The organism is Burkholderia sp. B21-005 (genome assembly GCF_020843965.1).
Classification (GTDB): domain Bacteria; phylum Pseudomonadota; class Gammaproteobacteria; order Burkholderiales; family Burkholderiaceae; genus Burkholderia; species Burkholderia ambifaria.
On sequence record NZ_CP086301.1, the window covers coordinates 1025997 to 1080316 of the forward strand.

At 66.5% G+C, this 54320-nt stretch carries 58 protein-coding genes and 2 tRNA genes (2 of these 60 cut by a window edge); 35 read left to right on the top strand and 25 right to left on the bottom strand.

From position 1 onward, the window contains the following. The 12 genes from LMA02_RS04780 to cysM form a co-directional block, all read left to right on the top strand. Positions 1-576, top strand: partial view of a prephenate dehydrogenase gene (locus tag LMA02_RS04780; RefSeq protein ID WP_228907116.1) — the 3' portion only. It extends 351 nt beyond the left edge of the window; 576 of the gene's 927 nt are visible here — the last part of the coding sequence; the start codon falls outside the window, past its left edge; its stop codon occupies positions 574-576. A 13-nt stretch (positions 577-589) separates the two neighbouring features. Further along, complete coding sequence (gene aroA / locus LMA02_RS04785) at positions 590-1894, top strand: 3-phosphoshikimate 1-carboxyvinyltransferase (RefSeq protein WP_228907117.1); 1305 nt, start codon at positions 590-592, stop codon at positions 1892-1894. A 13-nt stretch (positions 1895-1907) separates the two neighbouring features. Beyond that, a complete protein-coding gene (gene cmk / locus LMA02_RS04790; RefSeq protein ID WP_228907118.1) occupies positions 1908-2594 on the top strand; it encodes a (d)CMP kinase in 687 nt (228 codons plus the stop codon). Positions 2595-2735: 141 nt separating this feature from the next. Then, complete coding sequence (gene rpsA / locus LMA02_RS04795) at positions 2736-4448, top strand: 30S ribosomal protein S1 (protein WP_166722803.1); 1713 nt, start codon at positions 2736-2738, stop codon at positions 4446-4448. Positions 4449-4470: 22 nt separating this feature from the next. After that, positions 4471-4794: an integration host factor subunit beta gene (locus LMA02_RS04800; protein ID WP_006750752.1), complete on the top strand. Its 324-nt coding sequence runs from the start codon at positions 4471-4473 to the stop codon at positions 4792-4794. A gap of 210 nt (positions 4795-5004) precedes the next feature. Next, positions 5005-5298 (top strand): lipopolysaccharide assembly protein LapA domain-containing protein, encoded by a 294-nt coding sequence (locus LMA02_RS04805; protein ID WP_006756794.1) that lies wholly within the window; start codon positions 5005-5007, stop codon positions 5296-5298. A 53-nt stretch (positions 5299-5351) separates the two neighbouring features. Next, entirely contained in the window at positions 5352-6524 is a 1173-nt protein-coding gene (lapB, locus tag LMA02_RS04810) for a lipopolysaccharide assembly protein LapB (protein ID WP_166722804.1), read from the top strand. 90 nt (positions 6525-6614) lie between these two features. Beyond that, complete coding sequence (locus LMA02_RS04815) at positions 6615-8015, top strand: UDP-glucose dehydrogenase family protein (protein WP_228907119.1); 1401 nt, start codon at positions 6615-6617, stop codon at positions 8013-8015. A 7-nt stretch (positions 8016-8022) separates the two neighbouring features. Continuing rightward, on the top strand, positions 8023-8973 hold the full coding sequence (gene rfaE1 / locus LMA02_RS04820; RefSeq protein ID WP_166722806.1) for a D-glycero-beta-D-manno-heptose-7-phosphate kinase: 951 nt from the start codon (positions 8023-8025) through the stop codon (positions 8971-8973). A 55-nt stretch (positions 8974-9028) separates the two neighbouring features. Then, positions 9029-10021, top strand: a complete 993-nt coding sequence (gene rfaD / locus LMA02_RS04825) for an ADP-glyceromanno-heptose 6-epimerase (protein ID WP_228907120.1) — start codon at positions 9029-9031, stop codon at positions 10019-10021. 73 nt (positions 10022-10094) lie between these two features. Continuing rightward, the gene (locus tag LMA02_RS04830) at positions 10095-10439 is read left to right on the top strand and encodes a ComEA family DNA-binding protein (protein WP_228907121.1); all 345 of its coding nucleotides are present in this window, start codon (positions 10095-10097) and stop codon (positions 10437-10439) included. Positions 10440-10625: 186 nt separating this feature from the next. Continuing rightward, a complete protein-coding gene (gene cysM / locus LMA02_RS04835; RefSeq protein ID WP_228907122.1) occupies positions 10626-11528 on the top strand; it encodes a cysteine synthase CysM in 903 nt (300 codons plus the stop codon). 77 nt (positions 11529-11605) lie between these two features. On the opposite strand, the gene mltB is transcribed toward cysM, so the two are convergent. Beyond that, on the bottom strand, positions 11606-12955 hold the full coding sequence (gene mltB, locus LMA02_RS04840; RefSeq protein ID WP_228907123.1) for a lytic murein transglycosylase B: 1350 nt from the start codon (positions 12953-12955) through the stop codon (positions 11606-11608). 43 nt (positions 12956-12998) lie between these two features. On the opposite strand from mltB, the gene LMA02_RS04845 reads away from it, so the two are divergent. Continuing rightward, a complete protein-coding gene (locus LMA02_RS04845; RefSeq protein ID WP_228907124.1) occupies positions 12999-13922 on the top strand; it encodes a histone deacetylase family protein in 924 nt (307 codons plus the stop codon). A 34-nt stretch (positions 13923-13956) separates the two neighbouring features. Here LMA02_RS04845 and LMA02_RS04850 read toward each other — a convergent pair whose 3' ends face one another. Then, positions 13957-14877 carry an alpha/beta hydrolase gene (locus LMA02_RS04850; protein ID WP_228907125.1) on the bottom strand — a complete coding sequence of 307 codons (921 nt, stop codon included), beginning with the start codon at positions 14875-14877 and terminating at the stop codon, positions 13957-13959. Positions 14878-15093: 216 nt separating this feature from the next. Between LMA02_RS04850 and LMA02_RS04855 the strand changes: the two genes are divergently transcribed. The 5 genes from LMA02_RS04855 to LMA02_RS04875 all read left to right on the top strand — a co-directional run bounded on the left by LMA02_RS04855 (position 15094) and on the right by LMA02_RS04875 (position 19525). After that, complete coding sequence (locus tag LMA02_RS04855; RefSeq protein WP_006750741.1) at positions 15094-16128, top strand: methionine ABC transporter ATP-binding protein; 1035 nt, start codon at positions 15094-15096, stop codon at positions 16126-16128. Beyond that, positions 16118-16771: a methionine ABC transporter permease gene (locus LMA02_RS04860; RefSeq protein WP_006750740.1), complete on the top strand. Its 654-nt coding sequence runs from the start codon at positions 16118-16120 to the stop codon at positions 16769-16771. The genes LMA02_RS04855 and LMA02_RS04860 overlap by 11 nt, the downstream gene beginning before the upstream one ends. Positions 16772-16799: 28 nt before the next feature. After that, positions 16800-17594 carry a MetQ/NlpA family ABC transporter substrate-binding protein gene (locus LMA02_RS04865; protein ID WP_228907126.1) on the top strand — a complete coding sequence of 265 codons (795 nt, stop codon included), beginning with the start codon at positions 16800-16802 and terminating at the stop codon, positions 17592-17594. 229 nt (positions 17595-17823) lie between these two features. Next, positions 17824-18573 (top strand): electron transfer flavoprotein subunit beta/FixA family protein, encoded by a 750-nt coding sequence (locus tag LMA02_RS04870; RefSeq protein WP_228907127.1) that lies wholly within the window; start codon positions 17824-17826, stop codon positions 18571-18573. 16 nt (positions 18574-18589) lie between these two features. After that, the gene (locus LMA02_RS04875; protein ID WP_166722814.1) at positions 18590-19525 is read left to right on the top strand and encodes an electron transfer flavoprotein subunit alpha/FixB family protein; all 936 of its coding nucleotides are present in this window, start codon (positions 18590-18592) and stop codon (positions 19523-19525) included. 304 nt (positions 19526-19829) lie between these two features. On the opposite strand, the gene LMA02_RS04880 is transcribed toward LMA02_RS04875, so the two are convergent. Beyond that, positions 19830-21116, bottom strand: a complete 1287-nt coding sequence (locus tag LMA02_RS04880; protein ID WP_228907128.1) for a D-amino acid dehydrogenase — start codon at positions 21114-21116, stop codon at positions 19830-19832. Between the two features lie 145 nt (positions 21117-21261). On the opposite strand from LMA02_RS04880, the gene LMA02_RS04885 reads away from it, so the two are divergent. Further along, entirely contained in the window at positions 21262-21750 is a 489-nt protein-coding gene (locus LMA02_RS04885) for an Lrp/AsnC ligand binding domain-containing protein (RefSeq protein ID WP_006753168.1), read from the top strand. A 103-nt stretch (positions 21751-21853) separates the two neighbouring features. Beyond that, positions 21854-23032 (top strand): PA0069 family radical SAM protein, encoded by a 1179-nt coding sequence (locus tag LMA02_RS04890; protein ID WP_228907129.1) that lies wholly within the window; start codon positions 21854-21856, stop codon positions 23030-23032. Positions 23033-23049: 17 nt separating this feature from the next. On the opposite strand, the gene LMA02_RS04895 is transcribed toward LMA02_RS04890, so the two are convergent. Further along, positions 23050-23517 carry an NINE protein gene (locus LMA02_RS04895; protein WP_228907130.1) on the bottom strand — a complete coding sequence of 156 codons (468 nt, stop codon included), beginning with the start codon at positions 23515-23517 and terminating at the stop codon, positions 23050-23052. A 109-nt stretch (positions 23518-23626) separates the two neighbouring features. Then, the gene (locus LMA02_RS04900; protein ID WP_228907131.1) at positions 23627-24766 is read right to left on the bottom strand and encodes a PQQ-dependent sugar dehydrogenase; all 1140 of its coding nucleotides are present in this window, start codon (positions 24764-24766) and stop codon (positions 23627-23629) included. 153 nt (positions 24767-24919) lie between these two features. On the opposite strand from LMA02_RS04900, the gene rpsP reads away from it, so the two are divergent. From rpsP to LMA02_RS04930, 6 genes are all read left to right on the top strand, one after another. Beyond that, complete coding sequence (gene rpsP, locus LMA02_RS04905) at positions 24920-25174, top strand: 30S ribosomal protein S16 (protein ID WP_006476550.1); 255 nt, start codon at positions 24920-24922, stop codon at positions 25172-25174. A gap of 42 nt (positions 25175-25216) precedes the next feature. Further along, positions 25217-25894, top strand: a complete 678-nt coding sequence (rimM, locus tag LMA02_RS04910) for a ribosome maturation factor RimM (RefSeq protein WP_228907132.1) — start codon at positions 25217-25219, stop codon at positions 25892-25894. Then, the gene (trmD, locus tag LMA02_RS04915) at positions 25894-26688 is read left to right on the top strand and encodes a tRNA (guanosine(37)-N1)-methyltransferase TrmD (protein WP_006761287.1); all 795 of its coding nucleotides are present in this window, start codon (positions 25894-25896) and stop codon (positions 26686-26688) included. The genes rimM and trmD overlap by 1 nt, the downstream gene beginning before the upstream one ends. A 133-nt stretch (positions 26689-26821) precedes the next feature. Beyond that, complete coding sequence (gene rplS / locus LMA02_RS04920) at positions 26822-27214, top strand: 50S ribosomal protein L19 (RefSeq protein ID WP_006761288.1); 393 nt, start codon at positions 26822-26824, stop codon at positions 27212-27214. A gap of 86 nt (positions 27215-27300) precedes the next feature. Continuing rightward, a complete protein-coding gene (locus tag LMA02_RS04925; protein WP_228907133.1) occupies positions 27301-27987 on the top strand; it encodes a CoA pyrophosphatase in 687 nt (228 codons plus the stop codon). 120 nt (positions 27988-28107) lie between these two features. Next, on the top strand, positions 28108-29046 hold the full coding sequence (locus LMA02_RS04930; RefSeq protein ID WP_228907134.1) for a CobD/CbiB family protein: 939 nt from the start codon (positions 28108-28110) through the stop codon (positions 29044-29046). A gap of 77 nt (positions 29047-29123) precedes the next feature. Here LMA02_RS04930 and LMA02_RS04935 read toward each other — a convergent pair whose 3' ends face one another. From LMA02_RS04935 to LMA02_RS04945, 3 genes are read right to left on the bottom strand one after another with little or no spacing between them, the layout of a single operon-like run. After that, a complete protein-coding gene (locus tag LMA02_RS04935) occupies positions 29124-29441 on the bottom strand; it encodes a DUF2007 domain-containing protein (RefSeq protein WP_228907135.1) in 318 nt (105 codons plus the stop codon). 52 nt (positions 29442-29493) lie between these two features. Then, complete coding sequence (rsgA, locus tag LMA02_RS04940) at positions 29494-30435, bottom strand: ribosome small subunit-dependent GTPase A (RefSeq protein ID WP_228907136.1); 942 nt, start codon at positions 30433-30435, stop codon at positions 29494-29496. Beyond that, a complete protein-coding gene (locus tag LMA02_RS04945; RefSeq protein WP_228907137.1) occupies positions 30432-31691 on the bottom strand; it encodes a M48 family metallopeptidase in 1260 nt (419 codons plus the stop codon). The genes rsgA and LMA02_RS04945 overlap by 4 nt, the downstream gene beginning before the upstream one ends. 99 nt (positions 31692-31790) lie before the next feature. On the opposite strand from LMA02_RS04945, the gene orn reads away from it, so the two are divergent. Continuing rightward, positions 31791-32411 carry an oligoribonuclease gene (gene orn, locus LMA02_RS04950; RefSeq protein ID WP_057928086.1) on the top strand — a complete coding sequence of 207 codons (621 nt, stop codon included), beginning with the start codon at positions 31791-31793 and terminating at the stop codon, positions 32409-32411. A 34-nt stretch (positions 32412-32445) separates the two neighbouring features. Here orn and mog read toward each other — a convergent pair whose 3' ends face one another. Both mog and yjgA read right to left on the bottom strand, forming a co-directional pair. Then, positions 32446-33054 (bottom strand): molybdopterin adenylyltransferase, encoded by a 609-nt coding sequence (gene mog, locus LMA02_RS04955; RefSeq protein ID WP_228907138.1) that lies wholly within the window; start codon positions 33052-33054, stop codon positions 32446-32448. Continuing rightward, entirely contained in the window at positions 33038-33640 is a 603-nt protein-coding gene (gene yjgA / locus LMA02_RS04960) for a ribosome biogenesis factor YjgA (RefSeq protein WP_279607027.1), read from the bottom strand. The genes mog and yjgA overlap by 17 nt, the downstream gene beginning before the upstream one ends. A gap of 127 nt (positions 33641-33767) precedes the next feature. Between yjgA and pmbA the strand changes: the two genes are divergently transcribed. Then, entirely contained in the window at positions 33768-35138 is a 1371-nt protein-coding gene (gene pmbA, locus LMA02_RS04965; protein ID WP_166722823.1) for a metalloprotease PmbA, read from the top strand. 84 nt (positions 35139-35222) lie between these two features. Here pmbA and LMA02_RS04970 read toward each other — a convergent pair whose 3' ends face one another. Together LMA02_RS04970 and LMA02_RS04975 are read right to left on the bottom strand one after the other, a co-directional pair. Further along, positions 35223-35723, bottom strand: coding sequence for a dihydrofolate reductase (locus tag LMA02_RS04970; protein WP_228907139.1), 501 nt, complete (start codon positions 35721-35723; stop codon positions 35223-35225). A gap of 294 nt (positions 35724-36017) precedes the next feature. Beyond that, positions 36018-36290: a hypothetical protein gene (locus LMA02_RS04975; protein ID WP_228907140.1), complete on the bottom strand. Its 273-nt coding sequence runs from the start codon at positions 36288-36290 to the stop codon at positions 36018-36020. Between the two features lie 569 nt (positions 36291-36859). Here LMA02_RS04975 and LMA02_RS04980 point away from each other — a divergent pair. Together LMA02_RS04980 and LMA02_RS04985 are read left to right on the top strand one after the other, a co-directional pair. Further along, positions 36860-38257, top strand: coding sequence for a sigma-54 dependent transcriptional regulator (locus LMA02_RS04980; RefSeq protein ID WP_228907141.1), 1398 nt, complete (start codon positions 36860-36862; stop codon positions 38255-38257). A 42-nt stretch (positions 38258-38299) separates the two neighbouring features. Next, on the top strand, positions 38300-39271 hold the full coding sequence (locus tag LMA02_RS04985) for a thymidylate synthase (RefSeq protein ID WP_006753187.1): 972 nt from the start codon (positions 38300-38302) through the stop codon (positions 39269-39271). 107 nt (positions 39272-39378) lie between these two features. Here LMA02_RS04985 and LMA02_RS04990 read toward each other — a convergent pair whose 3' ends face one another. Both LMA02_RS04990 and LMA02_RS04995 read right to left on the bottom strand, forming a co-directional pair. Further along, a complete protein-coding gene (locus LMA02_RS04990) occupies positions 39379-41919 on the bottom strand; it encodes a DUF6600 domain-containing protein (protein WP_228907142.1) in 2541 nt (846 codons plus the stop codon). A gap of 162 nt (positions 41920-42081) precedes the next feature. After that, entirely contained in the window at positions 42082-42789 is a 708-nt protein-coding gene (locus tag LMA02_RS04995; protein ID WP_228907143.1) for an ArsR/SmtB family transcription factor, read from the bottom strand. 176 nt (positions 42790-42965) lie between these two features. Between LMA02_RS04995 and LMA02_RS05000 the strand changes: the two genes are divergently transcribed. Both LMA02_RS05000 and LMA02_RS05005 read left to right on the top strand, forming a co-directional pair. Next, the gene (locus LMA02_RS05000; RefSeq protein ID WP_006753078.1) at positions 42966-43106 is read left to right on the top strand and encodes a hypothetical protein; all 141 of its coding nucleotides are present in this window, start codon (positions 42966-42968) and stop codon (positions 43104-43106) included. Positions 43107-43267: 161 nt separating this feature from the next. Continuing rightward, a complete protein-coding gene (locus LMA02_RS05005) occupies positions 43268-43780 on the top strand; it encodes an acyl-CoA thioesterase (protein ID WP_006753077.1) in 513 nt (170 codons plus the stop codon). A gap of 57 nt (positions 43781-43837) precedes the next feature. On the opposite strand, the gene fumC is transcribed toward LMA02_RS05005, so the two are convergent. The 3 genes from fumC to LMA02_RS05020 all read right to left on the bottom strand — a co-directional run bounded on the left by fumC (position 43838) and on the right by LMA02_RS05020 (position 47119). Further along, positions 43838-45232 carry a class II fumarate hydratase gene (gene fumC / locus LMA02_RS05010; protein ID WP_175701829.1) on the bottom strand — a complete coding sequence of 465 codons (1395 nt, stop codon included), beginning with the start codon at positions 45230-45232 and terminating at the stop codon, positions 43838-43840. 151 nt (positions 45233-45383) lie between these two features. Beyond that, positions 45384-46772: a multidrug efflux MATE transporter NorM gene (gene norM / locus LMA02_RS05015; protein WP_228907144.1), complete on the bottom strand. Its 1389-nt coding sequence runs from the start codon at positions 46770-46772 to the stop codon at positions 45384-45386. Positions 46773-46900: 128 nt separating this feature from the next. Beyond that, positions 46901-47119: an RNA-binding S4 domain-containing protein gene (locus LMA02_RS05020; protein ID WP_006753074.1), complete on the bottom strand. Its 219-nt coding sequence runs from the start codon at positions 47117-47119 to the stop codon at positions 46901-46903. Between the two features lie 287 nt (positions 47120-47406). Here LMA02_RS05020 and LMA02_RS05025 point away from each other — a divergent pair, with 287 nt between their 5' ends. Continuing rightward, positions 47407-47817: a hypothetical protein gene (locus tag LMA02_RS05025; protein ID WP_228907145.1), complete on the top strand. Its 411-nt coding sequence runs from the start codon at positions 47407-47409 to the stop codon at positions 47815-47817. A gap of 117 nt (positions 47818-47934) precedes the next feature. On the opposite strand, the gene LMA02_RS05030 is transcribed toward LMA02_RS05025, so the two are convergent. From LMA02_RS05030 to fdxA, 8 genes are all read right to left on the bottom strand, one after another. Then, positions 47935-48711 carry a DUF4088 family protein gene (locus tag LMA02_RS05030; RefSeq protein ID WP_228907609.1) on the bottom strand — a complete coding sequence of 259 codons (777 nt, stop codon included), beginning with the start codon at positions 48709-48711 and terminating at the stop codon, positions 47935-47937. Positions 48712-48868: 157 nt separating this feature from the next. Further along, positions 48869-49207 carry an AzlD domain-containing protein gene (locus LMA02_RS05035; protein WP_126227382.1) on the bottom strand — a complete coding sequence of 113 codons (339 nt, stop codon included), beginning with the start codon at positions 49205-49207 and terminating at the stop codon, positions 48869-48871. Beyond that, on the bottom strand, positions 49204-49977 hold the full coding sequence (locus LMA02_RS05040) for an AzlC family ABC transporter permease (RefSeq protein ID WP_228907146.1): 774 nt from the start codon (positions 49975-49977) through the stop codon (positions 49204-49206). The genes LMA02_RS05035 and LMA02_RS05040 overlap by 4 nt, the downstream gene beginning before the upstream one ends. A gap of 120 nt (positions 49978-50097) precedes the next feature. Next, a complete protein-coding gene (locus LMA02_RS05045) occupies positions 50098-51018 on the bottom strand; it encodes an AraC family transcriptional regulator (protein ID WP_228907147.1) in 921 nt (306 codons plus the stop codon). Between the two features lie 60 nt (positions 51019-51078). Further along, positions 51079-51564 carry a CreA family protein gene (locus LMA02_RS05050; RefSeq protein WP_006753068.1) on the bottom strand — a complete coding sequence of 162 codons (486 nt, stop codon included), beginning with the start codon at positions 51562-51564 and terminating at the stop codon, positions 51079-51081. Between the two features lie 107 nt (positions 51565-51671). Beyond that, positions 51672-51747: transfer RNA gene (locus tag LMA02_RS05055), tRNA-Asn, on the bottom strand. Between the two features lie 71 nt (positions 51748-51818). Beyond that, positions 51819-51894 (bottom strand) — tRNA-Asn (locus LMA02_RS05060). Positions 51895-51999: 105 nt separating this feature from the next. After that, positions 52000-52323: a ferredoxin FdxA gene (gene fdxA, locus LMA02_RS05065; protein ID WP_006753067.1), complete on the bottom strand. Its 324-nt coding sequence runs from the start codon at positions 52321-52323 to the stop codon at positions 52000-52002. Between the two features lie 286 nt (positions 52324-52609). On the opposite strand from fdxA, the gene pncB reads away from it, so the two are divergent. Together pncB and LMA02_RS05075 are read left to right on the top strand one after the other, a co-directional pair. After that, positions 52610-53809 carry a nicotinate phosphoribosyltransferase gene (pncB, locus tag LMA02_RS05070; protein ID WP_006753066.1) on the top strand — a complete coding sequence of 400 codons (1200 nt, stop codon included), beginning with the start codon at positions 52610-52612 and terminating at the stop codon, positions 53807-53809. 86 nt (positions 53810-53895) lie between these two features. Then, on the top strand, positions 53896-54320 hold the 5' portion of the coding sequence (locus LMA02_RS05075; protein ID WP_059523763.1) for a LutC/YkgG family protein. The gene runs 238 nt beyond the window's last position; only the first 425 of its 663 coding nucleotides appear in the window; the start codon lies at positions 53896-53898; its stop codon lies off the right edge, out of view.

Genomic DNA, 54320 nt, shown 5'->3' on the forward strand with positions numbered 1-54320 from the left:
CGCGAAGCGCTCGGCGCGCGGATCGCGCAGTTCGTGCCAGGGCATCCGATCGCCGGGCGCGAGTCGAGCGGCGTCGAAGCCGCGCTGCCTGATCTGTACGTCGGCCGCAACGTCGTGCTGTGCCCGCTGCCGGAGAACGCGCCCGCATCGGTCGCGCGCATCGACGCGATGTGGCGGGCGACCGGCGCCGACGTGCGCACAATGAGTACCGAGCAGCACGATCGCGTGTTCGCGTCGATCAGTCATCTGCCGCACGTGCTGTCGTTCGCGCTCGTCGAGCAGATTCTCGGCGAGGCGGATGCCGAACTGAAATTCTCGTACGCGGCGGGCGGCTTCCGCGACTTCACGCGGATCGCGGCGTCGAGTCCGGAAATGTGGCGCGACGTGTGCGTCGCGAATCGCGCGGCGCTGCTCGACGAGCTCGACGGCTACACGCGCGTGCTCGCACGGCTGCGTGCTGCGATCGACGCCGGCGACGGCGCGGCGCTCGAAGCCGTGTTCACGCGCTCGCGCGCCGCACGCAAGGCATGGCAGGAGCGCGGCGCGCAGCCCGCTGCCGAACCGGTCAAGAAATAACAGGACGATTCCCATGGACTATCTCGATCTCGGCCCGTATTCCAGCGCTTCGGGCACCGTGCGCCTGCCCGGCTCGAAGAGCATCTCGAACCGCGTGCTGCTGCTCGCGGCGCTTGCCGAAGGCGACACGACGATCACCAACCTGCTGGATTCCGACGACACGCGCGTGATGCTCGATGCGCTCGGCAAGCTCGGCGTGAAGCTCGCGCGCGACGGCGACACCTGTGTCGTCACCGGCACGCGCGGCGCGTTCACCGCAAAGACTGCCGACCTGTTTCTCGGCAATGCGGGCACGGCGGTGCGGCCGTTGACGGCGGCGCTCGCGATCAACGGCGGCGACTATCGCGTGCACGGCGTGCCGCGCATGCACGAGCGGCCGATCGGCGATCTCGTCGACGGCCTGCGGCAGATCGGCGCGCAGATCGACTACGAGCAGAACGAAGGCTTTCCGCCGCTGCGGATCAAGCCCGCGGCGATCGTGGTCGACGCGCCGATCCGCGTGCGCGGCGACGTGTCGAGCCAGTTCCTCACCGCGCTGCTGATGACGCTGCCGCTCGTGAAGGCGAAGGATGGCAGGACCGTCGTTGAAATCGACGGCGAGCTGATCTCGAAGCCGTACATCGACATCACGATCCGGCTGATGGAGCGCTTCGGCGTGACCGTCGAGCGCGACGGCTGGCAGCGCTTCGTCGTGCCGGCCGGCGTCCGCTACCGGTCGCCGGGGCGCATCATGGTCGAGGGCGATGCGTCGTCGGCATCGTACTTCCTCGCGGCCGGCGCGCTCGGCGGCGGTCCGCTGCGCGTCGAGGGCGTGGGGCGCGCGAGCATCCAGGGCGACGTCGGCTTCGCGAACGCGCTGATGCAGATGGGGGCGAACGTCTCGATGGGCGACGACTGGATCGAGGTGCGCGGCATCGGCCACGACCACGGCAAGCTCGATCCGATCGACATGGACTTCAACCTGATTCCCGACGCGGCGATGACCATCGCGGTCGCGGCGCTGTTCGCGAGCGGCACGAGCACGCTGCGCAATATCGCGAGCTGGCGCGTGAAGGAAACCGACCGCATCGCGGCGATGGCGACCGAGCTGCGCAAGGTCGGCGCGATCGTGGAGGAGGGTGCCGACTATCTGGTCGTCACGCCGCCGCAACAGCTCACGCCGAATGCCGCGATCGATACGTATGACGATCACCGCATGGCGATGTGCTTCTCGCTCGTCAGCCTGGGCGGCGTGCCCGTGCGGATCAACGATCCGAAGTGCGTCGGCAAGACGTTCCCCGACTATTTCGACCGCTTCGCCGCGCTCGCCAAAGCCTGACCCGACTCACCCGATGAAATCGACCCGACCCTTTCACCCGACCCCCGTCATCACGATCGACGGCCCGACTGCTTCCGGCAAGGGGACCGTCGCGGCGCTCGTCGCCGCGCATCTTGGCTTCCACCTGCTCGACAGCGGCGCGCTGTACCGTCTCGCGGCGCTCGCGAGCGTGCGCTACGGCATCGCGGCGGAGGACATCGATGCGCTCGTGAAGCTGATCGACGATCTTCACATCACGTTCCGCGAGGGCTGCGCGCAGCTCGACGGCGTCGACGTGTCGAACGATATCCGCGCCGAAGCGGTCGGCAACCGCGCGTCGGCGATTGCCGTGCACGGGCCGGTGCGTTCCGCGCTCGTCGCGCGCCAGCGCGCGTTCCGCAAGACGCCGGGCCTCGTCGCCGACGGGCGCGACATGGGCACCGTGATCTTCCCGGACGCCGTGCTGAAGGTGTTCCTGACGGCCAGCGCCGAGGCACGCGCGACCAGACGGCATAAGCAATTGATGCAAAAAGGTTTTTCTGCTAATATAGATGACTTGCTCCGGGATCTTCGTGAACGTGACGCGCGCGACAGCAATCGCGCAGCGGCGCCACTGAAGCCTGCGGCAGATGCCAAGCTGCTCGATACGTCGGCGCTTTCGGTCGATGAAGCTGTCGACCAGGTGCTGCAGTGGTACCGGGCGCTCGGCCAGCCCGCCTGAGAAGGCGGGTGGATGTAGGTGCTTCGCGCTTGAGCGCGAAGCGTGTTTCGAACCCTTAACCCCGTGTGGAATTCGATCTGGCCCTTTCAGCCTGCCATTTCGGCCGGCGTGGCACAGCGATCCATGCACAATCAGATTTTTATGTCCGACCTGCAAACCTCCACCCCGAATACCGAATCCTTTGCGGCTCTGTTCGAAGAGTCGCTGACCCGCCAAGACATGCGCGCCGGCGAAGTGATTTCCGCCGAAGTCGTGCGCGTCGACCACAACTTCGTGGTCGTCAATGCAGGCCTGAAGTCCGAGGCTTACATTCCGATCGAGGAATTCCTGAACGATCAGGGCGAGGTTGAGGTGCAGTCGGGCGATTTCGTGTCCGTCGCGATCGACGCACTCGAAAACGGCTACGGCGACACGATCCTGTCGCGCGACAAGGCGAAGCGCCTTGCATCGTGGCTGTCGCTGGAAAAGGCCCTCGACAACAACGAACTCGTCACCGGCACGATCACCGGCAAGGTGAAGGGCGGCATGACCGTGATGGTCAACGGCATCCGCGCGTTCCTGCCGGGTTCGCTGGTCGACACGCGTCCGGTCAAGGACACGACCCCGTACGAAGGCAAGACGCTCGAGTTCCGCGTGATCAAGCTCGATCGCAAGCGTAACAACGTCGTGCTGTCGCGTCGTGCAGTGATCGAAGCAACCCAAGGCGAAGAGCGCGCGAAGCTGCTCGAGACGCTGAAGGAAGGCGCGATCGTCAACGGCGTGGTCAAGAACATCACCGACTACGGCGCGTTCGTCGACCTCGGCGGCATCGACGGCCTGCTGCACATCACCGACATCGCATGGCGTCGTGTGCGTCACCCGAGCGAAGTCCTGTCGGTTGGCCAGGAAGTCACCGCGAAGATCCTCAAGTTCGACCAAGAGAAGAACCGCGTCTCGCTGGGCATCAAGCAACTGGGCGACGATCCGTGGGAAGGCATCTCGCGCCGTTACCCGTCGGGCACGCGCCTGTTCGGCAAGGTCACGAACATCACCGACTACGGCGCATTCGTCGAAGTGGAATCGGGCATCGAAGGCCTCGTCCACGTGTCGGAAATGGACTGGACCAACAAGAACGTTGCGCCGTCGAAGGTTGTCCAGCTGGGCGACGAAGTCGAAGTCATGGTCCTCGAGATCGACGAAGACCGTCGTCGTATCAGCCTCGGCATGAAGCAGTGCAAGCCGAATCCGTGGGATGACTTCAGCCGCAACTTCAAGAAGGGCGACAAGATCACGGGCGCAATCAAGTCGATCACCGACTTCGGCGTGTTCATCGGTCTGCCGGGCGGCATCGACGGCCTGGTCCACCTGTCGGACCTGTCGTGGAGCGAAACCGGCGAGGAAGCCGTTCGCAAGTACAAGAAGGGCGACGAAGTCGAAGCAATCGTGCTCGGTATCGACGTCGAGAAGGAGCGTATTTCGCTCGGCATCAAGCAGCTCGAAGGCGACCCGTTCAGCAACTACGTTGCAATGAACGACAAGGGCTCGATCGTCGACGGCGTGGTGAAGACGGTCGATGCGAAGGGCGCGGTCATCTCGCTGACGGGCGACATCGAAGGCTACCTGCGCGCATCGGAAATTGCGCAGGATCGCGTCGAAGACGCACGCAACGTGCTGAAGGAAGGCGACAAGGTCAACGCGATGGTGATCAACATCGATCGCAAGTCGCGTGGCATCAACCTGTCGATCAAGGCGAAGGATTCGGCTGAACAACAGGAAGCGATCCGCGGCCTGCAGTCCGACTCGAGCGCTGCTGCGACCGGTACGACCAACCTCGGCGCGCTGCTGAAGGCGAAGCTCGACGGCCAGAACCAGTAAGCCTCACGAGGTCTGCTGAAGTATGACCAAATCCGAGTTGGTCGCGCAGCTGGCACTGCGATTTCCGCAACTTGTCCTCAAGGATGCGGATTTCGCGGTGAAAACGATGCTCGATGCGATGTCCGACGCCCTGTCGAAAGGGCATCGCATCGAAATTCGAGGTTTCGGCAGCTTCGGCCTCAACCGTCGCCCGGCGCGCGTCGGACGCAACCCGAAGTCGGGGGAGAAAGTGCAGGTGCCCGAGAAGTTCGTGCCTCACTTCAAGCCCGGCAAGGAATTGCGCGAACGCGTCGACGGCCGCGCCGGCGAGCCGCTGAAAGCTGATGATCCGGACGACGAGCGTTGAGCGTCGTTCGGCTTGCCCGGAATCTGTCCGGCGAAGGCTGAAGAAAAAAGCGCCCCTAGCGGGCGCTTTTTTCGTTTTCGGCGGCCGCGTGGCAATGCGCATCCACAGGATGTGCGGTGACGCGGAAACGCTTCCTTTACAATACGGGTCGATTCGGCGTCGCGAAGGGGAGTCGCGCGTCACGGCAAACCTCAACAAAGAGAGGGCTACATGAAGTTTATCGTCTGGCTGATCCGGGTATTGGTGTTCGTGCTGCTGCTGGTGCTCGCACTGGCCAATACGCAAACCGCGACGCTGAATTTCCTTGCCGGCTACGCATGGCAAGCGCCGCTGATCCTGATCGGCCTCGCGTTCTTCGTCGTGGGGCTGCTGGCCGGTCTGCTGTCCGCGCTGCCGGCGATCTTCCGTCTGCGCCTCGAGAACGGGCGCCTGAAGCGCGACCTGCGCGCGGCCCGTGAAACCCCGGTCGTCGTCGATCAGCCGCCGATGCCGCCCGTCATTTAATACGGACGCCGCGCGAATCTCGCGCGGTTTTCGTCTCTGCTTCGATATTTCGCATGGATCTGGATTTCTGGTGGTTGCTCGCAATTCCGGTGGCGTTTGCGCTTGGCTGGGCGGCGTCACGCTATGACCTGAAGAACCTCCTGTCGGAGAGCGCCAACCTGCCGCGATCGTATTTCCGCGGCCTGAACTTTCTGTTGAACGAACAACCGGACAAGGCGATCGACGCGTTCATTGAGGTCGCGAAGCTCGACCCCGAGACGGTCGAACTGCACTTCGCGCTCGGCAACCTGTTTCGCCGCCGCGGTGAAACGGACCGTGCGATCCGCGTGCACCAGAATCTGCTGAGTCGCACGGACCTGCCGGTGAACGAGCGCGACCACGCGCTGTATGAACTCGGCCAGGATTTTCTGAAAGCCGGCCTGCTCGATCGTGCCGAAGAGGCGTTCCACCGGCTCGCCGACGGCGACTACGCGCTGGGTGCGCAGCGGGCGCTGCTGACGATCTACGAGATCGAGAAAGACTGGAACAAGTCGATCGATACCGCGAAGCGGATCGAGTCGATGAGCGACAAGCCGCTCGGCATCGAAATCGCGCAGTTCCACTGCGAACTCGCGCAGGACGCACTGCAACGCAAGAACGCCGCGGCAGCGGCCGAACAGCTGAAGCTCGCGCTTGCCGCGAACCCGCAGAACGTGCGCGCGACGATACTGTCCGGCGATGCCGCTTCGGCGGCGGCCGATCACGCGGCCGCGATCGAGCACTGGAAGCGCGTCGAAGCGCAGAATCCGGCTTATCTGCCGCTGGTCGCCGACAAGCTGATGAAGGCCTATGTCGCGCTCGGCAAGCCGGTCGAGGGTGCCGAGCTGCTGATGGGCTATGTCGAGCGTTATCCGTCGAACGACCTGCTCGAAATCGCGTATCAGCACATCGCCGGGTTGCGCGGCCAGGAGGCCGCGCATACGCTCGCACGCACGCAGATGGAGAAGTCGCCGAACCTGTCCGGCATGCTGCACCTGCTCGACGCGCAGATCGCGGCCGCCGACGAGCCGCGCCGTAAGGAACTTGAAATGATGCGCGCGCTGATCAAGCAGCGCACCAAAAATCTGCCACGCTATACGTGCCAGAATTGCGGTTTCCGGGCCCGGCTCTTCTACTGGCAGTGCCCCGGATGCAGCGGCTGGGAAACCTATGCGCCGCGCCGCGTCGAACCTGCGATGCCGGGCTGATCCCGGCGTGCGGCGCCGACGCGCTGCGGTTGCCGCCGGGTCCGGCCCGGCGGCCAAGTTAGTCAATTACCGGGACGTACCGGAACATCTATGAAAATCACCATCATCGGCACCGGCTATGTCGGTCTTGTCACGGGCTCCTGTCTCGCCGAGATCGGCCACGATGTCTTTTGCCTGGATGTCGATCAGCGCAAGATCGACATCCTGAACAACGGCGGGATGCCGATTCACGAACCGGGCTTGCTGGACATCATTGCGCGCAACCGCGCGGCAGGACGTCTGCGCTTCTCGACGGACATCGCGGCGAGCGTCGCGCATGGCGAGATCCAGTTCATCGCGGTTGGCACGCCGCCCGACGAGGACGGGTCGGCCGACCTGCAATACGTGCTCGAGGCCGCGCGCAACATCGGCCGTCACATGACGAGTTTCAAGGTGATCGTCGACAAGTCGACGGTGCCGGTCGGCACCGCGCAGCGCGTGTGTGCCGTGGTCGACGAGGCGCTCGGCGCTCGCGGGCTCGCGGGCAGCGTCGCGCACCGGTTCTCGGTCGTATCGAATCCGGAATTCCTGAAGGAAGGCGCGGCAGTCGAGGACTTCATGCGCCCGGACCGAATCATCATCGGCGTCGACGACGACGAGACGGGCACGGTGGCCCGCGAGAAGATGAAGAAGCTGTATGCGCCGTTCAACCGCAACCACGAGCGCACGATCTACATGGACGTGCGTTCGGCGGAATTCGCCAAGTATGCGGCGAATGCGATGCTCGCGACGCGCATCTCGTTCATGAACGAGATGTCGAATCTCGCCGACAAGGTCGGCGCCGACATCGAAGCCGTACGCCGCGGGATCGGCTCCGATCCGCGCATCGGCTATCACTTCCTGTACGCGGGCGTCGGTTACGGCGGCTCGTGCTTCCCGAAGGACGTGCAGGCGCTGATCCGCACCGCGGGCGAAAACGGCCAGCCGCTGCGCATCCTGGAGGCTGTCGAAGCCGCCAACTCCGCGCAGAAGGATGTGCTGATCGGCAAGATCGAACAGCGCTTCGGCGCGGACCTGACTGGCCGCGAATTCGCGGTCTGGGGCCTTGCGTTCAAGCCGAATACGGACGACATGCGCGAGGCGCCGAGCCGCCGGCTGATCGCCGCGCTGCTCGAGCGTGGCGCGACCGTGCGCGCGTACGATCCGGTCGCGATCGAGGAAGCGCGCCGTGTGTTCGCGCTCGATTTTGGCGAGGCTTCCGACGCGCTTGCGCGCCTCCATTTCGTCGATACCCAGGACGCGGCCGTGACCGCCGCGGATGCGCTCGTGATCGTCACCGAGTGGAAGGAATTCAGGAGCCCGGATTTCACGCGCCTGAAGGCCGAACTGAAGGCGCCGGTGATCTTCGACGGGCGCAACCTGTACGAGCCGGACGCGATGGCCGAACTCGGCATCGACTACCATGCGATCGGGCGTCCGCATGTCGCGCCCCAGTCCCTCTCCCGTGGATGAACGCACGATGACTACCCTTCGAGAAGTGGTGCCGGTACCGCGTGCGCAGCTCGCGGGTTCGCGCGTGCTCGTCGTCGGGGACGTGATGCTCGACCGCTACTGGTTCGGCAACGTCGACCGCATTTCGCCGGAAGCGCCGGTTCCCGTCGTGCATGTGCAGCGTCAGGAGGAGCGCCTCGGCGGCGCGGCCAACGTCGCGCGCAACGCCGTGACGCTTGGCGGTCAGGCCGGGTTGCTGTGCGTGGTCGGCTGCGACGAACCGGGCGAGCGGATTGTCGAGTTGCTCGACAGCAGCGGCGTGACGCCTCATCTCGAGCGCGATGCGTCGCTGCCGACGACGATCAAGCTGCGCGTGCTCGCGCGTCAGCAGCAATTGTTGCGGGTCGACTTCGAGGCGGTGCCGACGCACGAGGTGCTGCTCGCCGGGCTCGCACGTTTCGATGCACTGCTGCCGCAGCACGACGTCGTGCTGATGTCGGATTACGCGAAAGGCGGCCTGACGCACGTGACGACGATGATCGAAAAGGCCCGCGCGGCCGGCAAGCCGGTGCTCGTCGATCCGAAGGGCGGTGACTGGGCGCGCTATCGCGGCGCATCGCTGATCACGCCGAACCGCGCCGAATTGCGCGAAGTCGTCGGTCAGTGGCAATCGGAAGACGACTTGCGCGAGCGTGTCGCCAGGCTGCGTGCGGATCTCGATCTCGACGCGCTGCTGCTCACGCGTTCGGAAGAGGGGATGACGCTTTTTTCCGCAGCGGGCGAACTGCATGCCCCGGCGCTTGCGCGCGAGGTGTATGACGTGTCCGGCGCGGGCGACACCGTGATCGCGACGGTCGCGACGATGCTCGGTGCTGGCGTGCCGCTCGTCGATGCCGTCGTGCTCGCGAACCGTGCGGCAGGCATCGTGGTCGGCAAGCTCGGTACGGCCACGGTAGACTACGACGAACTGTTTCACTGAGCGCATTCGGCGGCGCGCCGCACGGATGTCTCGTAATTTTTCAGGCAGAACGATCATGACCATCATCGTCACCGGCGCAGCCGGTTTTATCGGCGCGAACATCGTCAAGGCGCTCAACGAGCGCGGCGAGTCGCGCATCATCGCGGTCGACAATCTGACGCGCGCGGACAAGTTCCGCAACCTCGTCGATTGCGAGATCGACGACTATCTCGACAAGACGGAATTCGTCGAACGCTTCACGCGCGGCGATTTCGGCAAGGTACGCGCGGTGTTCCACGAAGGCGCCTGTTCGGACACGATGGAAACCGATGGCCGCTACATGATGGACAACAACTTCCGCTACAGCCGCGCGGTGCTCGATGCGTGCCTCGCGCAGGGCGCGCAGTTCCTGTACGCGTCGTCGGCCGCGACCTACGGCGGCTCGACACGGTTCGTCGAGGAGCGCGAGGTCGAGGCGCCGCTGAACGTCTACGGCTATTCGAAGTTCCTGTTCGACCAGGTGATCCGCCGCGTGCTGCCGAGCGCGAAGAGCCAGATCGCCGGGTTCCGCTACTTCAACGTGTACGGCCCGCGCGAGACGCACAAGGGCCGCATGGCATCGGTCGCGTTCCACAACTTCAACCAGTTCCGCGCGGAAGGCAAGGTCAAGCTGTTCGGCGAATACAACGGTTATGCGCCGGGCGAGCAGACGCGCGACTTCGTGTCGGTCGAGGACGTCGCGAAAGTGAATCTGTTCTTCTTCGATCATCCGGAGAAGTCGGGCATCTTCAACCTCGGCACCGGCCGTGCGCAACCGTTCAACGACGTCGCATCGACGGTCGTGAACACGTTGCGCGCGCTCGACAACCTGCCGCCGCTGACGCTCGCGCAGCAGGTCGAGCAAGGGCTGATCGAATACGTGGCGTTCCCCGACGCGCTGCGCGGCAAGTACCAGTGCTTCACGCAGGCCGACCAGACGAAACTGCGTGGTGCCGGCTACGATGCGTCGTTCCTGACGGTGCAGGAAGGTGTCGACCGCTACGTGCGTTGGCTGTCCGGCCAGGTTTAAACGCACGCGCTGCATCGCTAGACTGGGTCTCACGGTCGGCAGCCGCCGATCGTTTTCATCGGAGATCCAGCACATGATCAAAAAATGGTTTGCCGCGGCCGCGATGCTCGGTGCGATCGCGTCGGCATGGGCGGCCGTCGACGTCAACACCGCGAACGAAGATGCACTCGTCGGCATCAAGGGCATCGGGCCCGCGCGGGCAAAGGCGATTCTCGACGAGCGCGGCGCACGCGGCCCGTTCAGGAATGCAGAAGATCTCGCGTCGCGCGTGAAGGGCATGGGCGGCCATACGGTCGAGCGCCTTCAGCAGGAAGGGTTGACGATCGGCGCGGCCGGTTCGGTTGCGACGGCACCGGCCGCGGGCAAGCCCGCTGCGGCGAGACCTGCCGCGGCGCCTGCCCGCACTGCGCAGAAGTAACGCACACGAGACGAAAGGCTCCTTCAGTCGCCGTCGTTGCGACGGCTTCCCGCGGCATGCCGCGGGTTTTTTGCGTCATGCCGCGTGCGGCAGACCTATTCCATCGTCGCAAAGGGGTTGCCGGCGCGAGCCTCCGCGCTGGTTTACAATCAATTGATTGATCGGCCTCGCACTCACGGTATCTCCATGGCTTACAAAACTATCGAAGACACGATCGGCAACACGCCGCTCGTGCAATTGGTCCGCCTGCCGGACGACGAGATTCGCGCACGCAACAACGTGGTGCTCGCAAAGCTGGAAGGCAACAATCCGGCTGGTTCCGTGAAGGATCGTCCGGCGCTGTCGATGATCAGCAAGGCCGAGGCGCGCGGTCGCATCAAGCCGGGCGATACGCTGATCGAGGCGACGAGCGGCAACACGGGCATCGCGCTCGCGATGGCCGCGGCGATCCGTGGCTACAAGATGGTGCTGGTCATGCCGGAGGACCTGTCGGTCGAGCGTCGCCAGAGCATGGCCGCTTACGGCGCCGAAATCATCCTGACGCCGGTAAAGGGCGGGATGGAACTGGCGCGCGACCTCGCGGAGCAGATGCAGCGCGAAGGCAAGGGCGTGATCCTCGATCAGTTCGGGAACCCCGACAATCCGGTCGCGCACTACGAAGGAACGGGTCCGGAGATCTGGCGCGACACTGAAGGGCGCATCACGCACTTCGTGTCGGCGATGGGCACGACGGGCACGATCATGGGCACGTCGCGCTATCTGAAGGAACAGAATCCGGCGATCGAGATCGTCGGCGCGCAGCCGGAAGACGGGTCGCGCATTCCGGGCATTCGCAAATGGCCGGAAGCCTACATGCCGACGATCTTCGATCGCAGCCGCGTCGATCGCGTCGAGAGCGTGAGCCAGGCCGCGTCGGAAACGATGGCGCGCCGGCTCGCGGCCGTCGAAGGCATCTTTGCCGGTATTTCGTCGGGCGGCGCATGCGAAGTCGCGATGCGCATCGCCCGCCAGGTCGAGAACGCGACGATCGTGTTCATCGTCTGCGACCGCGGCGACCGCTATCTGTCGACCGGTGTGTTTCCTGCCTGAGCCCGATCGGCATCCGCAGGGGCAAGCGATAAAAAAAACGCCGCATAAGCGGCGTTTTTGCTTTGCGCGGGCCGTGCTTACTGCGCCGGCGTCTCCGTATCCGCGGCAGGCAGCGGCAGCGCGCCGTTCGCTTCCATCTGCGCCTTCACGGCTTCGCCGAGCTGGTACACGGTGAGCGCATAGAAGAAGCTGCGGTTGTAGCGCGTCAGCACGTAGAAATTCTTCAGGCCGAGCATGTATTCGGTCGCGCGTCCCGGCGACGGCAGGTCGACCACGGTGACCGGCGTGCCGGCTTCGGTGGTGATGTTGACCATCGGCTCGTTGAGGGTCATGCCGGCGCGCAGCAGTTGCGACAGCGCCCAGTGCGGCTCGGGCTGACCGTCCGCGGCTGCCTGTGCGATGCCGAGACTGCCCGTGTCGGGCGTGATGCGCCAGACCACCGGGCGGTCGGTCTCCCAGCCATGCTGCTTCAGGTAGTTCGCGACGCTGCCGATCGCATCGGCAGGACTGCTGCGCAGATCGACGTGGCCGCCGCCGTCGTAGTCGACCGCATATTCACGGATGCTGCTCGGCAGAAACTGCGGGATGCCGATCGCGCCCGTGTACGAGCCGAGCACGGTGGTCGGGTCGAGCTGGTTGTCGCGGGTCCAGACCAGGAAGTCCTCGAGGTTCTTGCGGAACGTTGCCTGGCGGCTGTCGCGATTCGGCGTGTCCGGATAGTCGAACGTGAGCGTCGTCAGCGCATCGAGCACGCGGAAGTTGCCCATGTAGCGGCCGTAGATCGTTTCGACACCGATGATGCCGACGATCACTTCGGGCGGCACGCCGAATTCCTGGGACGCGCGCTGCAGCGTCGCCTGGTTCGCCTTCCAGAATTTCACGCCCGCGTTGATGCGGATCGGTTCGATGAAGCGCGAACGATAGACGCTCCAGTTCTTCACCGAAGGCGTCGGCGCCGGCTTCACGAGCTTGACGGCGGTGGCCGAATAGCTGATGCGCGAGAACAGCGCATGCAGGCTCGCGGAATCGAAGCCGTTGCGGCTCGCCATCTCGTCGATGAACGCATCGACCTTCGCGTTGTTCGCGTAACGCTGCGGAACGATTTCCTCTTCGAAGGTCTGACCTTGCGGCGCCGGCTGCTGCGGTTGCGCCTGCGCGACGCGCGTGCCGGAGGACTTCGCAGGCTGCGTCTGCGCGACGGCGGGCGCGGCGGCCAGCGTAGCGGCGACGGCAGCGGCCGCGAGCGGAACGCGAACGCGCAACAGTGCGGAGAGAAGGGCGGCGGGCTTGCTGGAATTCATGTCGAAGCGGGCGGACAGGGCGATGGGGTTCGGCGCAGTATACCCGACGCATCCTGCGTGCCGGGGCGAAGCAGCGCACCGTTGTGGTAAGTTAGCGGCGAATTCGCGGCAGACGATGAACATCATTGATGGAGACTCGTGGCGCACCTTGCGTCGCGGATGACAGCTTATGGCAACCGCCTTCTATACGCACCCCGATTGCATGCTGCACGAGATGGGGGAATGGCATCCGGAATGCCCGGCCCGACTGTCGGCGATCCAGGATCAGCTGATCGCGAGCCGCATCGACGACCTGATCGTGCATGAAAGCGCCCCGTTCGCGAGCGAGGTGGCGCTGGGCCGCGTGCATACGCAGGCCCATATCGATTACATCCGCAGCATGACGCCCGTCGACGGCTACGTCGAGATCGATCCCGACACGCTGATGAACCGCGACACGTGGCGCGCCGCGCTGCGTGCTGCCGGCGCCGCGATCGCGGCGACCGACGCGGTGATCGAAGGTCGCTACGCGAATGCGTTCTGCAGCGTTCGGCCGCCCGGCCATCACGCGGAACCCGCGCGTGCGATGGGCTTCTGCTTCTTCAACAACGTGGCAATCGCCGCGCGGCATGCGCTCGACGTCCACGGTCTCGAGCGCGTCGCGATCATCGATTTCGACGTGCACCACGGCAACGGCACCGAAGCCGCGTTCGCGAACGACGAGCGCGTGCTGATGTGCAGCTTCTTCCAGCATCCGTTGTACCCGTTCTCGGGCGCCGATCATCAGGCGCCGAACATGGTCAACCTGCCGATGCCAGCACGCAGCAACGGGATGGCGATCCGCGAAGCGGTCGACATGTTCTGGCTGCCGCGTCTCGACGCGTTCAAGCCGCAGATGCTGTTCGTGTCGGCCGGTTTCGATGCGCATCGCGAGGACGACATCGGCAACCTCGGTCTCGTCGAGGCTGATTTCGAATGGCTGACCGCGCAGGTCGTCGACGTCGCGCGCCGGCATGCGCAGGGCCGCATCGTGAGCTGTCTCGAGGGCGGCTACAACCTGTCCGCGCTCGGCCGCAGCGTCGTCGCGCACCTGCGCGTGCTGGCCGGCATTTGACCGGCAGGCGGCGCGGCAGCGCGGCAGCGCGCGTTCAGCGCGCCGGCACGCGCGCGTGAATCCACGCGATCAGCGCATCGATCACGCGATCGCGCTCGAGATCGTTCATCGTCTCGTGGAACCCGCCTTCGTATAGCGTCAGCGTGCGATCCGGCGAGCCGACGTGGGTGCCGAATGCGCGGCTCCCGTCGGGCTCGGTCAGCTTGTCCTCGGTGCCGTGATAGACGAGCACCGGCACGCGCAGTGCACCGCGGCCGCGCTCGATGCGCGCCATCGCGTCGAGGATTTCGGCACCCGTGCGCGCTGGCACCGCGCCATGGTGAACAAGCGGATCGGCACGATTGGCCGCGACGACGGCCGGATCGCGCGACAGCAGCGCCGCATCGATCCGGATTGCGGGGAAGGTCGGCCATGCACGGCTGATGAAGCGGCTCATCGCGAGCATCCAGCGCGGCACGTCGCGCCCCGGCGCGAGCGCCGGGCTCGACAGCACGAGACCGGCCAGCGCGTGGCCGCGGGCGGGCACGCGTTCGATCGCATACAGCGCCGCGACGGCGCCGCCCATGCTGTGCCCCATCAGGAAGAGCGGCGTATCGCCGCAGGCGGCTTCGGCAACGAGCGCATCCGCATCGTTCAGGTAACCGTCGAAACGCTCGACCCACGCGCGTTTGCCGGGCGACTGGCCGTGCCCGCGCAGATCGATCGCCAGCACGTCGATGCCGGCCGCGTTCAGTCTGGCCGCCAGCGCCGCGTAACGACCCGCATGCTCGGCGAGGCCGTGCACCAGCGCGAGCGTCGCGCGCGGCGGCACCGTGCCGTCGCCGGCCGGCCAGCGGTACGACGCCAGTTCGAGTCCGTCCGCAGTGCGCAGCCGGCCCATGCGCGGAGCGGGCGGCGACGCCGGCTCCGGTGCTGCGGTGACGGGTGCGGCGGCCGGCGTGGTGGTGGCGGTCATCTGGCGGGTCCCCTGTTCGTTGGCATCGGTGTTCCGGATCATAGTCGCCGCATTCCCGAGGCGGCCAGCAGCGCCCCTCTAATTTCGTCTGGTTATGAAAAGATCGAAATCGATTATTAAGGGGAATGAGGCGTTTGCGGTAAAATCGCCGGCTATTCCAGATGCATCGGCGGCCGACTGGCGGGCCTCGCCAGCCGGCCGCCGTTTTTTGTTTACATGATCGAATTACGCAATCTGTCTCAGCGTTTCCCCGGGCCGACCGGTTGGGTGGACGCGTTGCACAACGTCAATCTGACGATCCCGCAGGGCGAGGTGTTCGGCATCATCGGCCGAAGCGGCGCCGGCAAGAGTACGCTCGTGCGCACCATCAACCTGCTTACGCGGCCGACCGAAGGCAACGTCGTCGTCGGCGGGCGCGATCTCACGCTGCTGCCGGCGGGCGCGCTGCGCGAAGCGCGACGCGAAATCGGCATGATCTTCCAGCACTTCAACCTGCTGTCGTCACGCACGGTGTTCGACAACGTCGCGCTGCCGCTCGAGCTGGCCGGTGCAAGCCGCGCCGACATCGAGGCGGCCGTGCTGCCGCTGCTCGACCTCGTCGGGCTGTCCGCGCAGAAGGACCGCTATCCGGCCCAGATCAGCGGCGGCCAGAAGCAGCGCGTCGGCATCGCCCGCGCGCTCGCGAGCAAGCCGAAGGTGCTGCTGTCGGACGAAGCGACGTCGGCGCTCGACCCCGAGACCACGCGCTCGATCCTCGATCTGCTGAAGCGCATCAACCGCGAACTCGGCCTGACGATCGTGCTGATCACCCACCAGATGGAAGTGATCAAGCAGGTATGCGATCGCGTTGCGGTGCTCGACGCGGGCCGCGTGGTCGAAGAAGGCCGCGTGATCGACGTGTTCCTGCAGCCGCATCACGAAGTGACGCGCGCGCTGATCGGCGACGTGATCGCGCAGGAGCTGCCGCCGGCGCTGAAGGCACGGGTGGCCGAGCGACTGAAGACGGGCAGCGGGCATTTGCTGCGGCTTGCGTTCACCGGCTCGGGTGTCGACCAGCCGATCCTGTCGGAGACGATCCGCCGGTACGAACTTGATTTCAACATCCTGCACGGCCAGATCGACGAGATCCAGGGTCAGGCGTTCGGGTCGCTCGCGGTGCTCGCGGGTGGCGAACCGGGCAAGGTCGGGCAGGCGCTCGCGTTCCTGCGCGAGCAAGGTGTGGTGGTAGAGGAGCTTTCGTATGTTGAGTGAGATGTTCGATATGTTCGTGCAGTCGTTCTGGGAGACGCTGATCATGGTCGGCATCTCGGGAGCGGTCGGCGCACTCGTCGGGCTGCCGCTCGGCGTGCTGCTGTACCTGACCGACCGCCAGGGCGTGCTGCAGAACCTCGGCATGAATCGCGTGCTCGGCGGCATCGTGAACGCGGTGCGCTCGACGCCGTTCATCATCCTGCTGGTCGCGGTCATTCCGCTCACGCGGCTGGTCACGGGGTCGTCGATCGGCACGGCCGCGGCGGTCGTGCCGCTGACGCTCGCGGCCGCGCCGTTCGTCGCGCGGCTGGTCGAGACCGCGCTGCGCGAGGTCGACCGCGGGCTGATCGAGGCCGCGCAGTCGATGGGCGCGACGACGTCGCAGATCGTGTTCAAGGTGCTGCTGCCCGAATCGCTGCCGGGCATCGTCGCGGGCCTGACGATCACGTTCGTGTCGCTCGTCGGCTATTCGGCGATGGCCGGTGCGATCGGCGGCGGCGGGCTCGGCGATCTGGGGATCCGCTACGGTTACCAGCGCTATCTGCCGGAAGTGATGTGGACGGTCGTCGCGATCCTGATCGTGTTCGTGCAGATCGTGCAATCGTTCGGCGACTGGCTCGTGCGCCGGCTGAGCCACAAGTAAAAACGACATCCAACCATTGGGGGAGACGATGCAACGACGTTTCATGCTGAAGTTCGCGGCCGCACTCGGCGCGGCCGCGCTGTTCGCGAGTGCACATGCGCAGGCCGAAACCATCAAGGTGGGCGTGACGGGCGGCCCGCACGCGCAGATCATCGACGTGGTGAAGAAGGTCGCGGCCAAGAGCGGCCTCGACATCCGCGTCGTCGAATTCTCCGATTACGTGCAGCCGAACGCGGCGCTCGCGTCGGGCGATCTGGACGCGAACAGCTACCAGCACGATCCGTATCTGCAGGCGCAGGTGAAGGATCGCGGCTACAAGCTGATCAAGGTCGCCGAGACTGTCACGTTCCCGATGGGTATCTATTCGAAGCGCGTGAAGTCACTGGCCGAGCTCAAGCCCGGCGCGCGCGTCGCGGTGCCGAACGACCCGACCAACGGCGGCCGCGCGCTGCTGTTGCTGCAGAAGCAGGGGCTCCTGAAGCTGCGCGCGGACGCTGGCCTCAAGGCGACGCCGCTCGACATCGTCGACAATCCGCGCAAGCTGAAGATCGTCGAACTCGATGCGGCGCAGATTCCGCGCTCGCTCGGCGACGTCGACGCGGCCGCGATCAACACCAACTACGCGATGGAAGCGGGGTTGAAACCGAAGCAGGACGCGATCGCGATCGAGGGCCCGAACGGCCCGTACGCGAACGTTCTCGCGATTCGCGAGGCCGACCGGAGCAAGCCGTGGGTCGCGAAGCTGGTCGCCGCCTACCATTCGGCGGAAGTGAAGCAGTTCATCGAACAGAAGTTCGGCGGGGCGGTTATCGCCGCCTGGTAACACGATGTATAGGGCGCGCCCGGCGACGATTAGAGGCGATGATCGAAAACCCGGGCTTTGCGTCCGGGTTTTTTCTCTTTTAAAATAGAACGACCGTTCGCTATTGCCGGCGCGCCGAAGAGGAGCGCTATCCTCGATAGCCGCGATGGATGGGTCCGCTGGGCCGCGCAGTCATGAGGCCTCGCTATAGAATGGCCTCTGGTCGTATTCGTAACTTTGGAGCGTGTGCATGAAAATCCTGGTGCCAGTGAAAAGAGTGGTCGATTACAACGTGAAGGTCCGCGTGAAGTCGGACAACACGGGCGTCGACATCGCGAACGTGAAGATGTCGATGAACCCGTTCGACGAAATCGCGGTGGAAGAAGCGGTGCGCCTGAAGGAAGCGGGCGTGGCGACCGAAGTGATCGCGGTGTCGGTCGGTGTCACGCAAGCGCAGGAAACGCTGCGCACGGCGCTGGCGATCGGCGCGGATCGAGCAATCCTGGTCGAGTCGAACGACAGCGTCGAGCCGCTGGCCGTCGCGAAGATCCTGAAGGCGCTGGTCGACAAGGAGCAGCCGCAACTGGTGATCCTCGGCAAGCAGGCAATCGACGACGATTCGAACCAGACGGGCCAGATGCTGGCCGCACTGGCCGGCCTGCCGCAAGCGACGTTCGCGTCGAAGGTGACGATCGCCGACGGCAAGGCAACCGTTGCACGTGAAGTCGACGGCGGCGCGGAAACGCTGTCGCTTCAACTGCCGGCGGTCGTGACCACCGACCTGCGCCTGAACGAGCCGCGCTACGTGACGCTGCCGAACATCATGAAGGCGAAGAAGAAGCCGCTGGAAACCGTGAAGCCGGAAGACTTGGGCGTGGACGTCGCGCCGCGTCTGAAGACGCTGAAGGTGGTCGAGCCGCCGAAGCGCGCGGCCGGCGTGAAGGTGCCGGACGTGAAGACGCTGGTCGAGAAGCTGAAGACCGAAGCCAAGGTGCTGTAAGAGGGAGCGGAAAGAAATGACGATTCTGGTGATTGCAGAACACGACAACGCGTCGATCAAGGCCGCGACGCTGAACACGGTGGCGGCGGCAGCGAAGATTGGCGGCGACATCCACGTGCTGGTCGCGGGCCACAATGCGCAGGCGGCTGCAGACGCAGCGGCGAAGATTGCAGGCGTCAGCAAGGTGCTGCTGGCCGACGCGCCGCAGCTCGAAGCGGGTCTGGCGGAAAACGTCGAAGCGACCGCGCTGAACATCGCGAAGGACTACTCGCACATCCTCGCGCCGGCCACGGCCTACGGCAAGAACATCGCACCGCGCATCGCCGCGAAGCTGGACGTCGCACAGATCTCGGACATCACGGCGGTCGATTCGGCCGACACGTTCGAGCGTCCGATCTACGCAGGCAACGCGATCGCGACGGTGCAGTCGAGCGACCCGATCAAGGTGATCACGGTGCGTGCGACGGGTTTTGATCCGGTTGCGGCCGAAGGTGGCAGCGCATCGGTCGAGAAGATCGAAGCGGCAGCCGACGCAGGCAAGTCGCAGTTCGTGAGCCGTGAAGTGACGAAGCTGGACCGTCCGGAACTCACCAGCGCGAAGATCATCGTGTCGGGCGGCCGCGGTCTGGGCAGCGGCGAGAACTATACGAAGGTGCTGGAGCCGCTGGCGGACAAGCTGTCGGCGGCACTGGGCGCATCGCGCGCCGCAGTCGACGCCGGCTTCGTGCCGAACGACTACCAGGTCGGCCAGACCGGCAAGATCGTCGCACCGCAGCTGTACATCGCGGTCGGCATCTCGGGCGCAATTCAGCACTTGGCCGGCATGAAGGATTCGAAGGTGATCGTCGCGATCAACAAGGATCCGGAAGCGCCGATCTTCAGCGTGGCCGATTACGGCCTCGTCGGCGATCTGTTCGCGCTCGTGCCGGAGCTCGTGAGCGAGCTCGGCTGACGCGGCAGGCCGCTTCGGCGGTAAGCACGCAGCAAGACAAGGGGCGCGATGAGCGCCCCTTTTTTGTGGCATGCAGACGAGGGCGGGGTGTCCTGCGCTATGCAGAGCCGCGATTGCGCAAGGCTGCGCGGAGCATGCACTCGTGCAGGCTGGTGGGCCCGCAGCGTCGATCGTCGGCGTGAAGGGCAACGAACGGCAAGCGACGTTGCGCGCCGCCAACGCGTTCGCTGCAACGAAAAAGGCGCCCCAAGGGGCGCCTTTCCATCGCTGCCGACCGTCCTGCGTCGCCGCAGGCCGTTCCGACTTATGCGTATGCCGGGCGCGTCTGTCCGGCCACGTCCTTCAGGTAGCGATGCACCGACAGGTCGTCGGCCTGAATCGCCGGCTTCTTGCCCGAGATCAGGTCGGCGAGCAACTGGCCCGACCCGCACGACATCGTCCAGCCGAGCGTGCCGTGGCCGGTGTTCAGGAACAGGTTCGAGACCGGCGTGCGGCCGACGATCGGCGTGCCGTCCGGCGTCATCGGGCGCAGGCCCGTCCAGAACGTTGCCTTCGACGTATCGCCGCCGCCAGGGAACAGGTCGTTCACGCACATTTCGAGCGTTTCGCGGCGCGCGGCGCGCAGGTTCTTGTCGAAGCCGACGATCTCGGCCATGCCGCCGACGCGGATGCGTTGGTCGAAACGCGTGATGGCGATCTTGTAGGTCTCGTCGAGCACCGTCGATACGGGGGCGGCCGTCTCGTTGACGATCGGCGCGGTGATCGAATAGCCCTTCAGCGGATAGACCGGGATCTTCATCAGGTTCGAGATGAAGCTGGTCGAGTACGAGCCGAGCGCGACGACATACGCATCCGCGCGCACCGTCTCGCTGCCGCACTGCACGCCGGCGATCCTGCCGCCCGCGATCGCGAGCGCGTCGATCGGCGTGTTGTAGCGGAACTTCACGCCGAGCGATTCCGCGAGCGCCGCGAGGCGCGTCGTGAACAGCTGGCAGTCACCCGTTTCGTCGCCCGGCAGGCGCAGGCCGCCCGTCAGCTTGTGCGACACGGCGGCGAGCGCCGGTTCGGCGTTCTTCAACTCGGCCGGCGACAGCAGTTCGAACGGCACGTTTGCTTCCTGCAGCACCGCGATGTCCTTCGCCGCGCCGTCGAGTTGCTGTTGCGTGCGGAACAGTTGCAGCGTGCCGCCCGTGCGCCCTTCGTACTGGATGCCGGTATCGGCGCGCAGCGCCTGCAGGCAATCGCGACTGTATTCGGCGAGGCGGACCATGCGGCCCTTGTTGACTGCATAGCGGTCGGCCGTGCAGTTGCGCAGCATCTGCCACATCCACTGGAGCTGGAAGCGCGTGCCGTCGAGGCGGATCGCGAGCGGCGCGTGCTTCTCGAACATCCACTTGACGGCCTTCAGCGGCACGCCGGGCGCGGCCCACGGAGCCGCATAGCCGGGCGAGATCTGGCCAGCGTTCGCGAAGCTCGTCTCGAGCGCCGGGCCGGCCTCGCGGTCGATCACCGTGACTTCATGACCGGCGCGCGCGAGGTAATACGCGCTTGCCACGCCCACCACACCGCTGCCCAGAATGACGACTCGCATAGCTGCTCCAGATGGAAGGGATCAGGTCGAGGCCGGGCGCACCTGCGTCTCCGTGTAACCTCTAGCTGATCTAGTTTTTTGAGCTATGGTATTGTCGAATGTATAGGTTTTGTTATCGTATTTTTCAGGTTTTCAGAATAAATAAATGAGAACGCAACGCCAGCCAGTACGCTCGCTCGACAAGCTCGACCGCCGCATCCTCAAACTGCTGCAGGACGACGGCCGGATGGCGATGAAGGACCTCGCGGAACAGGTCGGGCTGACCGTGACGCCGTGTATCGAACGCGTGCGGCGCATGGAGCGCGACGGCGTCATCACCGGCTATCACGCACGCGTCGATCCGGGCCAGCTCGGCGCCGCGTTGCTGGTGTTCGTCGAGATCACGCTCGGCCACAAGGGCGGCAACATGTTCGAGCAGTTCCGTCGCGAAGTGATGAAGATCGACGAGGTGCTCGAATGCCATCTCGTGTCCGGCGACTTCGACTACCTGATCAAGGCGCGGATCGGTGAAATGGCCGACTATCGCAAGCTGCTCGGCGACATCCTGCTGCAACTGCCCGGCGCGGTGCAGTCGAAGAGCTATGTCGTGATGGAGGAAATCAAGGAAACGCTGACGATTTCGGTCGGTCAATGACCGCTGCAGCGGCCGGTTGCCGGCCCCGCTGTCGGACCCCTTATCTCGCCCTTGGCATGCTGCACCCAATACTGTATAAATATACAGTATTGGGTGCAGGCGAATGGGTGAGCGCATGGACGGCCGGTCCGACAACGAATTTCCGATAGCGCCGCCGGCGCCCCGCAAGGGGCGCGGTGCGGTCGACAACCTCCAGGGGCGGTACGAAACGGCGCTGCGCGAAGCGGTCGACGACGGCTGGGCGCACGAATCGGACGACGCCGATCTGCCCGCGCCGCTGCGCACCCAGGTGTTCGAGGAGCGCGCGAAGAGCATCCTGACGCACAACCAGTCGCCGGACATTCCGTTCAGCGTGTCGCTCAATCCGTATCGCGGCTGCGAGCACGGGTGCATCTACTGCTTTGCACGGCCGACCCACAGCTATCTCGGCCTGTCGCCGGGGCTCGACTTCGAGAGTCGCATCTATGCGAAGGTCAATGCGGCCGAACTGCTCGAGCGCGAGATTTCGCGCAAGCGTTACGTGCCGGAGCCGATCGCGCTCGGCGTCAACACCGACGCATACCAGCCGGTCGAGCGCGACCTGCGCATCACGCGCGGCGTGATCCAGGTGATGCACGATCGCGGGTTGCCGTTCGCCGCGATCACGAAATCGTCGCTGATCGAGCGCGATCTCGACCTGCTTGCCCCGATGGCCGAGCGCGGGCAGGTGATGGCGGCGGTCACGATCACGACGCTCGACGCCGATCTCGCGCGCACGCTCGAGCCGCGTGCGGCGACGCCGGCGCGCCGGCTGCGTACGATCCGCGCATTACGCGACGCGGGTGTGCCGGTGGGTGTCAGCATTGCACCGGTGATCCCGTTCGTCACAGAGCCGGACATGGAGCGCGTGCTGGAAGCCTGCGCGGAAGCAGGCGCGACGCATGCGAGCTACATCGTCCTGCGGCTGCCGTGGGAGGTCGCGCCGCTGTTCAGGAACTGGCTCACCGCGCATTTCCCCGATCGCGCGGAGCGCGTGATGAACCGCGTGCGCGACATGCGCGGCGGGAAGGACTACGACTCGGATTTCTCGAAACGAATGAAGGGCGAGGGGATCTGGGCCGACCTGTTGCGGCAGCGTTTCCGTCAGGCCGTCAAGCGGCTCGGGTTGAACGAGCGCACGAACGGCATTCTGGATCTGTCGCAGTTTCGCGGCGCGCCGGCCGCCGCGGTGGCCACTCGGCGCACCGTGGTGGGCGCAACCGGCGCGAAGTCGCGTGACGACATGCAGTTGAGCCTGTTCTGACCGGTGCGCGTCGGCGCTTACTGCGAAATCTGCTTCGCCGCTTCGACTTGCGATTCGAAATACGTCTGGAACGACAGCGCGAGCGCGGTCATCAGCAGGAACGCGCCGATCAGCAGCGAGAAGATCACGATGAAGATCACCGTCCAGCCCGACCGGCTGTGCTTGCCCGTATCGGCATTGAATTGCGCGTCCCATTTCTCGTCGGGGCGCAGGCCGTAGACGAGCGCGGCGAGGAACGCGGCCAGCAGCGAGATCGCACCCGGCACGGCGAGCCACCAGCCGAGGCTGGCGCTGCGCTGGGTCGCGGCGAGCAGCATGAAACCCGGAATCCCGACGATCGTCGCGAGCAGGTGCGCCCAGCCGTACACGTCGCGCAGGCCATACAGGTAGAAGCGATGCGCACCGAGCGAACCGAGCAGGAACGCGAGGGCGGCGGTAAGCGTCTTGGAGCGGAAGCGGCGGGACGGTGCGGTGCTGCTGGACATGGCTGGCGGCGGATTATCGTTGGCGTGGCGGCCGGCAGGCCGGCGCGGGGCGCTTGGCCCGGCACGCATTCTACGATGCGCGGTCGGGCCCGGTCACCCCTCGCCTGCGTCAAGGTGCCGCATAGGTGACGCGGTAGATGGCGCCGGCATAGTCGTCGCTGACGAGCAGCGAGCCGTCCGGCAGCGGCAGCACGTCGGCCGGGCGTCCCCACACGGTGCCGTCCGCGCGCAACCAGCCGGTGACGAACGGTGTCTGGCGCGCGTGGCTGCCGTCGGCCGACACGACCGCGCGCATCACGCGATAGCCGACCTTCGTGCTGCGGTTCCACGAACCGTGCTCGGCAATGAAGACGTTGTTGCGATACGACGCCGGGAACATCGGTCCCGTATAGAAACGCATGCCGAGTGCCGCGACGTGCGCGCCGAGTTTCAGCACGGGCGGCACATGGCGGCGGCACACGTCGACGCTCCCGAATTCGGGGTCGGGCGTGTCGCCGCCATGACAGTATGGAAAGCCGAAGTCGAGGCCCGCGCGCGGCGCGCGGTTGAGCTTGTCGTCGGGTACGTCGTCGCCCATCAGGTCGCGCCCGTTGTCGGTGAACCACAGCTCGCCCGAATCGGGGTGCCATGCGAAGCCGACGGTATTGCGCACGCCGCGGGCAAATACCTCGCGGCCGCTGCCGTCGGCGTTCATGCGTGCGATGATCGCGTAGCGGCTGCGATCGGCCAGGCACACGTTGCACGGCGCGCCGGTCGGCACGTAGAGCTTGCCGTCGGGGCCGAACGCGATGAATTTCCAGCCGTGATGATGATCGGTCGGCAGCGCGTCCGTCACGACCGCCGGCGCGGGCGGCCTGGCGAGCCGGTCGTCGATGTGGTCGAGACGCAGGATGCGCGACACGGCGGAGATATAGAGCGCACCGTCGCGATACGCGACACCGACGGGGATGTCGAGCCCCGATGCGATCACGTAGCGGGCAGTGATCCGGCCCTCCTGCATCACGAAGGCATGCACGCGGCCTTCCCGCGAGCCGACATACAGGATCCCGCGCGGCGACCACGCCATTTCGCGGGCGGTCGGCACGGCGTCGGTCAGTACATCGACGTGAAAGCCGGGCGGCACGACGAGTTCGCCCACCGGCGGGGCGCCGCAAGCCGCAGTGGCTGCGAGGCAGATGACGAAGCCGGTCAGCAGGCCCGTGAGGCGATGCTGCGCGCGGCACACCGGGGCGACGCGAAATGGCGACATGGCGGCGGGGAGCGTCGTGAACACGACGATTGTATGCCCGGCGAATACGGCGTCCGCGGAATTTTTGCGCGTAAGTGTTTGTTGTGGCTTTGGTTTCCGGCTATAATCGCACGTTTCAGTAGTTTCGAACCCGGTTTCCCCGAAGGATTTCATATGGTTATCATCCGTCTGGCTCGCGGCGGCTCGAAGAAGCGCCCGTTCTACAACATCGTTGCTACCGATTCGCGCAACCGTCGTGACGGCCGCTTCATCGAACGCGTCGGCTTCTACAACCCGGTCGCCACGAAGGGCGAATCGCTGCGTATCGCTCAAGATCGCCTGACGTACTGGCAAGGTGTTGGCGCGCAACTGTCGCCGACCGTCCAGCGTCTCGTGAAGGAAGCGCAAAAGGCGCAACCGGCCGCCTAACATGGCGCGGTGTGCCGGTCGTGCCGGCTGCAAGGAGCATTGATGTCCGGTCACGATTCCGGTAACGCAAAGCGCGGGCGAGCGTCGTTTGGCGCATTCGTCCGCAAGCCGGTCGAGCGCGACGTTGTCGCGAGCGCCGGTGAGGCTGCCGAGCAGGGCAGTCTCGAAGCGGTGCAAGCCTGGCCCGACGATGCTGTCGAGGTCGGGGCAGTGGTCGACGCCTATGGCCTGAAAGGCTGGATCAAGGTTGCGACGCATGCCGACGCCGGTCGCGGTGGCGATGCGCTGCTCGACGCGCGCCGCTGGTGGCTGGAACGGGGTGGGGAGCGGTTGTCCGCTCGCATCCTGCAGTCGAAAACGCACGGCGACACAGTCGTCGCGCATGCCGCGGGTGTCAGCGACCGCGATGCCGCATTGGCTTTGCGCGGCTTTCGCGTGTTCGTGCGCCGGGAAGATTTCCCGGCATTGGCCGCGGACGAATTCTATTGGGTCGACCTGATCGGTCTCGAGGTCGTCAACGAGCAATCGGTGGCGCTTGGGACAGTGAGCGGGATGATCGACAACGGCGTGCATTCGATCATGCGCGTCGAGTATCCGGCAGTCGGCAAGGATGGTCAGCCGACCACCGACGAACGGCTGATTCCGTTCGTCGGCGTATTCGTCAAGACGGTGGATCAGGCGGCACGTCGCATCGTCGTCGACTGGGAAGCCGATTACTAATGAACCAGGTTACGGAGAGCGCGGTGCAGTTCGACGTCGTCACGCTCTTTCCCGAAATGTTCCGCGCGCTGACCGACTGGGGGATTACCAGCCGGGCCGTGAAGCAGGAGCGCTTCGGGTTGCGCACCTGGAACCCGCGTGATTTCACGACGGACAACTACCGCACGGTCGACGATCGTCCGTACGGTGGCGGTCCGGGCATGGTGATGCTGGCCAAGCCGCTCGAGGCCGCGATCGGCGCTGCGAAGGCAGCGCAGGCGGAGCAGGGCGTCGCGAGCACGCGTGTGGTGATGATGTCGCCGCAAGGTGCGCCGTTCACGCACGAACGTGCGGTGCGGATGGCGCAGGAGCCTGGTGTCATCGTGCTGTGCGGCCGCTACGAGGCGATCGATCAGCGTCTGCTCGACCGTTGTGTGGACGAGGAAATCAGCCTCGGCGATTTCGTTCTGTCCGGTGGCGAACTGCCGGCGATGGCGATGATGGATGCCGTCGTGCGCCTGCTGCCCGGCGTGCTGAACGATGCGCAGTCAGCCGTGCAGGACAGCTTCGTCGACGGGCTGCTCGATTGTCCGCATTACACGCGCCCCGAGGAATACGAGGGAATGCGCGTGCCGGACGTGCTGCTCGGCGGGCATCATGCCGAGATCGAGCGGTGGCGCCGCCAGGAAGCATTGAAGAATACGTTGCGGAAGCGGCCGGATCTGATCGTCCGGGCGCGCCGCGAGAAGTTGTTGAGCCGGGCCGACGAGGCTTGGCTTGCGAACCTCGCACGCGAAGCGAAGAACGCCTCCTGAGGCGGCGTCGCGGGCGGGAAATGGCGGTGCCGTGCATGCGTGCGCGGCGCCTGATGTGAATCCATCCTCTGTCGGGGCCAGGCCTGGAAGCAGGCGGGCGCAAACGCCGACAAGATGGCTTTAGGAGTCAGTGATGAATCTGATTGCAAAACTTGAGCAGGAAGAGATCGAGCGCGCGCTCGCCGGCAAGACGATCCCCGAATTCGCCCCGGGCGACACGGTGATCGTGAACGTGAATGTGGTTGAAGGTACCCGCAAGCGCGTTCAGGCTTACGAAGGCGTCGTGATCGCGATTCGCAACCGTGGTCTGAACTCGAACTTCATCGTCCGCAAGATTTCGTCGGGCGAAGGCGTCGAGCGTACGTTCCAGACCTACTCGCCGCTGCTGGCGAGCATCGTCGTCAAGCGTCGCGGTGATGTGCGTCGTGCGAAGCTGTACTACCTGCGCGAGCGTTCGGGCAAGTCGGCTCGAATCAAGGAAAAGCTGGTGTCGAAGGATCGCACCGCAGCAGCTTCCCAAGAGTAAGAGCTGTAAGGAAAAAGCACCCTCCCGGGTGCTTTTTTCATTCTGGCGCGACAATATGCTCGATACGTCACGAACCGAGAGTCCCATTGAATCGCCGCCCCATCGTTGATCCCGAAGTGCTGCCGGTCGAAGGCACCGGCGCCGGCCTGCCGTCCATCGATGCACGCCTGATGACGCCGCCCGGGCTGCGCGAACGTTTCGCGCGCACGCTCGAATGGAACGTCGAGCCCGGCGAGGCTCGCCTGGTGGAGGGCGTCGATCCGCGCAGCGCCGCCGTCCTCATACCGCTCGTGGTTCGCGAGAGCGGCCTCACAGTGCTGCTGACCCAGCGCGCCGATCACCTGAACGACCATGCCGGACAGATCAGCTTCCCCGGCGGCCGTCGCGAGTCGTACGATCGCGATGCGACGGCGACCGCGTTGCGCGAGGCGAAGGAAGAAATCGGACTGGCGGCCGAACGGGTGGAGATTCTCGGTGCGCTGCCCGACTACCTGACGGGTACCGGCTTCTGCGTGACGCCCGTCGTGGGGCTCGTGCATCCGCCATTCACCGTGCAGGCCGACGCGTTCGAAGTCGCCGAGATTTTCGAGGTGCCGCTCGCGTTCCTGATGAGTCCCGCGAACCACCAGGTGCGCGTGTTCCGCTGGGAAGGCGGCGAGCGTCGTTTTTTTGCGATGCCCTATCCGAATGGAGAATCGGCCGGGCATTACTTCATCTGGGGCGCAACTGCCGGCATGTTGCGCAATCTGTACCGCTTCTTGGCAGCCGGATAGCATCCCGCCCGATCGTGCCCACGCGGCCGGCTCGCGGCCCGTCGCGCCAGCAGCCATGCGTCGCTTACGCTGTGCTATCGTTATGCAAAAAATGACATAACTCGGAAGACGGCGCCACGCATGACTTTCTTTTCGGTTCTCCTCGCTCTCATCATCGAACAGGTCCGCGCGTTGTCGCCAAGCAATCCGGTGTTCGCGCTGTTCCAGTTTCATGCGGAAACCGTCGCGCATGGCCTCGACGCTGGCAAGCAAAAGCATGGCGTGCTCGCTTGGCTCGCAGTCGTGCTGCCGTGGGTGCTGGTCGTCGCGCTGATCTACTTCCTGCTGTACAAGGTGAGCTTCGTGCTCGCGTTCATCTGGAACGTCGTCGTCGTGTATTTCACGCTCGGCTTCCGCCAGTTCAGCCACTACTTCACCGATATCCATCTCGCGCTCAACAACGACGACGTGCCGCGCGCCCGCGAAATCCTGCACGAATGGACAGGCCTCGACACGGTCGACATGCCGGTCGGTGAAATCGTCCGCCATACGCTGATTCATGCGGTCGTTGCGTCGCATCGCCACGTGTTCGGCGTGTTCTTCTGGTATGTGCTGCCGATCGGTCCGGCAGGCGCCGTGCTGTATCGCATCTCTGAATATCTCGCGCGCAGCTGGTCGACGCCGGGCGACGATCGCACGGCCGCGTTCTCGACGTTCGCGCAGCGGGCGTTCTTCGTGATCGACTGGATTCCGTCGCGGTTGACCGCGCTCGGCTTCGCGATCGTCGGCAACTTCGAGGATGCGATCTACGCGTGGCGCAATCACACGCGCCAGTGGCCCGACCCGAACGACGGCGTGCTGCTCGCGGCCGGTAGCGGCGCGCTCGGCGCGCGCCTCGCGGGGCCGCTCGCGGAACCGTCGAGCCTCGACGCGCTGGCGGTCGGCGACAGCGGTCCGTTGACGGTGGGTGACGATTGCACGCCGCGCACGCTGCAGTCGGCGGTCGGCCTGGTGTGGCGCGCCGTGATCCTGTGGATGATCCTGCTGTTGATGCTGACGCTGGCGGTCTGGGTATCGTGACGCGCTCGCCCGGCGCCCGATGAAATGACAAGGCCGGCTCGATGCCGGCCTTTTTGCTGTGCGTCAGGTCAATCCGGTCAGTCGTCGAGCGGATCGCGCACGGCGCCGCATTGCCAGCAGGCGGTGAACTGAGCCTCGAGTGCCTCGCCGCACTGCCGGCAGCGCCATGACGCGGCGCCGGCCGATGGGCCGTGTGACGCCGCATCGAGAAGCCGCCGCGCGAGCGCATCGTCGCGCTCGTCGTCGAGCCACAGTTCGGGCGCGCATGCGTCGGCGGGCAGGCCGCCGAGCGCACCGGGCGCGTAGCAGTTGTGCAGCTCGCAACCGATGCCGGCCACCTGCAGCACGTTCGCCCAATGCTGCGCAGTGGCGAGATCGGGGGCCTTGAAACGCATCGCGGCTCCTGTCGGTGAAGGCCGGCCCGGCCGCCTTCTGCCCGCCGTGCGGTCAGCGGACGATCTGGCTGGCCTCGTGCACGAGCTGCGCGTAAAGCGCATGCCGCGACGGCGCAATGCGGCCGTCGGCCACGGCGTCGAGAATCGCGCAGCCGGGCTCGTGCAGATGATGACAATTATAGAAACGGCAGTCCGCCAGCAGCGGGCGGAATTCCGGAAACGCGCGCTCGAGGCGCCCTTCCGTCAGGTGATACAGGCCGAATTCCTGGAAACCCGGCGAATCGATCAGCGCGCCGCCGCCTTCGAGCGGGTAGAGGCGCGTGAACGTCGTCGTGTGGCGGCCGCTGTTGAGCGCGGCCGAGATTTCGCGGGTCGCGGCCTCGGCATCGGGCACGAGCAGGTTCACGAGCGTCGACTTGCCCATCCCGGACTGGCCGAGCAGGATCGTCGAGTGCCCGGCCAGATGGGGCATCAGCTGCGCGCGCGCATCGTCGGGCGAGCCCTTCACCGACAGTTCGAGGACGTCGTAGCCGAGCGCACGGTAGGGCGCCAGGCGCTCACGGGCGACCGGCAGCGCGGCTTCGACGTCGATCTTGTTCAGCACGACGAGCGGCTTCAGTTCGTTCGCTTCGGCCGCGATCAGTGCGCGGCCGAGCAGATCCTCGCTGAAATAGGGCTCGGTCGCGAGCACGATCAGCAGCTGGTCGAGGTTGGCCGCGAACAGCTTCGACTTGAACTGGTCGGAGCGGTACAGAAGGTTGCGCCGCTCGCCGATCTCGACGATCACGCCCTGGTCGGCCGATGCCTGTTCGTACACGACGCGGTCGCCGACCGCGATCTCGCTTTTCTTGCCGCGCGGGAAGCACTGCAGCATCGGGCCGCCGTCGTCGGGCGCGACGATGTAGTGGCGACCGTGCGCCGCGATCACGCGACCTTCGACACGCTGCGCGCCCGATGCGCGCGGGGCCGGCTTGCGGGAGGTCGGCCGGCTCATGCGTGCTGCATCAGGCGATCGATCCGCTGCGACGCAGGCGGATGCGAGTAGTAGAAGGCCGTATAGACGGGGTCGGGCGTGAGCGTCGACGCGTTGTCTTCGTAGAGCTTCACGAGCGCGCTGACGAGATCCTGGGCGTCGGTCTGGCTGGCCGCGAACGCGTCGGCCTCGAATTCATGCTTGCGCGACGTGAGGCTGCTGAACGGTGTCGCGAAGAACAGGAACACGGGGATCGCGAGGAAGAACAGCACGAGCGCGGCGCCCGCGTTGCTCGTGTCGAGCGACGGCGTGACGCCGAGCCCCGTATAGAACCACGTGCGCTGCGCGAGCCAGCCGAGCAGCGCGAGCAGCACGAGGCTCAGCACGAACGACACGAGCATCCGCTTCATCACGTGGCGGCGCTTGAAGTGGCCGAGTTCGTGCGCGAGCACGGCCTCGATTTCCTCGCCGGACAGCCGCGCGAGCAGCGTATCGAAGAATACGATCCGCTTCGATGCGCCGAAGCCCGTGAAGTACGCGTTGCCGTGCGCGGAACGGCGGCTGCCGTCCATCACGAACAGGCCCTTCGCCGCGAAGCCGCACCGTTTCATCAGCGCCTCGATGCGCGCGCGCAGCGCTTCGTCCTTCAGCGGTTCGAACTTGTTGAAGATCGGCGCGATGAAGGTCGGGTAGATCAGCAGGACGAGCATCTGGAACGCGACCCAGACGATCCAGGTCCACAGCCACCACAGGCTGCCGGTCTGGTTCATCAGCCACAGCACGACGAACAGCAGCGGCAGGCCGAGCACCGCGCCGAGCAGCGTGTTTTTCAGCATGTCGGTGAAGAACAGGCGCTTGGTCATCCGGTTGAAGCCGAACCGCTGTTCGATCCCGAACTGGCGGTAATACTCGAACGGCACGTCGATCACGCTCGTGATCACGAGCACGGCGGCGACGAGCGCGACCTGCTGCCCGTAGCCGCGGCCGAACCAGCCCGTCAGCAGCGTGTCGAGCGCGCCGACCCCGCCGAGCAGCGTAAGGCCGACCAGCACGGCCGCGCTCACGACGATCTCGAGCATCGCCAGCCGCGTGCGCTCGACCGTGTAGTCGGCCGCGCGCTGGTGGGCGGTCAGCGGAATGGTGGCGCTGAACTGCGCGGGCACGCCGTTGCGGTGTGCGGCGACGAAGCGGATCTGCCGCGACGCGAGCCACAGCTTGGTGACGACCATCGCGAGCACGGCGATCGCGAACAGCAGGGTGAACGAAAAGGGTGACATCGAAGGCGCCAAAGGGTTCTATGCGAGAATTATATGTTCTTGCGGACCGGGCCCGCTCACGCGATGCCGCCCGCCGTCCGCCATTTTCCAGGATGACTCATGACCGATACCGCCGCTTCCGCCAGCCAGCCCGCGCTCGTGCGCAACGAGTTGAACCTCGTCTGGCTCGACATGGAGATGACGGGCCTCGACCCGGATAACGACCGCATCATCGAAATCGCGGTCGTCGTGACCAATTCCACGCTCGACATCGCGGTGGAAGGCCCCGTGTTCGCGATCCACCAGAGCGACGAAACGCTCGCGAAGATGGACGACTGGAACAAGTCGACGCACGGCCGTTCGGGGCTGATCGACCGCGTGCGCGCGTCGACCGTGACCGAGGCGGACGCCGCCGCGCAGCTGCAGGCGTTCCTCGCGCAGTACGTGTCGCCCGGCAAGTCGCCGATGTGCGGCAACTCGATCTGCCAGGATCGCCGCTTCATGGCGCGCTGGATGCCGGAATTCGAGCGGTTCTTCCACTACCGCAACCTGGACGTGAGCACGCTCAAGGAGCTGTGCCGCCGCTGGCAGCCCGCGATCTACAAGGGTTTTCAGAAGCGCGCGATGCATACGGCGCTCGCGGACATCCACGAATCGATCGACGAGCTGAAGTACTACCGCGAGCATTTCCTGATTCCGGCCGCGTCGGCGCCGGCAGGCGAGTCCGCGCCGGCCGCCTGAGCGGGCCGGCACGCGCTCGGCGCCCGATACACGCTCAGCGCCGTGCGCTCTTCGGCCGGAACGCCGCGACCACCGCGGCGTCGGTCTCGATGTACGGGCCGCCGATCAGGTCGATGCAGTAGGGCACCGCGGCGAAGATGCCGGGCACGGTCGACTTGCCGTCGGCGTCGCGCAGCCCTTCGAGCGTTTCCCGGATCGACTTCGGCTGGCCGGGCAGGTTGATGATCAGCGCCGCATGGTCGGCCGTCTCGCGGATCACCGCGACTTGCCGCGACAGGATCGCGGTCGGCACGAAATTCAGGCTGATCTGCCGCATCTGTTCGCCGAATCCCGGCATTTCCTTCGTTGCCACGGCCAGCGTGGCTTCCGGCGTCACGTCGCGGCGCGCGGGGCCGGTGCCGCCGGTCGTCAGCACCAGATCGCAGCCGGCGACGTCGACGAGTTCGGCCAGCGTGGCGGAGATCGTCGGCGCGTCGTCCTGGATCAGGCGCGTTTCGGCGCGCCACGGCGAGACCAGCGTGCCGGCGAGCCACTCCTGCAGCGCCGGAATGCCCTTGTCCTCGTAGACGCCCCTGCTGGCGCGATCGCTGATCGACACGAGGCCGACGACGAGTTCGTCCGGGTGGTTACGCTTCGTCGTCATGGTCGTCCCCAGCCTCGTCGGCCGCTTCGTCATCCCCGCCGGGCGTCCCGCTCGCGGTCTTGATCCACTGGAACAGCTCGCGGAAATAGCGCGGCGGCTTGCCTTGCTGGGCTTCCTTGCGCGCGTTGCGGATCAGCGTGCGGCCTTCCTGGATGTCGGCTTCGGGGTGCTGGCGGAGGAATTCGGTCAGCGCGTCGTCGTTGGCGAGCAACTGGTCGCGCGTACGCTCGATCCAGTGCAGGCGGGCCGTTGCGGCCTTGTTCACGCCGCGCTGCGCGTCGAGCGCGGTGCGCAGCGCGGCCGTCTCGTCGTCGGTCAGCGTGCGCATCACGCGGCCGACGTACTGGAGCTGGCGGCGCTTGCCTTCGTGATCGGTGATCCGGCGCGCCTCGCGAACGGCGTCCGACAGACTTTCGGGCATCGGCATGCGTTTCAGCGCGTCTTTCGGCAGATCGACGAGCGCCTGGCCGAGCACCTGCAGCTCGTGCATTTCGCGCTTCAGTTGGGATTTGCTGGGGCGATCGTAGCCATTGTCGTCGACTTCGGCGGCATGCTCGATCGGCTGGATTCGGGTTTTGCGTGTCATGGGCGGCATTGTATCGCGGTGCGGACACCCCAAGCTTGTCTGTGCCCGGCCCCGGACCTTGCTATGATCGCGGGATACGTAACATTTTGACCATGCGGGCGCCCGCCCGCCACCGGATACCAAGACGATGGCAGCCAATCTCGACGTACAAGCGCGCTATTTCCCGCACACGCAGGACCAGCTCAAAGAAATTGCCTCGGACATCCTCCGCCACGCGAAGGCGCTCGGCGCGACGGACGCCGCCACCGAAATCTCCGAAGGCGACGGCCTGTCGGTGTCGGTGCGCCGCGGCGAGGTCGAGACGATCGAACACAACCGCGACAAGATGGTCGGCGTGACGGTGTTCATCGGCAAGAAGCGCGGCAACGCGAGCACGTCGGACTTCTCGCCGGCCGCGATCAAGGATACCGTCGCTGCCGCATACAACATCGCGCGCTTCACGGCAGAGGACGACGCGGCCGGTCTCGCCGAGGCCGAGCTGCTCGAAACGGACCCGCGCGACCTCGACCTTTATCACCCGTGGGCGCTGACGGCCGACGAGGCCGTCGAGCTCGCCCGCCGCGCGGAAGACGCCGCGTTCGCGGTCAGCCCGCAGATCCGCAACTCGGAAGGCGCGAGCGTGTCGGCGCAGCATTCGCAGTTCGTGCTCGCGACGTCGCGCGGCTTTCTCGCCGGTTATCCGTACTCGCGCCACTACATCGCATGCGCGCCGATCGCGGGCAGCGGTCGCCACATGCAGCGCGACGACTGGTATTCGTCGAAGCGCAGCGCGGTCGATCTCGCAGCGCCGGAAGCCGTCGGGCGCTACGCAGCCGAGCGTGCGCTCGCGCGGATGGGCGCGCGCCGTCTCGACACCCGCAAGGTACCCGTGCTCTTCGAGGCACCGCTCGCGGCCGGCCTGCTCGGCGCGTTCGTGCAGGCCGTCAGCGGTGGCGCGCTGTACCGCAAGACGTCGTTCCTCGTCGACAGCCTCGGCAAGCCGGTGTTCGCACCGCACGTCCAGGTCGTCGAGGATCCGCACGTGCCGCGCGCGATGGGCAGCGCGCCGTTCGACGAAGAGGGCGTGCGCACGCGTGCGCGCAGCGTCGTCAAGGACGGTGTCGTCGAAGGCTACTTCCTGTCGACCTATTCGGCGCGCAAGCTCGGCACGAAGACGACCGGCAACGCGGGCGGCTCGCACAACCTCGCGCTGCGCAGCTCGGACACGCAGCCGGGCGACGACTTCGACGCAATGCTGAAGAAGCTCGGCACGGGCCTGCTGCTGACCGAGCTGATGGGGCAGGGCGTGAACTACGTGACCGGCGACTATTCGCGCGGTGCGGCCGGCTTCTGGGTCGAGAACGGCGTGATCCAGTATCCGGTCGAGGAAATCACCGTCGCGAGCACGCTGCAGGAGATGTTCCGGCATATCGTCGCGATCGGCGCGGATTCGATCGTGCGCGGGACGAAGGAAACGGGCTCGGTGCTGATCGAGCAGATGACGATCGCCGGGCAGTAAGCGGCGCGGCATCGGCCGCCAGGATACGAAAAAGCCCGACCGGCGCGAGCCGGTCGGGCTTTTTTATCGCGTGCCGCGTGTCAGTCAGTCGCGCTTGCGCGCGTAGACGACGAACGCATAGCCGAACGTGTTCGGCGCGGCCGCCTGATGCGGTTCGCGCGACACTTCGTGCCAGTGCGCGGAATCGGGCGCCGGGAACGACGCATCGCCGTCGAAGTCCGCGTCGATCTCGGTGACGATCAGCTTGTCGGCGAGCGCGAGGCCTTCCGCATAGAGCTGCGCACCGCCGATCAGGAATGCTTCGGCCGCTCCGTCACGCGCGGCGAGCGCGAGCGCGTCGGCGAGCGACGTGACGGTGTCGCAGCCGTCGAAGCGGCGCGCTGCGTCGCGCGTGACGACGATGTTGCGGCGCCCCGGCAGCGGCCGGCCGATCGACTCGTGGGTCTTGCGGCCCATCACGATCGGTGCGCCCATCGTCGTGCGCTTGAAGAATGCGAGGTCCTCGGGAAGTTTCCAGGGCAACTGGTTGTCGCGGCCGATGATGCCGTTGCGGGCACGCGCGACGATCAGGGTCAACGTCGTCATGAAGGTCGGGGAAGAGGAGAACCGGAATGGCGCCGATTCTACCGGAACGGCGGCGCGCGCCGGCGTCGATGCGGATGCGCCGTTCCGGCGCGTGCGCACATCGTCGCTGCTCGCGACGATGTGCGGCCTTCGCATCGCGACGTCCTGAATAAAAAGAGTGCCCGCCGGGGGACGGACACGAAAACGGTTCGCGTCGATATGTCGACGATACCGGGCGCGATCGGCATGGTCCGCTGCGCATCAATTCAATATGGCATCCTGATCAAATTTCGGGTGTGCGATATCGCATGCGTATCATTGAACGATGCCGTTGCGGGCATGTCCTGCCATCGCTTGCTGCGCGTTGTCGGGCCGCGGCGCGGGGATCGGCACTGGCACCGGCACCGGCGGCGGAGACCGCGGGGCGATTTCGTCCCACAGCGTCACCGATGCCTTGTCGGCCGAATACGGTTGCGGCACCGTCACGGGGACGATGCCGAAGCCGTTGTCCCGTTGCATGCTCGATGCACTGTCGACGAGCAGCGTCGCGTGTGCGGGCGTCACGCTTTCGTCTGCACGTATCGACATGAACGGGAGCGCGGCGAAGAGCGCAAACGTTGTCTGCAAGAAGGTAAGCAAAATGAGTTTGCGCATGGTCGCTTGCTCCGATCTGTCATGAATTCAGCGAAATACATGCCATCGCGCCACAAGCGTTGTCCCGCCTGCGATTCACGCGCGGGCGTTGTGAGTCGCGATCGAAAGTGCCGGAAAATGTTTCAGGCTTGAAACGAAGGGGCTCAGGAATACTGCGGATTCAATCGATACGCTTCAAGGATGAAAATCGGCGCGTGTGTCGATGCAAGTACGGGTCGCTACGCATGTTATGTGCAGACGATTGATGAACGTCGACCTCTGAGCGATTCGGCCGCTCGCCCATCTGCGCTGCAATCGATTTGTCGTATTCGGCGCCTATAACTAAGTAAGCTGTCTTGATCAAAAAATAACTGGACGCGAGATAAGCGCCATCATGCGAGGCTCTGTCGTTGCCGCGCATCGGCATGGCGAATCGAGCGGCTTCGGCTGACCCGGTTCGATCCTTTTGCACGTGACTTGGCACGTGGGGCAATCGTTAGACGGTTGATGAACGGGGTGACGATATGGGAGCCGAGCAGCGGCATGTGATCTATTTCTCGCGCGAGCCGAACGACGCGTTGCGCGGGCATTTCGACGAATGCGGATGGTGCGTCGATCTCGCGGAAAGCGCACGCGACGTGAGGCGCGTCGTGCAGCACGGCGTGGCATCCGCCGGCCTGCTCGATTTCTCGCCGGGTTTCAGGCCCGCGGATCTGCGCGAACTCGAAGCGTGTCTGAGCATCCAGCACATCGGCTGGATCGCGGCGACCCGGCGTGGGCAGTTGCAGGACGCCACGTTGCGCCATCTCATTCGTGACTATTGCTTCGACTACGTGACGATGCCGTACGAGACGTCGCGCATCGTCGAGACCGTCGGCCACGCGCACGGCATGATCGCGCTGACCGACCCGGTGGCCTCGCCTGTCGGCGCCGGGCGCGCCGAAGGCGAGATGGTCGGCACCTGCGATGCGATGCTCGGGCTTTTCAGGACGATCCGGCGCGTCGCGACCACCGATGCGCCGGTGTTCATCTCCGGGGAATCGGGTACCGGCAAGGAGCTGACGGCCGTCGCGATTCACGAGCGCTCGGCGCGCGCGCACGAGCCGTTCGTCGCGATCAACTGCGGGGCGATTCCGTCGACGCTGCTGCAAGCCGAACTGTTCGGCTATGAGCGCGGCGCGTTTACGGGCGCGAACCAGCGCAAGATCGGCCGCGTCGAGGCCGCCAACGGCGGTACGCTGTTTCTCGATGAAATCGGCGACCTGCCGCTCGAGAGCCAGGCGAGCCTCCTGCGGTTCCTTCAGGAAGGCAAGATCGAGCGGCTCGGCGCGCATGTATCGGTGCCGGTCGACGTGCGCGTGATCTGCGCGACGCATGTGGACATGGAAACGGCGCTGCGCGAAGGGCGGTTCCGCGAGGACCTGTTCCATCGTCTGTGCGTGCTGAAGATCGAGGAGCCGCCGCTGCGCGCGCGCGGCAAGGATATCGAGGTGCTCGCACGCCACATGCTCGAGCGTTTCAAGGGCGATGCGCATCGTCGCCTGCGCGGCTTCTCTCCGGACGCAATCGCCGCGCTGTACGGCTATTCGTGGCCGGGCAACGTGCGCGAGCTGATCAATCGCGTGCGCCGCGCGATCGTGATGTCGGAGGGCCGGATGATCACCGCGGCCGATCTCGAGCTCCATGAATTCGCGATACTGGCGCCCGTCTCGCTCACCGAGGCGCGGGAAGCGGCCGAGCGGCAGGCGATCGAGCAGGCGCTGCTGCGTCATCGCGGCCGTTTTGCCGATGCGGCGCGCGAACTCGGCGTGTCGCGCGTCACGCTGTACAGGCTGATGTGCGCGCATGGCATGCGCGATCGCGGCGACACGCTGGCAGGGTTTTCGGCGCCGTTGCCGGAGGTTCCGCGTCACGCTTGCTAAAATTGGCGGGTGACGGCCGCCCTCGCGGCCGAAGGAACCCGCATGAAACAGTACCTCGACCTCGTTCGCACCATCCTCGACACCGGCACCTGGCAGGAGAACCGCACGGGCATCCGCACCATCAGCATGCCCGGTGCGATGCTGCGGTTCGACCTGCAGCAGGGCTTCCCGGCCGTGACGACCAAGAAGCTGGCGTTCAAGTCCGCGATCGGCGAACTGGTCGGTTTCCTGCGCGCGTCGCGCAGCGCGGCCGAGTTCCGCGCGCTCGGCTGCAAGGTGTGGGATGCGAACGCGAACGACAATGCGCAGTGGCTCGCGAACCCGTACCGCCAGGGCGTCGATGACCTGGGCGACGTGTACGGCGTGCAATGGCGCCAGTGGCCCGGCTACAAGGTGCTCGACGCGGGCGCCGACGCGCAGATCGCCGACGCGACGCGCCGCGGTTTCCGGGTCGTCACGCGCTTCGACGAGGACGGCGCGCCGAAGGTGCTGCTGTACAAGGCGATCGATCAGTTGCGCCAGTGTCTCGATACGATCATGGAGAACCCGGCCGACCGCCGCATCCTGTTTCACGCATGGAATCCGGCCGTGCTCGACCAGATCGCGCTGCCCGCCTGCCATCTGCTGTACCAGTTCCTGCCGAACGTCACGAAGCGCGAGATTTCGCTGTGCCTGTACATCCGCAGCAACGATGTCGGCCTCGGCACGCCGTTCAACCTGACGGAAGGCGCCGCGCTGCTGGCGCTCGTCGGCCGGCTGACGGGCTACACGCCGCGCTGGTTCACGTATTTCATCGGTGACGCGCACATCTACGAGAACCAGCTCGACATGCTGCAGCAGCAGCTCACGCGCGAGCCGTACGAGAGCCCCCGGCTCGAGATCGCCGAGCGCGTGCCCGATTACGCAAAGACCGGCGTGTATGCACCCGAATGGCTCGAGCAGATCGAGCCGTCCGATTTCTCGCTCGTCGGCTACCGGCACCATGAGCCGCTGACCGCGCCGATGGCGGTCTGAGCACCGGCGTCCGCCGGCGGCGCGGGTGACGCGACCCGCGTCAGGCAGAATGACGAAGGCCCGAACGGCACCCGCCGCTCGGGCCTTTCTGTTTCATCGGGCGATGGTCACTGATGGCGGCGTTCGTCGTGGCCGCCGGGCGGCGGATTGCTCGCGTGCGGCGCCTCGACGTGCGGCGCCGGTTGCGGCCGCGCTTCCATGTGCGGTGCGGGCATCGACGGCCGCGGTTCCATGTGCGGCGCGGGCATCGACGGCCGCGGCTCCATCCGCGGGGCCTGCGGCTGCGGTCGCGGCATTTCATGCACTGCTGCGGGCGCGGGCGGGCGGTACTCGTTCACGTGCGGCGGGGCGACTTCGCGGTGCGGTACCGGTTGCGCGAATTCGGGGCGCGACTGCGGCGCCGGCGCAGCCCGCTCCGGACGCGGCTGCGCTTGCTGCGCCGGTGCCGAGAAATCGGGGCGCGGACGCGGCTGCGGAATCTGCGCGGTTGTGTCGAGTCGCGGTTGCGGCAGCGCGCGCGGCGTTTCCTGACGGCCGCCGGGTTGCGTTCCGGGCGCGCCTTCCGGATGCGGGACCGGCGCCGCACTGCGCACGGGCGGCAGCGCATTCTGGCCCGCCGCGTGGAGGGCGCTCGGCGGCGTCGGGCGCTGACGCTCCATCGGCGTGTGCGGCTGCATCCAGGCAGGGGCGGGCGCCGCGGCGGCATGCGCGTTGTCGTGCCGGGTCGGTTCGTTGCCGGCCGTCGGCGGGTGCGGGACGCCATTCCCCGGCCCTGATGCCTGATGCGCAGCCGGATTGCCCGGCGCCTGTGGCGTCGCGCCGTTGGCGAAGCGCGGCGCATTGGGGGCTTCGGCGTTCATCGGTCGCGCGCCATTCGGCACGACCGGCGTCGGCGCGCCCGGCCGTGCAGCCTGTGTGACGGCCGGCTGGCCTTCGTGCGGCGCGTGCGCTGGCTGCACGACGGGGCCGTGCGGATTCACGAGCTGCACGTTGCGCATCGCCCACGCACCGGCTTTCGGATTGCCCGGAACACGGACCGGGCGAGCCGTATAGTCGGCCGGCACGCTGGTTCTCGCGACCGGGGCGCCTGCACCCGGCACGTGAGCACCTTCCCGTGCGAGATGGACGGCCGCCTGATCGCGATACGCTGCCGGCACCGCCGGATTGCGCGTCGCGACGAACGAGTGCTGTCCGATCGCCGCCGGCGGACGGTAGCTGGCCGTGCGCAATCCGCCGTTCAAGCTCTGGCGTACCGGCGCAATGCCGGGCGTGCCAGGCATCACGTGCGCGTTGCGCCACTGCTGCGGATCGACATGCTGGGAGAAGTGCGCGACCGGCTGGCCGTGCACGAACGCGGACGCCGGCACGGCCGTGATCGCGTGCGGCGCGCGGAAGTTCACGTACGTCTTGTTGATGTTCGTGATGTTGGTGATGTTCGTCACGTTCACGGTCTTGTTCACCGTGACGTTGTTCACCACGATATTCCGGTTCACGCGTTCGTAGTAATGCGGACTCCAGCCGCCCCAGCCGGGATGCCACGCTTCGCCCGGGCCGAGTGCGAACCATGCGCAGCCGGCTGCGGCGACGCCGCCGACCGTCAATGCGACGCTCCAGTCGGGACCGCCGCCGCCGCCCACGAACGCGACCAGCGCCGGTGCATAGGCGGGCGGTTGGCTGACGGCCACCGGGCCGGGCACCCACGCCCAGCTGTCGTCCACATGGGCCCAGCGGCCGTAGTGGTACGGCGCGAAGCCCCACGGTGCATCGTCGACCCAGGTCCAGCCCCACGGCGCCTGCCAGATCCAGTGACCGTCGTGATACGGCGCCCAGTCGGCCGGCCTGTCGTTCGGCACCCAGACCGCACCGTAGTTCGGGGTCTCGCGCCACGTCCCGTTCGCGTCGAGATCCTGGTAGCCGGGAATGTCGCGCGACACGTAGCGGGCCGATACCGAGCGCTGCTCGGCCGCATCGCGGCTGGCGGCCCACTGGTCGAGCGCGTCGGGGGCCGGCGCGGCCGATTGTTGCGCGACCTGCAGGTCGGTGCCGGTGAACACGACCTGCTGCCCGGGCGACAGCGGATACTGCCCGTTGCTGCCGTACACGGTCGCGCTGCCGTTGCGCACGGTGACCGTCGTGCTCGCGCCGTTCGGCGCGACATCGACGCGATAGTCGCCGGGGCCCGTGAGGCCGAGCGCGAGATTGGGCGTATCGATTTCGTACGACCCGCCGGGTGGCAGATCGCGCACGTGCGTCGATACGGTGCCGAGCCCGACCTTCAGTTGCGTCGTGGTGTCGTCGAGGTTCAGCACCGACAGGCTCGTCGATTCGCCGAGTCGTACCGCGGTCGAGCCGATGTGCAGCTCGGAGCGCGCGCCAGCGTCGTTCCACAGCTGGTCGCCCGTCGTCAGCGGCCGGTTCACGGCGGCGTATGACCACGTATCGGTGCCGGCCGGCTCCGTCGTCACGGCGCCCGACATGTAGTTGAGCCGGGCGACGCGGCTCGGCGGATCACCGCCCGGTTGCCGGGCGGGGGCCGCGTATGGGGCGGCCTGTGTCGCTTGCGCGAATGCGGGAGGCAGAGTCGCCAGCGCGGCGAACACGAGCAGTGTGCAGCGGGCGGTTCGCTTGAGCGTGAACAGGGAGGCCATGTTGAGCGTCTTCGTCGTTATTGCGGCGCGTCGATTCGTGCCGTCCAGTTCACGATATCCGCTCGACCTGTTTCAGTGCGCGGTGTTTTGTAAGTCGAATGGCACGCGATGTAACAAAACCTGTCCATCGCGCGCCGTTGTCGTCCGGTCGCAATGCGCGTGTCAAGCGGACGTAAGCCAGTCGTCGAAAACCTGCCGTCCGGGCACGGTGACCCGCAGCACGCGCGGCCGCGCTGTGCGTTCGATCCAGCCGTGCGCGCAGAAGCTGTCGAGCAGTGCCGCGCCCAGCGCGCCGCCGAGATGCGCGCGCCGCTCGCTCCAGTCGAGGCAGCCGCATGCGAAGCGGCGCCGGCGCGTGCGCTGCTGGGCGACGTCGATGCCCCAGCGCGCGAGTGCTTGCGTGCCGAGCTCGGTGGTCTCGATCGCATCGCCGTCCGCGTGCAGCCAGCCGCGCGCGGTGAGGCCGTCGAAGATGCGGACCGCGAGCTCGCCGGCCATGTGGTCGTAGCAGGTGCGCGCGTAGCGCAGCTCGGCCGGCACCGTGCGCGCCGGCGGCGGCACCGGACGGTTCGGCGCGGCCGCCCGGGCCACGTTCGCGAGCGCTTCGAGCGACGCCGCGATGTCGGCCGACGCGAGTCGGTAGTAGCGGTGCCGGCCGCGCACGTCGAGCGCGAGCAGGCCGCCTTCGGTCAGGCGCGCGAGGTGCGCGCTCGCCGCGGACGGCGACAGCCCCGCGATCATCGTCAGTTCGCCGGCCGGCCGCGCGCTGCCGTCCATCAGCACCCATAGCATCGCGGCGCGTCCCGGATCGGCGATCAGTGCGCCGATCCGGCTCAGGCCCGGAAAGTGGTGGTCGTCTTGATCGGTCATCGTCGTGTCTCGTCAGGCGGAATGACTGCAGTGTAGGTGCTGCGCACATTCGATGTTTCGCGTTCGGATGAAATGTCGGATGCGGCAGGGCGCGTGCAGCCGTGGTCGCCGGCCGCGCACGCGTAGAATGGCCGCACGCGGCGGCAGTGGGCCGCCGGATGCGACATGATGCAACGATGAAGACGATTTTCTGCCTGTTGGCGGCCGCGCTAGTATGCGCGGCCTGTGCGCAGGGCGGCGCGGGCGCCGCCGGCGAGCGGGGCGGCAGCCTCGAGATGTACGGGACGATCGATCAGGGAATCACGGTGCGCCGCTGACGGGCGCCGATTTCCGGGGGCGATGCCGGGTCACCGCGCGGGTGGGCGTGCGGTCGCGGCCACGCGGCGGCCCCGGCCGCGCGGCGCCCCCGGCCACGGGTTGCCGCGGTGCAACGTATAATGCGCCGATAGCAGTACCCCCGCCGCCTGGAGTTACCACGATGTCCCCACAGTCCCCCGTGCCGGCCGCCCTGGACCGCACCGAAACCGTATTCCGCTTCCTCGCCGAGCCGTCGTCCGTGAACTTTGGCGGCAAGGTGCACGGCGGCGCGCTGATGAAGTGGATCGACGAGGTCGCGTATGCATGCGCGGCAGTCTGGTCGAGCCGCTATTGCGTGACGGTCAGCGTCGGCAACATCCGCTTCCAGCGTCCAATCCTCGTCGGCAACCTGGTCGAGCTGAAGGCGCGCGTCGTCGCGACGGGCCGCACCAGCATGCACATCCATGTGTCCGTGCATGCCGGCGATCCGAAGGGTGGCGTGCTGCGTCAGACGACCGACTGTCTCGTCGTGTTCGTCGCGGTCGACGAGAACGGCAACCCGGTGCCGGTGCCGCCGTTCGTGCCCGAGACCGACGAGCAGAAGGTGCTCGCGAAATATGCGGCCGACGTGCGCGCCGCGCTCGACAAGATCGTCGAGATGAAGCCCGAGGAAGTGGCGAAGGGCACCGTCTGACGGCAACGGGCGCAGCGTTCGCGCCGCGCCCGTCCGGTCATCGCGTCAGACCCGCGATTACCGCGATCCGATCATCTCTTCGGGTCGCACCCACGCATCGAATTCCGCTTCGGTCAGGTAGCCGAGCGCGAGCGCGGCAGCCTTCAGCGTCGTGCCTTCCTTGTGCGCCTTCTTCGCGATCTGCGCGGCCTTGTCGTAGCCGATGTGCGGATTGAGCGCCGTCACGAGCATCAGCGATTCGTTCAGCAGCAGGTCGATGCGCGCGCGGTTCGGCTCGATGCCCGCCGCGCAGTGGTCGTTGAAGCTTTGCGCGCCGTCGGCGAGCAGCCGCACCGACTGCAGCACGTTGTGCGCGATCATCGGCCGGAACACGTTCAGCTCGAAGTTGCCGCTCGCGCCGCCGACGTTCACGGCGACGTCATTGCCGAACACCTGGCAGCACAGCATCGTCACGGCTTCCGACTGCGTCGGATTCACCTTGCCCGGCATGATCGAGCTGCCCGGCTCGTTTTCCGGAATCGACAGTTCGCCGAGGCCGCAGCGCGGCCCGCTCGCGAGCCAGCGGACGTCGTTGGCAATCTTCATCAGGCCGGCCGCGACCGTCTTCAGCGCGCCGTGCGCGAACACCAAGGCGTCGGCGGCGGCCATCACCTCGAACTTGCTCGGCGCGGTCACGAACGGCAGCTTCGTCAGCCGGCCGATCTCGTCGGCGACGCGCACCGCGAACTCCGGATGCGCGTTCAGCCCGGTGCCGACCGCGGTGCCGCCGAGCGCGAGCTCGTACAGATGCGGCAGCGCCGACTCGACGTGCCGGACGCCCTGGTCGAGTTGCGCGACATAGCCGGAAAATTCCTGCCCGAGCGTGAGCGGCGTCGCGTCCTGCAGGTGCGTGCGGCCGATCTTCACGATGTCGGCGAAGGCCTTCGACTTCGCGTCGAGCGTCGTGCGCAGCGTGCGCAGCGCGGGCAGCAGGTGGTTGACGATCGCATATGCGGCCGCGATGTGCATCGCGGTGGGGAACACGTCGTTCGACGACTGGCCGCGGTTCACGTCGTCGTTCGGGTGGACCTTGCGCGCTTCGCCGCGCTCGCCGCCGAGCAGCTCGCTCGCCCGGTTCGCGATCACCTCGTTGAGGTTCATGTTGGTCTGCGTGCCGGAGCCGGTCTGCCACACGGCGAGCGGGAATTCACGCGGATGCTTGCCCGCGATGATCTCGTCGGCCGCGTCGATGATCGCGCGCGCCTTGTCGTCGGCCAGCACGCCGAGCGACTGGTTCACGGCGGCCGCGGCGCGCTTGACGATCGCGAGCGCGTGGATCAGCTCGGGCGACTGCTTCTCCGTCGAGATCCGGAAATTCTGCAGCGAGCGCTCGGTCTGCGCGCCCCAGAGCCGGTCGGCCGGCACGGCGATCTCGCCGAATGTGTCGCGTTCCATCCGAACTGCTTCGTTCATGATGCACTCCTCCTGGGAAGGGGAAAGGCCGCGCGTCGCGCGGCGTCGGGCGTATCGTGAGGCAGGCGCGCCGCTGGCGCGGCGTCTTGGGTCTTCAGCCGACAAGCATAGCGCCGGCCGCGAATTTGCGTCGTGTCGTGCCGTGTCGCGCTCAGCGCGCCGACGCGATGAGCGACGCGGTCTTCATGTGAAACCGGCAGGCCATCAGCACGGCGACACTGGCGAGGCCGGCCGCGAGCCCCCACCACAGGCCGCGTGCGCCGAGGCCCGCATGGAACGCCAGCCAGTAACCGGTCGGGAAGCCGATGCCCCAGTAGCCGAGGGTTGCCGCGAGCATCGGGATCCGCGTATCCCGCAGCCCGCGCAGCGCGCCCGACGCGACGGTCTGCATCCCGTCCACGATCTGGAACACCGCAGCGATGCCGAGCAGCGACGCGGCAAGCGACACGGTCGCCGCGTTGGCCGGGTCGTCGAGGTGCAGGTACAGGCCGACGATCGCATGCGGCGCGACGATCAGCACGAGCCCCGACAGCGACATGAATGCGACGCCGAGGCCAAGCGCGACGAAGCCCGCGTGCCGTGCGGCGACCGGCTCGCCGGCACCGACCCAGTAACCGACCCGTACGTTCGCGGCCTGGCCGATCGCGAGCGGCACCATGAACGCCAGCGATGCGACATTCAGCGCGATCTGGTGCGCGGCGAGCGACGTCGCGCCGAGCACGCCGACGGTCAGGCCCGTGGCGAGAAACAGCGTCGATTCGACCCCGTACGTGATCGCCACCGGCCAGCCGATGCCGATCAGCTCGCCCATCACGGGCAGTTTCGGGCGGGCGGCGGTCACGAAATGGCGGAACCGCTCGCGGCCGTGCAGCAGCCAGATCAGCGCGAGCGCGGTCAGCCAGATCGTGATGGTCGTCGCGACCGCGGAGCCGAGGAAGCCGAGCTTCGGCAAGCCGAATGCGCCGTGGATCAGCCCGTAATTCAGCACGGCGTTGACCCCGACGCCGCCGATCGAGACCCACAGCAGCCGCCGCGCGGCGCCGATCGCGGGGAGAAAGGCGCGCATCAGCCCGACGCCGATCAGGCTGCCGAGCGCCGCGAACCGCAGGATGCCGGTGTATTCGCCGACGTGATGCGCGAGCGTCGGCGGCTCGTGGAACATCAGCAGGATCGGTTCGGACAGCGACAGCGCGACGATCGCCGGAATCGCGAGCAGCAACGACAGCACGAAGCCGGTCCAGTAGATGTGCGGCACGCGGTGTTCCGCCTGCGCGCCGCGCGCATGCGCGACGCTCACGCTGACCGACGACAGCACGCCCTGCAGCACGGTCACGATGACGAAGAAGTAGTTCGCGCCGAGGCCGCCCGCCGCGAGCGAATCGGGGCCGAGCGAGCCGAGCAGCACCGTGTCGGTGACGCTCATCGCCATCTGCGAGAGCTGCGCGATCGCGAGCGGCGCGGCGAGGCGCGCGGTATCGGCGGCATGACTGGACAGGGACGGCGGCGCGGCGGCCGTCCGCGTAAGACCGGAATGCGACATGGAATGGGCGCTCGCGCGGGTGCGGGCCCGCGCTGTCTGTATTTATTTTGAGAGACGGCTAGCTTACGGCTTTATTCGAACGGTGTCGAACGCGCGCGCCGATGGCCATGTCACGGTCAGGGGAACCGCTATGCGTCGTGAACCGCGATCCGTGTATCGCCGAACAGCACCACCTGGCCCGCGCGGATCTTGCAGGTCTTGCGCAGCTCGACCACGCCGTCGACTTTCACCGCGCCGGACGCGACGAACATCTTCGCGGTGCCGCCGCTGTCCGCGAGACCGGTGATCTTGAGAAGGTTGTGCAGTTCGACGTATTCGCCGGTCAGCGTGAAATCCAGATTGGGCATGACGAAGGAAGCGCGCGATGCGCGGGAGGAATCGCCCCGCATCATACGGCACCGCGGCCCGGCGCGCGAGCGCGGGCGTTCGCGCAGGTTCGCACGGGGTTCGCGTGCAGTTGTTAAGGACTGTGAGCGATTCGTCAGCAAATGAAACGGTGGGTAACAGTCTGAGAGATTCGAGAACCGGGCGTGCGGCTCGCGGGTCTTTTGTCGTACCTGCTGCGTGTTGCGGCAGGGGACGCGACGGAGCGTATCGATGTGCTCCGCGCCCACAACTCTTGAGGAGGATGGACATGTCCAAGATTCGTACGATGCTGATCGGTGCCGCGCTGACGGCGTTCGCAACTTCGGCCGCATTTGCGCAGACGGGCGTCGCGGCACAGGGTGCCGCAGGCGCCAGCGTGCAGACGCAGGCCCCGGCAGCAGGGGCAGGCGCCGGCGCGGGTATGCAGGGTGGCGCCGGCATGAATGCGTCGGGTAATGCGGTCGGTGGCGCGACGGATGCGGTCGGTGCGGCAGCCGACGGCGCGCAGGATACGGCGTCGTCGTCGGTCCATTCGGCCAAGAAGCACGCGAAGCATGCGACGAAGTCGGCCAAGCACCAGGCCCGCTCGACGAAGTCGAAAGTAGGCGACGAGGCGGTCGAAGGCGGTGCGTCGATGGGTGTGCAGGGCGGTGCATCGGCGTCGGGCGCCACGCAGTAAGCGGCGCCCGACCGTCGCACGATGCTCGCCCCGGACGGCGCGTCGTGACGGCGATCGAACGGCGGCCCGGTTCGCTTCGCGCGAACCGGGCCGTTCTTCATTCGTGGGGGCGGCCCGTCATGGCCGGCGCTGTTCCTGCCCCGGTCCGTGCGCCGGTCGCGTGGCGGACGGCGCGAACACGCTGCGCAGCCACGCGGCAAGCCGCGCGAATACGTCGTACGGTTCCTCGATGAAGATCTCGGGCTTCAGGAGCCGCAGGTATTCCATGATCTGCTGCGCTTCCTGTTTCTGGAACGAACCGTGCGCGAGCCCGAGCCGCAGCAGGCCGCGCAATTCGCCCAGCTTGTCGCGCGCGGCGCTGCCGACACTCATCTCGCACGCGAGCTTGGCCTCGTAGATGCGTTGGCGCAGCGATTCCGCGAGCCGCCACGCGGGCGTCTGCATCATTTCCTCGAGCGCCTGGATATCGTGCACCGCGCTCTTGATCTGCGCGGCGAGCGGATCGACCAGCGACGCGTCGCCCTGCGCTTCGGCGACGATCGCCTTGGCCCAGTCGCGGCACGCCTTCGCGAGCTCGTCGGGCGTCCATTCGGCGCGCGACGCGAAGCCGAAGCCGAATTCGCCGGCCTGCCGCATCAGGATCGCGACGACGTCCGGGAATTCCTTGTCGAGCGTGCGCTTCGCCCACGCGTACTGGCCGCCTTCGAGCATCCGCTGCACGGCATGCTCGGTCAGCGGCACCATGTTGTCGAGCAGCTTGGCGCGCAGGAAATCCTCGAACGACGGCGTCGCGAACTGCGGGTCGAGTTTCAGCGATACGCGTACGAACGCGTCGTAGTCCTTGCGCAAGGACGCAAGCGTGTCGTCCTTGAGGGAAAGGGTGATCTGGCCCATGAATCGTCTCGATGGCGGCCCGCGCGTGCCGGCGCCCGGCGCCGTGCACCGGTACGGGCGCAGCGTCGACGGACCGTTCGCGCCGAGGCTGTGGCGGGTCTTCATTCCCTATATCGGCACGCCGGACGGAAACTTGAGCGCGGCCGGCGACGTCCGCTCAGGCCGGCAGCCAGTGCGGCATCACGATCCCTTGCCAGAAGAAGAACACCGCGAGCCCGACCGCGATCGTCACGAGCGGCCGGCGCGTCGTCGCCGACACAAGCACCGCGGCGAGCGCGCCTGCGAGCTGCGGATTGCGCCAGGTCAGCTCCGCCGTGCCGCCGTGCGGAGAGACGGTCATCGGCACGATGATCGCGGTCAGCACGGTGACGGGCACGAAGCCGAGCGCGGTCCGCACGAGCGGCGGGAAGGTCAGCCGCTCGCCGAACAGGAACAGCGTCGTCCGGATCGCATAGGTGATCGCGGCCATTCCGAGGATCAGCAGCGCGTAGCTCACGATGCGGCCTCCGTGCGTGAACCGGTGCGCGAGCGCTCGTGCCTCACCGTGAGCGCGACACCGACGACGACGCCGGCGGCGACCGCGCCCAGTAACCCGAGCTTGTACGGCCAGCCCTGCCAGAAGTAGGCGAGCGTGCCGGCCGTCGCGGCGGCCGCGAAATAGCGCAGCTTGCCGAGCTGGGGGACGACGATCGCGATGAAGGTCGCCGCCATCGCGAAATCGAGGCCGAGCGACTGGAGGCCCGGGAAGGCCGCGCCGAAGCCGATGCCCGCGAGCGTCCAGACCTGCCAGTTCAGGTACATCGCGAGGCCCGAACCGAAGAAGTAGTGGGGGCCGATCGCACCGGGCGGGAAGTGCCGGTAGTGTGCGTAGGCGACCGCGAACACCTCGTCGGTCAGCAGCGCGCCGAGCGTCGCGCGCCAGCGCAGCGGCAGGTGCGCGACGTACGGCGCGAGCGTCGCGCTGTACAGCAGGTGACGCAGGTTCACGATCAACGTCGTCGCGAGCACGACGACGAAGCTCGCGCTGCCGGCGATCAGGCCGAGCGCGATGAACTGCGCGGAGCCCGCGAACACCGCGAGCGACATCAGCGCGCCGTGCCATGCGGCCAGCGGCCCGCCGCCGACGAGCGTGCCGAAGATCACGCCGAACGGCGCCGCGCCGATCATCATCGGGATCGTGTCGCGCGCGCCGTCGAGCCATTCGTTGAACGGACGGCGAGGCGGGGGCGACGGCGTGGATGGGGGATTCAAGGGACGCTTCTCCATGACACCGAGGATAGCGGGCCGATGCGGTGACGGCTTGTATGTTCTTGCGCCCGCGGGTGCTGGCGGCGCAATCCGCGTGCCGGTTGCCGCGGGTGGTCGATGCAGGGCGGGGCGGGCGCGTCAGCGCGCCTGCCAGCGGCCGGGCGGTACGCCGAACATCCGTTTGAAATGTCGCGTGAAGTGACTCTGGTCGACGAAGCCGCTGGCCGCGGCGACATCGGCAATCGACACGCCCGCGCGCAACGGCGCGAGCGCACGCTGCAGCCGCAACTGGTTGCGCCACGCATGCGGCGGCATCCCGGTCGTGCGGGTGAACAGCCGTGCTGCGTGAAACGGCGACAGGCCGGCGGCCTGCGCGACGTCGTCGAGCGTGACCGGGCACGTGAGATCGGCGGCGAGCCGTTCGCGCATCACCTCGACGCGCGGCTCGTCGGCTGCGAGCACCGCGGGCTGCAGCCGCGCGTCGGCATGGCGCGCGATCAATGTCGACAGCGCATCGAGCATTGCCGTTTCGGCGGCGAGCGGATCGTAAATGCGCGGCGCACCGGCTGTCGGCGCGCCGGCCGTCAGAACGTCATCGGCCGGCTGGTCGCTCGGGTGGGCGGCGGACGGTATGCGTTTGCTCCCAGCCTCCATCATCCGGTGGGCCAGCGCGAGCCGCGCCGCGAGATCGGGGTCGCGAATCACGTCGGACGGGAACCACGGCGCATCCTGCGGCCGACCGGCGATCGTGCTGGCGAGTGCGCGAATGTAGTCGACCGGCACGTAGCTCACGCGATAGCACCAGCCTTCGTCGGTCGCGCGCGAGCCCGTGTGCACTTCTCCGGGATTGATCACGGGCACGGTGCCGGTTTCGGCGACATGGCCGCTGCCGCGACAGGTGTAGCGCTCCGCACCCTCGAGGATCACGGGAATCGTGTATGCGTCGTGCCAGTGCGGCGCGAACGCGTGGTTGCGATAGGTGGCCGTGAGCAGATCCGCATCCGGCAGCAGCGGCGTGCGCCAGTAGCGTGCGGCGTCGGGAAGGCGGGTGGCGGACATGGTCGGGCGCGGAGCGGTCGAATGGGTAGTGTAGCGCTCGCACACCCGACAGGCGCGGGCTTACTTGACCGGAATCGTCGTGCCCGCTGGCATCGGCACTGCAGTCACGGCGTTCTTGGGGCTGCCGCTGACGATGCGATCGCTGTAGGTCAGGTAGACGAGCGTGTTGCGCTTCTTGTCGACGACTCGCACGACATGCAGCGTCTTGAAGATGAACGACATCCGCTCGCTGAACACGTCGGTCTGCTGCTTGAGCGGCTCCTTGAAGCTGAGCGGGCCGACTTGCCGGCACGCGATCGATGCTTCGCTCGGATCCTCCGCGACGCCGAGCGTGCCCTTGATCCCGCCGGTGCGCGCCCGCGACACGTAGCAGGTGACGCCCGCCACGAGCGGATCGTCGTACGCTTCGACGACCACGCGGTCGGAGCCCGTCACGCGGAAATGGGTGTTGACGCTGCCGACTTCCTCCGCGTGCGCGAGCGGCGCGGCGGCAAAGGCGGAGAGCAGCAGGGCGAACGGCAAGGCGGAAAGGAGGCGGTGCTTCATCGACGGAACCGGATGCGATTGCGGGACAAAGACTCTAGCATGCGCGGCGGTGACCGACGGGCGCCGGAAAAACAAAAGGCCCGTCGAATGACGGGCCTTTCGCTGTCTGGCTCCCCGACCTGGGCTCGAACCAGGGACCTACGGATTAACAGTCCGGCGCTCTACCGACTGAGCTATCGGGGAATAAATCGGTACATCTGCTTGGTTTGTTTCCAACAAAAAACCCGCGCACATTCAACGGGCCTTTGCTTTTTTGGCTCCCCGACCTGGGCTCGAACCAGGGACCTACGGATTAACAGTCCGGCGCTCTACCGACTGAGCTATCGGGGAACAAACAACAACAGCAGAGAAACGAGATTGTATGGAGCGGTGGCTAACCTGTCAATACCTTTGAGCGGCGGTGCGCAAAAAATATTGCGCGGCGCCGCTGCGCGATCAGCGCTCGAGCAGGTGCAGCTTTTCCTGCACGTCCTTCCACTCGTCCGCGTCGGCCGGTGCCGGCTTGGTCTTCGTGATCGACGGCCAGTTCTTCGCCAGTTCGGCGTTCAGCTCGGTGAACTGCTGCTGGTCGCCCGGAACGTCTTCTTCGGCATAGATCGCATTGGTCGGGCACTCGGCGACGCACACGGCGCAGTCGATGCACTCGTCCGGATCGATGGCGAGAAAGTTGGGACCTTCACGGAAGCAATCCACCGGGCACACATCCACGCAGTCCGTGTATTTGCACTTGATGCAGCCTTCGGTCACAACGTGAGTCATTAAAACGCTCCTGCTTGGCGGTATATATGGGGTGGCGTTTGCGCCAAAAGCGGCATTGTAACTGAAGCGCAAAACCCGCATGGCGTGGTCGGCTTTCCGGCTTATATCGTTTCGTGATTAGTTTATGGGGCCGACGGGGGATGCCGCGCGCGTGGCAGTAGCGGCCCGGCCGGAACGGGCAGGGGCGCTTTCGCGATGGTCCGGCCCGCATTCGGGTAACATGGCCGACAGACCGGGCGGCGCGCGGTGTGCCGGACCCTGTCTCGATATTGGCGGTGCCGCAATCATGATCATCACTTCGCTGCTCGACACGGATCTCTACAAGTTCACGATGATGCAGGTCGTCCTGCATCACTTTCCCGCCGCAAACGTCGAGTACCGGTTCCGGTGCCGCACGCCCGGCGTCGATCTCGTCCCGTACATCGACGAGATCCGCGACGAGGTGCGCGGCCTGTGTTCGCTGCGCTTCACCGACGTCGAACTCGACTACCTGCGACGGATGCGCTTCATCAAGAGCGATTTCGTCGACTTCCTCGCGCTGTTCCACCTGAACGAGAAGTACATCTCGATCACGCCCTCGCCGAAGGGCAACGGCGAAATCGACATTGTGATCGAGGGGCCGTGGCTGCACACGATCCTGTTCGAGATCCCGGTGCTCGCGATCGTCAATGAAGTCTATTTCCGCAACACGCAGCGCGAGCCCGACTATCGCGAAGGCCGCGAGCGGTTGCGCGAGAAGATCAAGCTGCTCGGCGCGAAGCCCGAGTTCGCCGACTGCAAGATCGCCGACTACGGCACGCGCCGACGCTTCTCGAAGGTGTGGCACGAGGAGGTCGCGCTGACGCTGCGCGACGGGCTCGGGCCGCAGTTCGCGGGCACGAGCAACGTGTTCTACGCGATGAAGCACGACCTGACGCCGCTCGGCACGATGGCGCACGAATACCTGCAAGCATGCCAGGCGCTCGGCCCGCGGCTGCGCGATTCGCAGACTTACGGTTTCGAGATGTGGGCGAAAGAGTATCGCGGCGACCTTGGGATCGCGCTGTCGGACGTCTACGGGATGGATGCGTTCCTGAACGACTTCGACATGTACTTCTGCAAGCTGTTCGACGGCGCGCGCCACGATTCGGGCGATCCGTTCGAGTGGGGCGAGCGCATGCTGCGCCACTACGAGGCGAACCGCTGCGACCCGCGCACCAAGGTGCTCGTGTTCTCGGATGCGCTCGACATCCCGAAGGTCATGCAGCTGTACGAACGGTTCCGCAACCGCTGCAAGCTCGCGTTCGGCGTCGGCACCAACCTCACGAACGATCTCGGCTACGTGCCGCTGCAGATCGTGATCAAGATGGTCCGCTGCAACGGACAGCCGGTCGCGAAGCTGTCGGATTCGCCGGGCAAGAGCATGTGCGACGACCGCGCGTATCTCGCGTACCTGCGCCAGGTGTTCGGCATCGCGCAGCCGGCCGACGACGACGCATCGCAGTAGGCTTCGGCCGTCCGGCCAGGTGCGTCGCGGCGAGGGCGGCCGGTATAATCCGACGGTATCGCACGCCCACGTCACGAGGACCGTTCATGGACACTTCCGCTGCCCGTCGCCAGATCCTCGCACGCATTCGCGCGGCGCAAGGACGCGCGCCCGAACCCGATGCAGCGGAGCGCGACGGCGTCGCCGACTATCTCGCTCGCCATCCCGAGGGGCCGCGCCCGCCGATGCCGGCCGACCTCGTCGCCGCATTCGTCGATGAAGCGGCGCGCCTGTCGACGACCGTCGACGAAGTCGCGACGCTGGCCGATGCGCCCGCCGCCGCCGCCCGCTATCTTTCCGCTCACGGCCTGCCGATGCAGGCCGTCGCATGGCGCACGCTCGCCGAGCTCGACTGGGCCGGCGCGGGCCTGTCGGTCGAATGCCGCAAGCCGCGCGACGGCGATCTCGTCGGCCTGACCGGCTGCTTCTGCGCAACCGCCGAAACGGGTTCGCTGGTGCTGCTGTCCGGCCC

Excerpts from the sequence above, each read along its gene's own strand:
- LMA02_RS05040 (WP_228907146.1), bottom strand. The coding sequence starts at position 49,977 with ATGGAGAAGCGTCCCTTGAATCCCCCATCCACGCCGTCGCCCCCGCCT.
- orn (WP_057928086.1), top strand. The coding sequence starts at position 31,791 with ATGACCGATACCGCCGCTTCCGCCAGCCAGCCCGCGCTCGTGCGCAAC.
- LMA02_RS05045 (WP_228907147.1), bottom strand. The coding sequence starts at position 51,018 with ATGTCCGCCACCCGCCTTCCCGACGCCGCACGCTACTGGCGCACGCCG.
- trmD (WP_006761287.1), top strand. The coding sequence starts at position 25,894 with ATGAACCAGGTTACGGAGAGCGCGGTGCAGTTCGACGTCGTCACGCTC.
- LMA02_RS05050 (WP_006753068.1), bottom strand. The coding sequence starts at position 51,564 with ATGAAGCACCGCCTCCTTTCCGCCTTGCCGTTCGCCCTGCTGCTCTCC.
- LMA02_RS04895 (WP_228907130.1), bottom strand. The coding sequence starts at position 23,517 with ATGTCCAGCAGCACCGCACCGTCCCGCCGCTTCCGCTCCAAGACGCTT.
- rpsP (WP_006476550.1), top strand. The coding sequence starts at position 24,920 with ATGGTTATCATCCGTCTGGCTCGCGGCGGCTCGAAGAAGCGCCCGTTC.
- LMA02_RS04860 (WP_006750740.1), top strand. The coding sequence starts at position 16,118 with ATGTTGAGTGAGATGTTCGATATGTTCGTGCAGTCGTTCTGGGAGACG.
- cmk (WP_228907118.1), top strand. The coding sequence starts at position 1,908 with ATGAAATCGACCCGACCCTTTCACCCGACCCCCGTCATCACGATCGAC.
- LMA02_RS04815 (WP_228907119.1), top strand. The coding sequence starts at position 6,615 with ATGAAAATCACCATCATCGGCACCGGCTATGTCGGTCTTGTCACGGGC.
- LMA02_RS04875 (WP_166722814.1), top strand. The coding sequence starts at position 18,590 with ATGACGATTCTGGTGATTGCAGAACACGACAACGCGTCGATCAAGGCC.
- LMA02_RS04890 (WP_228907129.1), top strand. The coding sequence starts at position 21,854 with ATGGGTGAGCGCATGGACGGCCGGTCCGACAACGAATTTCCGATAGCG.
- LMA02_RS04870 (WP_228907127.1), top strand. The coding sequence starts at position 17,824 with ATGAAAATCCTGGTGCCAGTGAAAAGAGTGGTCGATTACAACGTGAAG.
- LMA02_RS04995 (WP_228907143.1), bottom strand. The coding sequence starts at position 42,789 with ATGACCGATCAAGACGACCACCACTTTCCGGGCCTGAGCCGGATCGGC.
- LMA02_RS05005 (WP_006753077.1), top strand. The coding sequence starts at position 43,268 with ATGTCCCCACAGTCCCCCGTGCCGGCCGCCCTGGACCGCACCGAAACC.
- LMA02_RS05000 (WP_006753078.1), top strand. The coding sequence starts at position 42,966 with ATGAAGACGATTTTCTGCCTGTTGGCGGCCGCGCTAGTATGCGCGGCC.
- mog (WP_228907138.1), bottom strand. The coding sequence starts at position 33,054 with ATGACGACGAAGCGTAACCACCCGGACGAACTCGTCGTCGGCCTCGTG.
- rsgA (WP_228907136.1), bottom strand. The coding sequence starts at position 30,435 with ATGAGCCGGCCGACCTCCCGCAAGCCGGCCCCGCGCGCATCGGGCGCG.
- mltB (WP_228907123.1), bottom strand. The coding sequence starts at position 12,955 with ATGATGTTCATCGTCTGCCGCGAATTCGCCGCTAACTTACCACAACGG.
- LMA02_RS04855 (WP_006750741.1), top strand. The coding sequence starts at position 15,094 with ATGATCGAATTACGCAATCTGTCTCAGCGTTTCCCCGGGCCGACCGGT.
- lapB (WP_166722804.1), top strand. The coding sequence starts at position 5,352 with ATGGATCTGGATTTCTGGTGGTTGCTCGCAATTCCGGTGGCGTTTGCG.
- LMA02_RS04830 (WP_228907121.1), top strand. The coding sequence starts at position 10,095 with ATGATCAAAAAATGGTTTGCCGCGGCCGCGATGCTCGGTGCGATCGCG.
- LMA02_RS04975 (WP_228907140.1), bottom strand. The coding sequence starts at position 36,290 with ATGTCGATACGTGCAGACGAAAGCGTGACGCCCGCACACGCGACGCTG.
- rimM (WP_228907132.1), top strand. The coding sequence starts at position 25,217 with ATGTCCGGTCACGATTCCGGTAACGCAAAGCGCGGGCGAGCGTCGTTT.
- aroA (WP_228907117.1), top strand. The coding sequence starts at position 590 with ATGGACTATCTCGATCTCGGCCCGTATTCCAGCGCTTCGGGCACCGTG.
- LMA02_RS05025 (WP_228907145.1), top strand. The coding sequence starts at position 47,407 with ATGTCCAAGATTCGTACGATGCTGATCGGTGCCGCGCTGACGGCGTTC.
- rplS (WP_006761288.1), top strand. The coding sequence starts at position 26,822 with ATGAATCTGATTGCAAAACTTGAGCAGGAAGAGATCGAGCGCGCGCTC.
- LMA02_RS04900 (WP_228907131.1), bottom strand. The coding sequence starts at position 24,766 with ATGTCGCCATTTCGCGTCGCCCCGGTGTGCCGCGCGCAGCATCGCCTC.
- LMA02_RS04980 (WP_228907141.1), top strand. The coding sequence starts at position 36,860 with ATGGGAGCCGAGCAGCGGCATGTGATCTATTTCTCGCGCGAGCCGAAC.
- LMA02_RS04805 (WP_006756794.1), top strand. The coding sequence starts at position 5,005 with ATGAAGTTTATCGTCTGGCTGATCCGGGTATTGGTGTTCGTGCTGCTG.
- LMA02_RS04850 (WP_228907125.1), bottom strand. The coding sequence starts at position 14,877 with ATGACCGCCACCACCACGCCGGCCGCCGCACCCGTCACCGCAGCACCG.
- LMA02_RS04845 (WP_228907124.1), top strand. The coding sequence starts at position 12,999 with ATGGCAACCGCCTTCTATACGCACCCCGATTGCATGCTGCACGAGATG.
- LMA02_RS05020 (WP_006753074.1), bottom strand. The coding sequence starts at position 47,119 with ATGCCCAATCTGGATTTCACGCTGACCGGCGAATACGTCGAACTGCAC.
- norM (WP_228907144.1), bottom strand. The coding sequence starts at position 46,772 with ATGTCGCATTCCGGTCTTACGCGGACGGCCGCCGCGCCGCCGTCCCTG.
- LMA02_RS04800 (WP_006750752.1), top strand. The coding sequence starts at position 4,471 with ATGACCAAATCCGAGTTGGTCGCGCAGCTGGCACTGCGATTTCCGCAA.
- cysM (WP_228907122.1), top strand. The coding sequence starts at position 10,626 with ATGGCTTACAAAACTATCGAAGACACGATCGGCAACACGCCGCTCGTG.
- rfaE1 (WP_166722806.1), top strand. The coding sequence starts at position 8,023 with ATGACTACCCTTCGAGAAGTGGTGCCGGTACCGCGTGCGCAGCTCGCG.
- rfaD (WP_228907120.1), top strand. The coding sequence starts at position 9,029 with ATGACCATCATCGTCACCGGCGCAGCCGGTTTTATCGGCGCGAACATC.
- LMA02_RS04970 (WP_228907139.1), bottom strand. The coding sequence starts at position 35,723 with ATGACGACGTTGACCCTGATCGTCGCGCGTGCCCGCAACGGCATCATC.
- LMA02_RS04865 (WP_228907126.1), top strand. The coding sequence starts at position 16,800 with ATGCAACGACGTTTCATGCTGAAGTTCGCGGCCGCACTCGGCGCGGCC.
- LMA02_RS04885 (WP_006753168.1), top strand. The coding sequence starts at position 21,262 with ATGAGAACGCAACGCCAGCCAGTACGCTCGCTCGACAAGCTCGACCGC.
- pmbA (WP_166722823.1), top strand. The coding sequence starts at position 33,768 with ATGGCAGCCAATCTCGACGTACAAGCGCGCTATTTCCCGCACACGCAG.
- LMA02_RS04935 (WP_228907135.1), bottom strand. The coding sequence starts at position 29,441 with ATGCGTTTCAAGGCCCCCGATCTCGCCACTGCGCAGCATTGGGCGAAC.
- LMA02_RS05030 (WP_228907609.1), bottom strand. The coding sequence starts at position 48,711 with ATGGGCCAGATCACCCTTTCCCTCAAGGACGACACGCTTGCGTCCTTG.
- LMA02_RS04880 (WP_228907128.1), bottom strand. The coding sequence starts at position 21,116 with ATGCGAGTCGTCATTCTGGGCAGCGGTGTGGTGGGCGTGGCAAGCGCG.
- fdxA (WP_006753067.1), bottom strand. The coding sequence starts at position 52,323 with ATGACTCACGTTGTGACCGAAGGCTGCATCAAGTGCAAATACACGGAC.
- rpsA (WP_166722803.1), top strand. The coding sequence starts at position 2,736 with ATGTCCGACCTGCAAACCTCCACCCCGAATACCGAATCCTTTGCGGCT.
- LMA02_RS04930 (WP_228907134.1), top strand. The coding sequence starts at position 28,108 with ATGACTTTCTTTTCGGTTCTCCTCGCTCTCATCATCGAACAGGTCCGC.
- LMA02_RS04990 (WP_228907142.1), bottom strand. The coding sequence starts at position 41,919 with ATGGCCTCCCTGTTCACGCTCAAGCGAACCGCCCGCTGCACACTGCTC.
- fumC (WP_175701829.1), bottom strand. The coding sequence starts at position 45,232 with ATGAACGAAGCAGTTCGGATGGAACGCGACACATTCGGCGAGATCGCC.
- LMA02_RS04945 (WP_228907137.1), bottom strand. The coding sequence starts at position 31,691 with ATGTCACCCTTTTCGTTCACCCTGCTGTTCGCGATCGCCGTGCTCGCG.
- yjgA (WP_279607027.1), bottom strand. The coding sequence starts at position 33,640 with ATGACACGCAAAACCCGAATCCAGCCGATCGAGCATGCCGCCGAAGTC.
- pncB (WP_006753066.1), top strand. The coding sequence starts at position 52,610 with ATGATCATCACTTCGCTGCTCGACACGGATCTCTACAAGTTCACGATG.
- LMA02_RS04985 (WP_006753187.1), top strand. The coding sequence starts at position 38,300 with ATGAAACAGTACCTCGACCTCGTTCGCACCATCCTCGACACCGGCACC.